Origin of the sequence: Pseudoalteromonas sp. 20-MNA-CIBAN-0454, from assembly GCF_040308685.1 — a bacterium.
GTDB lineage: Bacteria > Pseudomonadota > Gammaproteobacteria > Enterobacterales > Alteromonadaceae > Pseudoalteromonas > Pseudoalteromonas nigrifaciens.
The window spans coordinates 1-57308 of the sequence record NZ_JBEOOB010000025.1; the positions used below are offsets into that span (position 1 = coordinate 1).

Below are 57308 nucleotides of genomic sequence, written 5' to 3' on the forward strand. Positions count from 1 at the left end.
GTGATCAACAGAAGCATATTCCATGTATTAATGAGATAGGTAAATACATTAATTAATGGAACGGAGTAACTATAAGCTATTAAACAAACCCATGAAAAGAATCTTAAACAACTAGAACAAGACTTACGCTACAGAGCAGACAGGAGGCTAAAAATATTTGATCTAAAAGCGTCTGAATACGGTAAGTACGTTACAGACTTGGATGCCTTTGGTAGAAAAAATGAAATTGAGATGCCTGAGCGAATGCAGCCTATTTTTGATGAGTATCTTCAGCACTATCTAGCTGCTGCCGAAGCTGAGGATAAAGAACAGGAGCGAATAGTAATTGGTTGGCTTAGTTCGCAAATATCCGGGTTAATGCAAGAAGGTTTGAAAGATGTTCTAATACTGAAATCTGAATCTAATCGACTCAAACTGATTGCTACTGATGAAATGCTTGAAACATTTGACCGACTTGAGGCATTAACTCAAGAGTCAATGGATTGTACTAATGAATACATGAATACATGAATACATGAATAATTTTACAGAAATTATTTTTAACCAACAAAATGAAAAAACAGAAGCCTTTAAAGTGAAGGCAGCAGAGCTTGGCGCTGAGATTCAGAAGAATTCAAAAGAGCTATTAAATCAAATGAGGCGAGAGCTTAGTGATATTTAGGCATAACAAAGCAAGGCACAACCGCACAGCAAACTGTGCCGGACTCGCTCATTCTTCGCTTGCCTGTGCTTGCAAGCGTTAGCAGGCTTAAATCATTAGAGTTTTATCAGCCTGTATTGATGAATTAAAAAGGATTTGTATGTTTGCTCAAATTTTCTTAGCTTTTGTGGCTGTATTTCTTTTCTATTTAGGTATTGTTGAAAAATCTATTCTCAATATTGGAATAGGTTTTATTTTAATAGTGGTATCAGTTGCTAGATTTTATGCCGCAAAATCGGGTTCATCTAGTCAAGAGGAATTTGATAAATGGCGCGTCAAACGTGAGAATAAAATAAAGGGTGAGTAGCAACAGCGCTGCTAACAACACGCGCTGAGGCTGCTAAATACGTTGATTCATCGTAGGGTGTATTCGTTTTTCAACACTTAAACACGATCCTTATCCATTTAAATGCCTGTGATCTAATAATGCTGTTATGCGGTTTCCTTCGGTCTATTTCTCACTATTTAGCTCTTGCCATTCGCTGGTGGTTATCGTTAAATAACAGTATGTTATTTAAACGGTGATCTTCCTTCAGAGGGCATTCACGTTATAAGTTGATGCCCATGTCGGGCGTACACAAAAAACTCTGCGCCTGTTAGCTAAGCGTTAGTTTTACTTTAAGCTCAGAGTGTTAATGGAATATTTATGCCAATAAAAAAATGGATTGTTCAATACGCTATAGCTCTACCAATTGTTTTTTCTCTGCTGACAAGCGTTCAATACTTAAAAGGCAGAAGTCTAGAATACTCTATTGAATTTGGTATTTTGTGGGCCTGGGTATCGGTAACCATTTTTGCTATTAGGCGTTTCTACAATTATCGCAAAAACATTAATTGTGCTGTTTGCAATGATTTACCTGATAAGAATCAAGATTCTGGTGGTAGTTAAACATAACAAACTGTTAAATAAGGATAAAAAAAGTTAGTTGTTTCGTTTCTCAACATTATAGCCAGCAATTTTTTGCCTCTGAATGAGGCGTTATGTACTCAAAGGAATGTTGAAATGCTCTACAAAATAGAAGAACAAGCTGACGTATTTGAAAAACTAGAACCAGTCGAGTTCAAAGATTTTTCTAGTTTCGGAAAGCTTGAGAAAGATTTGGAAAACTTAATTGCAAATAGCATTTTAGATGTATTGTTTGAGGATGCTAGGTTAATGCCTGTTTTTCAAGAAAGGCAATGGCAAGCAGAAGCTGATATATATGCACTCAATGAAAATGGTGAATTGGTTATATTTGAGTTAAAGCGTGCATCTGCTGGTAAAGATGCTGTTCATCAAGCACTAAGGTACGCACAAGACGCAGGCCAATGGAGCTACCAAAAGTTAGAAAGAAAGTTCAAAGAATATAGCAAAAGCAAAATGTCGCTGGTTGAAGCTCACAGAGAAGCTTTTAACCTAGAGCATGAATTAGAACCAAAAGAAATAAATAATAAGCAACACCTATTGGTTATCGGTAGTGCAGCCGATGAGTCATTAATATCATCCATAGATTACTGGAAGAAAAATGGAATATCTATTGATTTCTTGCCATATCGAGTTTATGAACTTGCTGGAGAAAAGTACTTTGAGTTCTTCGCTCTCCCATACGATAAACATAAAAATCCAAGTGATGTAAAAGGTGTATTATTTGACACAAATCGTAGTTGGGATGAAAACTCTATTTGGTCAATGATGGATAATAGCCGTCTTGAAGCCTATGGTGACGCAAAGAGGTTCGTTCATCATGTTCATGTGGGAGATATTGTTTTCTTTTCGCACAAATGGTGTGGCTTAATAGCTGCTGCAAAAGTTAAAGGTGAAGTCAAAGCTCCAGACAGCGATACTTTGTATCGAGATGTGGATTTTCTAACTCCTATCCCGAGCCGCAAAGATAATATAGTGTCGGCTATGCCTTTTTCTGAGGTTAGCTCAAAAACAGGTAAAAGTTTCTTTTGGGCACGAACGATAAAAGTGCCTTATCTTACAAAAAGTGAAGCGCTTGAATTGGTTGATGAGCTTAACAATTACCTGCGGCGCACATAACAAATCAGAATATAAACACTGGTTAGGTGGTATATTTGTTGAGCCTTCTAAGCGAATTAATAGTGTTTCAAGCTTATTGATTTCCGAAGCTAAAAAAAGAAAAATAAAAGGACAGGCATAAAATATTGCCTGTCCCTTTCTAACACCTAAATACAATCCTTATCCATTTAAATGCCAGTGATCTAATAATGCTGTTATGTGGTTTACTTTTGGCTTTGTTACTTAAAATACACTGTGCTGAATTCAATCAGCTATTTACAACCCCCCAGCCTGCACAGCTGGTTTGTACTAAACATGCGGGTAGGATAACGCGCTTATGAGCCCACACTGTGCATTTAATTTGGTTATGGGTTATGGTTATGTTGTTTTTTTTGCTTGGGCAATAAAGTCATTTAAGTAGTCTATATGCTGCTCGTTGTTACGAATACCGACAAATATTTGTTTGTTAATACCTTGCTCTCCAAACCTTAGGCTTTTGATAGGCATTGTTTTAGAATACTCGTCTACTAGCCAGCCTGGTAAAGCACAAATACCGCGACCCGCAGCGACCATTTGTAGCATGATTTCGGTTGTTTCAATGGTTTTGTGTTTTTTTACTGAGCACTTTGCTGGATTAAGAAACTGGCTAAAAATATCAAGCCTTAGCGGCTCTACAGGGTAACTAAACAATACTTCTTCGCTTAGTTGCTCGGGTAATACAAACTCTTGTGTAGCAAGTTTATGGGATTTAGCAACTACGAGTCTGTGTTCGTAGTTAAACACAGGTATATAGCTTATTTTAGGTTTAAAGAGTGGATCGGGAGTTATTAGTACGTCAATTTCGTAACTTAGTAATGCACCTAAAGCACCAAACTGAAACTCCTGCTTTACGTCAATGTCTATGTCTGGCCAATGCTCTAAATAGGGCTCAATTACTCTAAGTAACCATTGGTAACATGGGTGGCACTCCATGCCAATGCGTAGCGAGCCTAGTTCACCTTTGGCAATTTGATTTAATAATAATTCAGTATGTACAAACTGCGGTAATACTCTGTTTGCCAGTGTTTGAATGTGCTCACCAGCCGCTGTAAGGCGCAAATTTCGACCGTCTTTTTTCCATATTGGCGTACCAACTTGGCCTTCTAGTTTTTTTATACTATGACTTAGTGCCGATTGCGATAAGTACAACGAATTTGCTGCCTTAGTTAGGGTTCCATGTTCTTTTATGGCGGTTAGTATTTCTAAGTGGATCCTTTCCAGCACAAGTTAACTCCTATCTTTAATTTAGCTTTAGATGACTGATATTCATTGGTTGATGAAATTATATCATTTTATCAAGCAAACAAGTTTATTTACTATTAAGGTGGGAATAACTAATTATAACAATACGTTATATTAAACTTAGCGAGAGCTGAGTTTGTAGAGCATGCTAACGTAATTGTTTTATTTAAAAACCTAAAAGCAGGGGCTGTAATTACCTCGTAAATTGACTGAAAGGTCTTTGTTGTGATTAAAAATAGAAGTAATAATTAATGAATATCATTGAATTTATAACAAGTAATATATCTACTTTGTTGGCACTGGTAGCCACAGGCGTATTTGCCGGTATTTTAGCTGGCTTACTCGGTGTTGGCGGTGGAATTGTAATTGTGCCTGTGTTGTTTTTTTTGTTTCAGAGCTTTGGGGTATCGCCCGAGTCTGCAATGTTAATTGCAACTGCAACGTCTTTGGCAACCATAGTGCCTACATCTATTAGTTCAATTAGGTCTCACAATAAAAAAGGCAATGTAGACTTTAACCTTTTAAAACGTTGGGCTGCATTTATTCTTATAGGTGTATTGCTGGGTAGCTGGTTAGTTACTCGGGTTGATGGCAAGTTGCTTACGGTGTTGTTTGGGGCAATAGCGCTGTTATCTGCACTTAATATGCTGTTTAGAACGGGCAAGTCGGCGTTGTATCAAAAACTACCTGGTAAAGTAGGGCAAAGTGTTATGGGCGCATTTATTGGCTTTTTAAGCTCTATGGTGGGAATTGGTGGCGGCACTATTTCGGTGCCATTACTTACTTTATATAACTATCCTGCTCACAAGGCCGTTGGTACAGCTGCAGCAATTGGGTTAATTATTTCATTGCCTGGTGCGCTAACTATGTTGATATTGGGCAGTACGCCAATTGATGCGCCAGCGGGGACCTTTGGTTTGGTTAACTTATTTGGCTTTGCATGTATTGTACCGCTAACCGTACTGTTTGCGCCTGTAGGCGCGTCGTTAGCTGCAAAACTAGATGCAAGTAAACTGAAAAAGATATTTGCTTGTGTACTATTAATTACTGGTTTACGCATGTTAGGGCAAGTGTTTTTATAGGTTTTTAATTTAGTTATTGTTTGTTTAAAAAAGAATGCCCGGCATAGGAGCTCTATGGCGGGCATTCTTTTACATAACTATATTGAAGTGCTTATATTAGTTGGATTATATAGGTTTATTTGTTGGGCTAACTTTTGTTAGCTAGTTCTTTGCGAATTATTTCTGCTCCTGCACTTAAGGCATTTAACTTAGCGTTTGCTACATTACGCGTTAAAGGAGCCATACCACAGTTGGTACAAGGGTAGAGCTTGTCGGCATCAACATATTTAAGCGCTTCGCGCAGGGTATTAGCAACTTTTTCGGGTGTTTCTATGGTGTCGGTTGCTACATCAATAGCGCCTACCATCACTTTTTTGCCGCGAATAAGTTCAAGTAGCTCCATTGGTACATGAGAGTTATGACATTCTAGCGAAATAATATCTATATTCGATTGCTGTAACTTAGGAAACGCTTCTTCGTATTGGCGCCATTCTGAGCCTAATGTTTTTTTCCAATCGGTATTGGCTTTAATGCCGTAGCCGTAGCAAATATGCACCGCGGTTTCGCATTTTAGTCCTTCAATTGCGCGCTCTAAACAGGCAATACCCCAGTCATTAACTTCATCAAAAAATACATTAAATGCTGGTTCATCAAATTGGATAATATTTACCCCTGCAGCTTCTAGCTCTTTGGCCTCTTGATTAAGAATTATGGCAAATTCCCACGCAAGTTTTTCGCGACTTTTATAATGATCGTCATAAAGGGTATCTATCATTGTCATTGGGCCTGGCAAAGCCCATTTTATTGGCTGGTTAGTTTGCTGGCGTAAAAATTTAGCATCTTCAACAAAAACCGGCTTTTGTCGACTAACAGGACCAACAACCGTTGGTACACTTGCATCGTACCTATCGCGAATTTTAACGGTTTTACGCTTTTCAAAATCAACACCGTTGAGGTGCTCAATAAAGGTGGTAACAAAGTGTTGCCTGGTTTGCTCGCCATCACTGACAATATCAATGCCTGCTTGTTGCTGATCGTGTAATGACAAGCGAAGGGCGTCTTGCTTACCTTCAATTAGTTCATCGTCTTGTAATTTCCAAGGCGACCAAAGTGTTTGTGGTTGTGCAAGCCAAACCGGTTTAGGCAAACTGCCCGCAGTTGACGTAGGTAATAGTGTATTGCTAATAAGTGTTTTCATGATAAATAGTGCCGTATATTTAAAGTTATAATTGAACCTAGCTATTGAGCGAAACTGTTAAGCGCCGCTTTTAAACGTAATTGGCAGAGAATTGTTCAAGCACAGTTTGGTATGGCTTAATTAGGTGCTCTTCGGTAAATTTTCCCTGCTGGCTGGCCATTTGGCTACGCTCTTCTCGATCATAAACAATTTGCGTTAATGAATGATCTTGGTTGTTCAAATTTGGTTGATAAGACTTTCCTGCAGGTGCATTTGCATTGTAAATTTCAGGTCGATAGATTTTCTGAAATGTTTCCATGGTACAAATAGTGCTTATAAGTTCAAGGTTAGTGTAATCATTAAGTAAGTCACCAAAAAAGAAAAATGCTAAAGGCGCTACACTGTTTGGTGGCATAAAATAACGTACCTGCAAGCCCATTTTTTTGAAATATTGCTCGGTTAAAGATGACTCATTTGGCAGGTATTCAACGCCTAAAATAGGGTGCTGGTTTTGAGTTTGATGATACGTTTTGTTATCAGAAACACTAATACATATTACAGGTAGTTTATTAAAATTTAGTCTGTAAGTACTTGAGTTAACAAAATGCTGAAACAGCTTGCCGTGCAGCTCACCAAAGTTATCTGGGATACTAAATTTATGTTGATTTTTATTATGATTTTGCAGCAATACGCTAAAGTCATAATCGCGCACATAAGAGGAAAAGTTATTACCTACAATGCCTTCAATGCGTTTATTAGTTTTATGATCAACAATAATTGTTTTTAATATTTCTATTGATGGAAAAGTATTACCACTGCCTTTAATATCTAAATCTACAGAAATAATCTCGAGTTCGACAGAGTAACGATCTCCTTTTGCGTTATCCCAATTCGCTAAAGCATTAAAGCGGTTATCAATCATTTTTAACGCGTTGCGCAAATTAGCTTGGCGGTATTTTCCTCTTGCCAAGTTAGCAAAGTTGGTTGTAAGGCGCGTATCGTTAGATGGCTGATAACTTTCATCAAGAGAAGTGCTCTTAATAGTAAATTTAAAGTCTTTTTTCATGATTTTTGGTATCCATTTATATAATTAAAGCTGAATTTTTTGTTTAACTTCTGAGGTTTTCGGTAATATCTTCAGATTTCCCTGTCAGTAGTCACCACAGTATTTTTTATTTTTACCTAAAGGCTTAATTGCAACCAAGTGCAGTGCGGCTAAAGGTAAAAGCAAGAATGTATTTTATACGTTGTTATTATTATGAATAAAATTGATTTAATTTCATTTATATATGAGGGATTCTCATTAATTGCTTTTCTCGCTAGTTTTGCTGCGTTTATTAGCGTGGCTGTAGGTTTGTGAGGTGTATTTTTGAGGAGGAATAAGTTAAGTGAAAGAATGTTTATTTAATCTAATAAAGCTAAGCAAAAGTATGTAGTAGCTGCTTATAAGTAAATAAACTTCTTTTTGTTTTATGTAAATAATTGAATTGAAATAGGAACTCGGCTATGGTTTATTTAGTAATAACAATAAATTAAAGCGAGTAGGTTTTAACACTCGTTAAGTAAAATCATATCAAGGATTAAATATGAAGATTCAAGCAAATGTAGGAACTATAGATATTTTAGGGCATTTAATACTGTGGTTTATTTTAATACTAATAACGTTTGGTATAGGCGCGTTCTTTTTTCCTTATTCGTTCTCTAAGTTTATTTTGAATCGCTCTGAGTTAATTGACGAACACGGTAATGCAAGAAAAATGGTTTGTAATACAGATATTTTTGGCAGCATTGGCCATGTAATTCTTTGGATTATAATTTCAATACTTACCTTTGGCCTTGGTTATGCCTTTTATTTTTATAAGGTGTGGAACTACTCTTTAAATAATACAACTATTGAGTAATTAACCTTTATACGGCGCATTCGTTTATTAAACAAACTAAATTAAAAAGCATAACTTTAATAGGGTTATGCTTTTTTGTTTTAAGTAAAAAAGTTGAGGGTAAATACCAAAAAACGAATAAAGGAGCTAACCCGATAATAAGTAAGCACCTTATAATGCTTAAAAAGAGAAGTTTTATAAACAAAGTTTAATTTTAAATAATGCTATGTAGATATACAGCACGCTGTATTACAGGCTCAAGCGGAATAAACTCATTAGGTAAGTTACTGTTGATTGTTGCACTCAAACGCAGTGATTTATTATTAACCAAGCGTTATACGCTCAGGAACATATATTTATGCCACACGTAGAAATAAAATATTCAGATAACTTAAAAATAAACACAAAAGAAGTTTTTGATGTTATAGAGCAGATTATAAATAACAAAGACGCCAGTGCTGGGGTATGTAAGTCAAGAGCTTACCCATGCTTAGAATATAAGTACTCGCATATTCTCATTACAATATCGTTATTAACTAAGCCTCACCGAAATAAAGAATTTACATTAGCATTAAGTACTGAGCTAGAGGCATCTATAAAAAAACACCTTAAACAAAGCGTGTATTTTTCGTTAAATATAGAATACAGCCAAGCTTATTACACCACCAATGTTCACCTTGTTGATGGCGATATTTTGGCAGAAACATAAGGCTTATTACTATCTCCTCTTCGAATAAGGGACAGGCATAAAAATCATTTAAACTTTAAATATAATAGTGGACAGGCATAAAAAATGGTAATTCCCTCGCTTTGAACTACTGTTTATATATACATGTAAAACAGAGTGCTAAACATGACCCGTGCCAGAAAATCACTCATAGATTTATCGGCAACACCTTATTACCACCTAATTGCGCGTTGTGTTCGCCGTGCTTTTTTGTGTGGCGATGATAAATACTCAGGCAAAAACTTTGACCACCGTAAGGAGTGGCTTGTTAAGCGGATGAAATTACTGAGCGATGTATTTGCCATTGATATAGCTGCTTACGCTATTATGAGTAATCATTATCATGTTGTGGTTAAAGTAAATAAAAACAAAGCGCTTGATTGGTCTGTTGAAGAGGTTATAAGGCGTTGGTATAAGTTATATAAACAAGGAGACTCTTTGGTTGAACGCTTTTTAAATGGCGAGAAATTAAATGAGGCTAGCTTATATATTTTTAGTGAAATTATAGCAACATGGCGAGCACGACTTTATGATATTAGCTGGTATATGAAAAATCTTAATGAATATATTGCCAGGCAAGCAAATAAAGAAGATAACTGCACAGGAAAATACTGGGAAGGGCGTTATAAATCCCAAGCACTATTAGATGATAAGGCTATTTTAAGTTGTATGGCGTATGTTGATTTGAATCCAATTAGAGCGAAAATAGCTACAGAACTTGAAAACAGTGATTTCACATCAATTCAAGAGCGTATCCATAAATATAAAAACACGCCAAAAAATAGTAAACAACCTGCACAAAAATCAGAGCTTTTTGAGCACAAAAGCCAGCCAATGCAATTACTTAAATTGGGTAGTAATGCAGAACCAGACACGATCCCATTTAGATTAATAGACTATTTAGAGTTAGTAAGTTGGAGTAGTCGTTATTTTACTTGCAATAAACAACGGGAAGTAAGTAAAAATGTACCCAATATATTAGCCAAATTAAATATAGAAGAGGCTGAGTGGCTAAACGCAATTCAGCATTTTCGTAGGCAATATGCAAACTTTGCAGGGAGTAAAGTAAGGTTAATGAATTTAGCTGCGCAGAACCAAGCTAAGTGGTACAAAGGTGTTGGTTAATCTGTAAGTTATTTAATGCAAAATAAATACGAGCATCCGCGAGGTCGTTCATAGATCTGTGTCAGCTTAAGTTAGCAAATATCCATCATATGAAGTGTAAGCCTCTAACTCTCGTTAAAACCTCCCTAAAATCGAATAAACTTTAACTCTGAAAGCCATACACTGGAGTAAATAATAAATAAACTGCGCATTTGCTGTTTAATAAAAATTAAATGCCTGTCCCATATTAAAATTTTTGAAATTAAATAAACACTCTGCTTTGTGCGAGTGTTTATTCATTGTATAGCTTAGTTAAGGGTAGCGTGCTTTAAAAATTTGCGAGCTTTTCAGCGGCTATTGCTGCGTTATTTATTACTCCAAGTTCTTGAAACTTAATACGTCCTTGCTCGTCTAAACCTGTCATTAAGTTGGAGTGATTAACTTCATTGTTGTCTATGTTTTGAAACTTTATATTTAATACCATGGCTAAACTACGAACGTCTTGTGGTGTGCCGGTTAATAAACTCCAGTTTTGTAAATTTAATTTTCGGCTTTGTGCAAATTCTTTTAGTACTGCAGGTGTATCTGTGTCGGGCGTTAACGAGACTAAAATAAAACCTACGTCTTGTTTTTCAGTCTCACTCAGCTTATTTTCAATGGCTTGCATGGTAGAAACAATAGTAGGGCAGGTATGTAAGCAGTGTGTATAAATAAGGCTTATGACTTGTTTTTTACCGCTAAAGCTACTTAAAGTACGTTTATTAGCGTCTTGATCTAACCATGTACTGTTAAGCTGATAAACAGAGTTTTGTGGTATATTTTGCGAGTAAGCGTATGAGCTGGCAAGCATGCATATCAGCCCTAATATTTTGAGTGTTATATTATTAGAAATAATAGCTGGGTTATATTTTATCATTTTTTATTCCTTTGATTTCGCACAGCGAAACCCTAAATTGGGTAAAGTATATTTGGCCTGCAAACTAGATCGAAAGCCAAAGCGCATAAATGCGGCATAATCACTGGGATCAGCAGCACCTTGTGCTCCTGCGGCGCAAAATAATTTTTGATTTATATCACTATCACCACGGGACTCGCCGCTGACCAAAGCGGAGTTAAAATCCTCTGTCCATTCCCAAATTAAGCCGTGTAAGTCTTGTGCTCCCCAATAGTTTGCTGGGTTAGTACCAACCTCGGGGAGCTGTTTGCTACTAGGGCGGCTATACCATTGTAAAATACGTTGGTTATAGCTTTTCTCTAGGCTGCCATTGGGCTGGGTTGCACTGGCACTGGCAACACGTTCCCACTGAGCAACCGTGGGTAAGCTTTTATTAAGTGAATGGCAATAAGCTTGGGCTGCAAACCACGATACGTTAACTACAGGGCTGTTTAATTGTCCTTGTGACGGCTGCTTTGGAGTTAGATTTTGTTGCCAATGTTGTAAATATTGAGCCTCTGCAAATATGCTAGGTATTTGCTGCGACTGCCAACGAGGGTTATTTATTACAAACGTTAAATATTGCGCGTTAGTCACAGGCGTAACATCTATGCTAAAAGCGCCCACAAATGTTTGTGGGCTGTTTTTATTCATATAAAGCGGCCTGTAGTTACCCGCGGGCAGCGCTACCATTTTAGGATGCTCTGCCAGTGTCAGTGTCATCGTTAATAAAGAAAAAATCATGTTACTTGCGCTGCTTAGCAACTTGTTCAGCAGAGACTTTTCCGCCGGCGTTATCCCAGTTATTTAGTACAAAGGTAATAACATTGGCAATATCTTCGTCATTTAGGTTCATTGCTGGCATTACGCCGTTGTAGTTAACGTTATTAACTTTAATCGGACCCGATAAGCCTTTAATAATCGCATTAACACCTAAAAGTGGGTTGTTGTTCAAATAATCAGACTTTGCTAAAGGCGGGAATGCTCCGGGAATACCTTCGCCATTAGCTTGATGGCAAGCCATACAGTTAGCTTCATAAACACGTTGGCCGAATCGTATTTGTTCATCTTTATTGTTGGCTGTTATTTTAGTAAAAGTATTGTCTAACGACTGTATTGCTGAGCCTTCTGGTAAATATACGTTTTCAGCTGTTTTGCCTGTAAAAATAGAATGGTCGTCAGGACCTTCTACTTTTAGCATTGCGAGTGCACCTTTGTTAAATGCTCTAAAAATAGAATGATCAACCAAAATAAAGGTGCCTGGTACTTCTACTTTAAATTCCACAATGGCAGCGCCGCCAGCGGGGATCAATGTGGTTTGTACGTTGTGATTTTTTAAACTGCCGCCTTCTACATAAACGGTATCAAAAATTTCGCCTATTACATGAAAAGAAGAAACCAAGTTAGGGCCACCATTACCAATATATAATCGAACTGTTTCACCTACTTTAGCGGTTAAAGAGTTTTCATCTGTGGTACTGCCTACTGAGCCATTAAATACTACGTAGTCGGCATCTTCATCTATTGCTTTTGCCATATCAAAAGGTTGCAGGCCAGCTTCACCAAATTCACCTTTAGTATAAAAATCCCCTTGTACTAAATAATACTCTCGGTCTACGGGCGCAAGGCCTTCTTTTGGTTCAACTAAAATTAAGCCATACATGCCATTGGCTATGTGCATACCAACAGGAGCCGTGGCGCAATGATAAATATAAAGCCCAGGATTAAGTGCTTTAAAATTAAATGTTGAGGTGTGTCCTGGGGCCGTAAATGACGATTCCGCGCCACCACCTGGGCCTGTTACCGCATGTAAGTCAATATTGTGCGGCATTTTTGAGCTAGGGTGATTTGAGAGGTTAAACTCAATTTCATCACCTTCTCTAACTCGAATAAAACTCCCTGGTACGGTTTCACCAAATGACCAAAATACATATTCAACGCCATCGGCAATTCGCCCTACTTGTTCTCTTGTTTCTAGGTTGATAACTACTTTTGCACTGTGATCTCTATTAATGGCGGGCGGCACCATAGGAGGAGGCGTTAGTATTGCTTGTTCAGTTTTTAAATTACTGGCAGCAAGTAGGTTACCACTAAATAAAATAGCTATTAGAGGGAGCCATAGGGTGTGCTTATTAGGTTGTATTTTCATTTTATATTTTCCATTATAAATGACGATTAACTTAGTATTGCGCTTAAGTGCAAAAATGACTTGATACAGATCAATTAACTGCCGATGAGCAAAAGTTTAGTACTGATCAGCAATGTTAACGAGTTTGATTTTAAATCTATTGTTTGTTTTTATTGAGGTATAGCTTTTTATGAGTGAGTTAACGATTTATTGTTGTAAGCATGCTGTTAACTTTCTTTGGAAACTATATAATTAAATTTATATCAATAAGGATGATGATGATGACAAATAAAGTAGAGGTTTCGGCCAAAAGTGGAATGCATTTTAAGTTTTACAGTGATGACGTAGAAGTTACTTATTACTGCTCGCCCGTATCGGGAAAAGAAGTTGTAAAAGTTAACGGTGAGATAGTTAGCGAAGCACAAAACTTTAAGTTTAGCTCTACTCATCAGTTTGAAATAAATGGCAACCCGGCCAAAATTAGGCTAAAAGCCCACGGTTTAACTAAAAACGTGACACTTTGTGAGTTTTTTGTGGCTGATGAATTAGTTAAAGCTTATAAACTTACTTACGGTACCAAAGGTAAAGTTCCGCTTATGGCTCAGCTTGTTATTAGTGTTATTGCCGCTGCAGTGGGTTGGTTTTTTGCAGCACAGTTTTTATCATCTTGGTTAGCTTTTGCAATAATGATAGCGCTTTTAGGATTAGCAGTGTTTAAATTTGAAAAGCCAAGCAGGGAATGCGAAGAGGTTTAGTAACACCTCTATAAAACTTTAAATTACCTACCTTATATCCCGTATTTTTAACACTGCAGCGAGCCCTAGTTGCAGTAATTTTATTTAACTAATAAAGTTAACAAAATTTATTGCTCATTTACCTATTCGAGTAGTAGTATAGCCGACCTTTTTAGCTCAGTAACTGAGCTAAATACTACTATGAAAATTTAGGTTATTAATGAAGTTATGTATTGTCGGTTTTTTATTTGCGTTTAGTGCCTGTTTTAGTTCCCTTGCTTTAGCGCAAACTACGCAAGAGTATAGTGCTGTGCAAAATGTTTCAGCAGATGCGGCGGGTCATATAAAAGTTGAGACGTTAACTAACATTGAACCTAATAACAGCTACGACTGGCACATTCATTCCTACTGGGAAAACCGCTATGTTACTGAAGGGCGTGATAACTTAGCAAATAAAGGGATTACCTCAGTATCTACAGAGCTAAATTATGAAAATTTCATAATTATTCCTTGGTTTGCTAAAGGCATTAATACCGATTATTCAGAAGTGAATTTAAATATAATATACGCAACGGTATTATCAAAAAACCTTGAGCTATTAAGTGGGTATAGTGCAATTGCCTCGCGCGAAGAAAGCAGTAATGCTTACGATAATGAGGTTAGCCTTGAGCTTATTTACTCTTTTGCACAGCAGGTTCAGCTTATAAGTAGTTTATTATTCTTTTGATGCTCAAGGTGCTTTTTTAGATGTTGCGCTAAATAAACAGTATCAATTAACGCCCGTATTACAGCTTGATTTTAAAACCAGTGTTGGCTTTAATTCAGGGTATGTGGCCGATGGGCATAATGGTGCTAATCATGTGCAATTTAGTGCGAATTTATCTTACTCAGTAATAAAAAACATGCAGTTATACGCATATAGCAACTACAGTTTTGCTATTAATAAAGATTCTAACCGCTATGCCGACGATGAATTATTACAAGATGTATTTTGGGCGGGGCTTGGTTTAAGTTATCAATACAGATAGCGCCTATAAATATAAGTTAAATAGTCATTGTGCTAGATCATTAAAAGCTTACTTTAAACACTGTAAAAGTTTTAAACGCGCTAAACTTCTTAAGTAACCTGAGCTCCGGATAATAAACTTATCTCAAGCAGCTGTTTTCAGCGCTAACTGCGTTGAATTTACTTGCAATAGGCCAGCTATTGACGCGTAAATTCGCCTTGTTTTCACTGAAAACCTCTGGCTAGAGAAAATAAAATTAAATATAACGATGATTCAATATGTTAGTAAATCTCTTAACCAGAGTTCAGGTTAAGTACGGTGTGCTTGAGAAGTAAAGAGCGCATTTATTTCTTAGATTTTTAGAGGTTTTATGGCTATAAAAAACACATCTACCCATTACAATAAACTCTCAATAATCCTGCACTGGCTAATGTTATTAGTATTAATTGCTGTGTATGCCTCTATTGAACTACGGGTTTTATTTGATAAGGGCACAGAAACTCGCGATTTATTTAAAATGTGGCATTTTATGCTGGGGTTATCAGTTTTATTACTTGTTACTATTCGGCTATTTATTCGTTTAAAAAGTGGTTCTAAACCATTAATAACGCCCAGTCCAGCAAAATGGCAAACCATGGCAGCTAGTATTACGCACATTGCACTTTATGCTTTTATGTTTGCAATGCCTTTGGCAGGTTGGTTTATGCTGAGTTTATTTGATGCGCCAATCCCTTTTTATGGTTTTGAATTACCCGCATTAGCGGCAAAAAACACTGATCTGGCAAAACAAATTAAATACCTACACGAAACAACGGGCGTACTTGGTTATTACTTAATTGCATTACATGCCAGCGCAGCACTTCTGCATCATTATATTATTAAAGACAATACACTTAAACGTATACTGTTTAAAAATAACGGTTAGTAAAAGTGCCGACTTATAATTTAAGTCGGTATTTTAATTATAAAAGGTATTATTTAATAACAGCATGTTGCAGCTTATTACCCAGTATTCCACCAAGCAGTAAAAAAATTAGGTAAATCCAACCTGACAATGAAAAGTTAGCGATAGGGGTAAATAATGCACCTACATTGCAGCCATTGGCAAAACGCGTACCAAACCCCATTAGTAGCCCGCCAAGTGCAAATAAAGCAAACTGTTTAGCTGAGTGGTTTATTTTAAATGAAAACGAAAATTTCCCCATAAGCAGCACGGCTATTAATGTGCCTAACATTATTGCAAAGTTTTGTACCGAAATAGCATGATCAAAAAAGCCTGTAGTAAACATTACTTCGGGTCTTAGAGTAAAGTTTGCAATATCGTTTGCGCTTATGCCAAGTAGCATTACAAGCTTACCAAAGCATATGCCAAAAGGGGTAGAAGCACCCCAGCCCGAACAAGTTGACGCCATCATTACACCAAATATAATTGCAATTACTAAAGCAGAAGTGCGCATTTCCCACATGTTTCCTATCCAGCGTTTATATGTGTGGGTGCTAAAAAATGTAAATTGTTGTGTACTAACTGGTTTTGTCGGGCTATTTCACCGTCAACCCCTAAATAAGATCCACTTTTTTGTCGGTAGTTCTCATATTTTTTAGCCAGCACTACAACAATTAAAGCAAAAGCAATCGTAACTAAAATAGCAATAAAGTAGCCATTTAATGGCCCCCAACTAAACAAATCGGGCAGGTAAACACCTTGTTCAGCATAACTACTTGTAGAGATTACACTTTGCGTTATCCAGCTTTGCGTTGCTTGTAGCGGAAAGCCAAAAAACACACCTGCTCCAAAAAATACCAATGTTGTTAGTGCGCGTGCTACATCGCTTACCATTTCTACCATCATGCTGGTAGCACAGCAGCTCGACAAGCTCATACCGGCACCAAACATTACGCCACCAATAATCAGGCCCAAATTAATAGGGTTAACCCATAAGTTATAACTTGTTGAATCTGTATTTACTAATAAGCCAGCATTTATAATGGCAGTAATAACAAACATAAACATAAGAGTTTGCAATAGCTGTGTTGAGCCACGTCGGTATGCGCGATTAATGCTGCCAGCAAAACCAATTGAACCTTTCGCTAAGGCAAAACCCAAAGCTAAGCCTAACAGTAGACGTAAAAACAGTGATGATGTTTCGAGAAATAGTGCCCCTAACAAAATAGATAAAATAGCAATAGCGCTACCTAGTATGGCTTGTTTTTTATTCACGTAAGTACCCAATAATTAATAATACAAAGCTGAAGTGTAAGTGAAGTGCGGATTATTCTATTGTGCTGCAAATAAGCCCAACGCTACTATATATACGTCATTAATGCTCTATGTTGTAAGCGAATGATGTAATTGATTAAAAAATATATGAGAGATTTGAAGTGGACTTATTTGCTAATAAAGTGTTTTATATTTGTGTTTTTAGTAATAGTGAGTAGCTTAAAAGTTGGCAAGCTCCTTAGCAGTGAAAGTTGCATTACTAATTACACCCGTTTTTTGAAACTTGATTCTGCCTTGCTGATCAAGCACCGTCATTATATTAGAGTGCTCTACCTCGCTATTCCCTATATTTTGATACTTAATGTTTAATGCTGCAGCTAAGCTGCGCACATCATCGGCTGAGCCTGTTAATAAGCTCCAATTATGTGCACTTAGTTTTCTGCTTTGGGCAAAGCTTTGTAATACCGTCGGGGTGTCTGTATCAGGGGTAAGCGAGACTAATATAAATCCAACATTGTTTTTTTCTTCATCACTAAGCTTATTTTCAATAGCTTGCATGGTCGACACAATAGTAGGGCAGGTATGCGCACAATGTGTGTAAATAAGGCTCACTATTTGCTTTTTACCACTAAAGCTACTTAATAAACGCTCGTGGCCATCTTGATCTAACCACGTATTATTTAATTGGTATATCGAGTTTTGAGGAATGTTTTGAGCTGGAGCCTGTTTGCTATCTTTAGATGAAGCTTGAGCATAGGCTTGTAAGTAAGCCTGTGTGTAGGTTTGTGAGAAGCCTAGTGAGTAAGCGGCTGAGCTGGTTAATAATGCCGTAACAGTACACATTTTAACAAATAGTGTTATCGATTTAAATTTTATCATTTTGATACTCCATTAAAAAACCACAATTAACTTAGTGCTGCGCTATTAAGCAAAAAGGGTTTATGCAGAACAACTAACTAAATGTAAATTTTGTTAACATTATTTATGTGTTGATTATTGATACTATCGAGTTTTACTAGCTGCACATCGTTTATTTGCACTATATAAATCATGTATAAGCACCCAAATGTAAAATAGTTGTTTTATTTTTGTTGGGTGTGGTTTGCCTATTGTGCTAAGTTTTTAGCTGTTAAATATTTTCAAGTATCTAAAAATCAAACTAATAATTTATATACTGACATTTACTTAACTACGCTATGAAGCATATTTATAAACAATGGAGAGTTATTAATGAGTGATGCAGCAACATTAAAAAGTGCAGACGAAAAGTTTTGTTCGGACTGTTGAGGCGTAATTAGTTTAAAAGCAGAAATTTGTCCTAAATGTGGGGTAAGACAAACAGCGCCACCTAATTCATTAGGTGGTACTGCGCCCAATGGTAAGAGTAAAATAGCTGCAGCATTGCTTGCGGTATTTTTGGGTGGCTTTGGTGTTCATAAGTTTTACTTAGGGCAAATTGGCTTAGGTTTTATTTATCTGTTGTTCTTTTGGACAGCTATTCCGGCGATCATTGCATTTGTAGAGTTTATTATTTTATTAACCATGAGCGATGAAGCGTTTAATAATAAATATGGTTACGACTAAAACGTGTTTGACCTTCTAGGTTAAAGGTTATATTGCTTTAACTAACAATAAAAAACGCCAAAAGCATATATGTGCTTTTGGCGTTTTGTGTTTTAGCTAGTAAAGCTAACTAATGTATATTTAATTACTTAGTAGCCATTCACTCAATAAACGCACGCCAAATCCGGTACCGCCAGCAGATACTTCGTCTTTGCCTTTTTTAGCTAATGCATTGCCGGCTATGTCAATGTGTACCCAGCGAGTGTCACCGGCAAAATGCTCTAAAAAGCTTGCTGCAGTAGTTGCACCAGGGCCGCTGGAGCCAACATTGGTTAAATCAGCAATATCCGACTTTAAAGCATCTTTATACCCTAAAGGTAGGCGCCATAAGTTTTCGTTAACCTGTTTACCGGCTAAGGTTAATTGCGTTACTAATTTATCATCTTGTGAAAATACTGCAGCGTATTCATTGCCAACAGCACCTACTTTAGAGCCAGTTAATGTGGCTACATCAATCATTATTTCAGGATTAAAGTGCTTACGCGCATACCACATTGAATCGCTAAGTACCAAGCGGCCCTCTGCGTCGGTATTAAGTATTTCTACACTTAAACCTTCAGCGGTACGTACTACGTCGCCCGGTGCTACAGCAAATTGCGACACCATGTTAGCGGCCATACCCATCACTGCAACTACGTTTTTATCTGCTTTAGCAAGTGCCATTGCTTTTACAGTACCCAGTACCGCTGCTGCACCTGCCATGTCTGATTTCATTCGTGCAATAGATGCACCTGTTTTAATGCTGTAGCCGCCAGAGTCAAATGTAATACCTTTACCTATTAGGGCAATAGGTACGTCGTTAGACCCTTTATAATGAGCAACTACAAGGCGAGCGCCTTGTTCGCTACCACGGCCAACAGCTTCAAGCGCTCCCATACCTAGCTCTTTTAATTGTGCAGGCTCAAGTACGCTAATAGTAACGCCAAGAGACTCTAACTCTTTAGCTGCATTGGCAAAGTCGACCGGGGTCATGTGGGTAGCAACTTCAGAAGTTAAGTCGCGGGCCAAAAACACCCCAGCTTGAATGCTTTGTAGCAACTTATATGTTTTTTGTGTTTGCTTAGTGTTAGCAACATCAAATGTGTAACTAATAGTTTCTGTGCTGGCTTTTTGCTTATATTTTTCAAAGCGGTGGTCGCGTAAATTAGCACCGTGAGCAAAGTTAGCTGCTAACTCGGCATTATTATTTAAGCCGGTTACGTCATCAAATATTACACTTGCGGTTGTTACTTTATTACCGAGTAAGCGAGCATGTATATTGCCACCTAATTTTGTAATACGGGCTTTATCTAGTTCTTTTTGTTTACCCGTACCTACCACTAATATACGATCATATTTACTGTTTTGTGGTGCTATAAGTTCGGCAACACTGGCGTAATCGCCTTTAAAGTTTTCAATGTCTATTACGCGCTCTAAATGCTGTTTAAACTCTTTATTAAGTGCTTTAAATTGTTTGTTTTTTCCATCTTGGCTATAAAATACGACTAATGTTTGTGCATCTTTGTTTATGTTTGATGAGAAAGTAAACTCAGCTGCGTGCGTACTCATACCAGCACAAAGCGCTATAGCTAAAGAAGAGGCTTTAATTATGTTTGTCATTGTTTGACCCAAAAGAATATAAAGCCCTGTTTTACCTTATTTTAGCCCAATAGGTTAAGCCCTATACGTTGAATGAGCATATTAGCGCGATGTATAGCGATGAGCTGTTATATTAAAGTGTGTGCAATCCTTTGCTATTGAATATGTATAGTAGTGCAGCTTAAGGCAACGTTAAAAAAGTAAGCTAAAACTAAGTCTAGCTGTTCTGGGTTCTATTGGATGAAAGTGATTGTCGGCTATGCCTTCGCTGTTCTCGCCAGGTAGGCGCGAGGTATAATAATAATCTATGTCGTGATCGTTACTGTTAAATAAATTTAATAGTTCAAAGTCTACTTTCCAATGCGCTTGGCTATAGCTAACTAATGAATTTATAACCGTAAGGGGATTTGAGCGTTTACTACCGTCGTCAGTAAGTGTTCTTTTGCCAATATGGCGTACTCTTAATGATGACTGCCATTGTTTATTAATATGCCAATTAATCCCACTGCTTGCTACTACCGCGACTGCACCTTCTATGTAATCATTTTTATCGTTTATATCTAAGCGGGAATGAGTAAATGAGGTTTCTGCATCAATGCTAAAGCTGTTATTTAGCCAGTAATAGGCACTTATTTCTAGTCCGTAACGCTGGGATGCGTCGCTGGCTTCGGTATTTCCGGCATCGCCTATAAACAACAGTTCTGAGTCGAGTGTTAGCCACCATAAAGCGGTTGATATATTAAACTTTTGCTCGTCAAAGTAACGTAGACCTATTTCAGCGCCTTCGCTTTTTACCAGTAAGTCTACTTTTTGTGCTTTGTTAAGCGTGACCGGATCAACGCTAATGGTTGCCCCTCGTGCATCGTTAGAGTGAAATGATTGTCCCCAGTTCGCATAAGCCGCAAGAGAGTCACTAATTAAATAGTTTAAGCTGCCATTAAAACTAACTAGATCATCATTTGCGGTCCCCGAATTTAGGGCGTTATTACTATTTACTGTGGTATCAAAGTAATCGTAGCGAACACCAATAGTCGCTTCTAACTGCGGAGTGAGCAATAATCGTGATTGCCAGTAGCTTGAGTAGCTGGTTTCTTTTACTGAGTCTTGCCTTACGGTGCTTAGAATTTTTTTAGCTTGAGAATTATATAAACCTACATTGTCTATATTATCGTGACGTAGCTCAATACCTACGGTGTGCTGCATATTTATGGCAAAGTTATTGCTGTCAAACTGATAACTTAATTCACCCCCAGAAACGGTGCGGTTATCTTGTTGATTAAATTGATCACCATTAATAGGATCGTTTAAAAAATACGAAAAATTTGAGTACAGATTTAAATCATAGTTAATGATATAGGCGCTAGCTTTAACGTTTTCACTTTGCCAATTACCCGATAAGCTATACCTGCTTGAGTTTCCGCCTAGAGTATTATCGAGCGAACCAAACTCAGACACTAAGTCTTGCTTAACGGCGCGCAGTGGAATTTGATCTGCTGAGTTCCAGGTATTGTCATACGCCATTGCAGTAACTGATAAATCGCCTGAAAAAGCTTTTGTTACATAACGAAGTAGGCCATTTTTTTATTTACATTTTCGTCAATATCGTCCCATGGGCCAGAGTAACCTTGCCACTCAGCAGCAGCAATTAGCTTGCCTGTTGCAAGCTGTGTTGAGCCCAGCATCACAGCTCGTTTATAGTTATCTTCACCTATACTTAATTCTAGTTGTTGATGTTTTAGGTTATCTGCAAGAAAGAATTTGGCACTGCCAGCACTCGAAAAATCGCCTTGGCGTGCATCATATGCGCCTTTTTGGTAACTAATAGTAGATATACTTTCGGTAATAATAAAGTTTAAGTCGGTGTAGCCTTGCCCATGACCATGGCTACGCATATTAATGGGCATACCGTCTATGCTTGTGGCAAAGTCAGTGCCATGATCTAAATTAAAGCCACGAATAAAATACTGATTCGCTTTACCCGATCCACTGTGTTGCGTTACAGCCATTCCAGGGATCAGCTCTAGCATTTCTGCGCTTCTTAGCATGGGCCGTTGCTCAATTTCACCTTGACCTATTATTCCACTAGATGCACTGATTGAATCACCAATTAAACCCGCTCTGTGTCCATATACTGTTATTTTTTCTATATTTGCTTGACCATACCCGCTGTATAAAACGCCAGCTGCAACTATTATTATTGTTCTCATCTTAAATTCCCTTATTTATTATCCTCACTATAAGTACGCAGTACTAAACAAATTAGATGCACTATTTGTTACTTATTTGTAAAATTAATTTTTAGAGTATAGTTTAGTTGCGTTGGTCGTTTAAAATAATAGCTGTAGCCGGTAAAATGTAACTTAACCACTATGATAGTAGTTAGTAGCTATTGGTGAGTTAATATACCCAAGCAAGCTATTGTAATCTTATTACATAAAACTAATAATCATGTGGCTTTAGTCTTTTTTAAATTTGAGTAGCTGTATTGAAAGCCAAAGAGATTCAGAATTTTTATATTAACGAAGAGCAATCTGTTTATTTGCTCTCACACCACGATGCTAAAAAGCATAGACAGTGGCTTAATATATGTATTAAAAAACTTACCTTACTTGGTTACGAAAATGTAGAAATGATTGGCTCAGGCGCTTTTGGTTTTGTATTTGCGGGACACGACGATACCGGCTTACCTTGGGTATTTAAGTTTTCGCGTATTACGCTAGCGCAAAGTATACGCGACCGCCTAGAAGACGAAGCTTACATGCTATCGCAAATTAACAATCCACTTGTACCTGAATTTTATGCATTTGAACGAATTAAAAAACAAGGCATTTTAATGATGGCTCGCGCCATGGGCGAAGACCTTGAAAAAGTATCGTTGAAAAAAGGCCGAATTGGCGCTGCAAAAATTATGACGCTGGCAGTGCGACTCAGAAACGTGCTGCTCGATCTGCGCAATCATAATACGGGTATAACGGCGCAGCCTATTGTGCATGGCGACATTAAACCTTCAAACTTAGTATGGGACGAAGCCAGTGATGCACTATCGTTAGTGGATTGGGGAAGCTCGGTATACGCGCAAATAGATAGTGACGGTAACCCCATTGCCAGTAATTTTATGGATTTAATGTCGGCAGACCTAAGCACTACTAACGCACGTATGGGCGATGTTTACTTTATTGGTGAAGCACAAATGTCGGGAGAGCAATCATCTCCACGCTTTGATGAGCAAGGCGTAGCGGCAACCTTGTACGCACTTGCTTCTGCACAGTCTTGTCGGTTTGGAGTAGACGTTATTCCTGCCAGCAGTTTAGGGCTACCAATAGAGCTGGCTAAAGTAATTGACGGTATGCTCTCTAAAAACAAACAAGTGAGAGATAGCGCAGGTGATTACTTTATGCGTAACATTACTAGTATGGCGAAAGCGTACCTACCTGAGTTACCTAAAAAAGTAGTTAAAGCCGCGATTCCGTTTTGGTTTAGTTATGACGAAGAGCCCGAAACCGTTGTATACAGTTCACGAAAGCAGTTTTTACGCCAAGCCGATCATAAACAGCAATTGCTTGATGTAAACGATGCCCAATTAGATCGTTACTACAAAGAGTTTTTGTTTGATACCGGAGATACCGAAAAAGCATTTTTAGCCTCTATTAGTCGTTTAGCAAAGTATCCTGCCGTAGGCGGATTAAGCTTTCATTGGAAAGACGAGTCACTGTTTGTTGAATCATCGCTAATTTTGTATAACGAAACGTTAGCCGCTGCATTTACCGATGCGGTAAATAATACCGTAATGCTGGCACAAGCAATTAGCCAAAAAGGGCTGTTTAAATGTTGTTTGTTTGACGCACGTAAAACCATTCAGCTAGAGCGCGATAGAACCGGCGCCTTTAAGTTTGAAAGTTTACCAGAACTTGATTTTGAAACGGTGAATGTAAATGCCAGTGATGTTACCCGGCCACATTCTTACTTTGAAGATGGTAAAGATCCCGACGAGCAACTACAACTGCCAAAAAAAGTAATTAAATGTGTGTTTGAGCTAAATCAAATACACCACACTGGCTGCATTATTTTTGAAGCGCTGCCCGATAGGCTCAAAATACATCATTACTACCGGTTGCTCGATGCCAGTAAAGAGGATGAGTTTAGGCGGCTGCTTAATAAGTTGATGCAATACGCAGTTAATATTACCGACGTAGGGGTAGCCGGTTTTATGAAGTTACCTTACAAAAATACTCGTGAGTTTAGTTTGTGCGAGCAGCAGAGCAATCATTACTATCCTAAAAACCCAAAAATGACACTTTAAATATGGCAAATTTACACACTCTGCTGGCATACAATAAACGTTAAATATAAAGTTAGGTGATATGGCTAAATTAAAACCGATAATTACGCTGCAAAGCTACGGTATTTACTCAACATGGGATAACGAGAGTAAAGCATTGCCGCAAATAGAGCAATTTACTACCGAGGTCATCGCTACTCTTGATGTTGAATTTGGTTTGATCATAAATATTAAAAAAGCCAAAGGCGAAAAATTACATTACAGCATTTATCATCCTAATATACCCGATGATGAAGGCGACATAATGCCTCCTTTTTCCGGAGTGGTGTATGTTAAAGACAGCGACTGGCATTTTTATTTAGGTGATACTTTATGGCCACCAATTAATAATAAACTTGGTAATTGGCGCATGACCATAGAGTACAATGGCAAACTTATAGCGGATAAAACATTTAATGTAGCACTGGCTACAGAGCGCTCGGCTGTAGAGTTTTGGCAAGATAGGGGATACAAGCCACTAAAGTAAAGTTTATATCTTTGTTGCTGTTAACTTATAGGGTATGAGTAAAAAGGGCGTAATAAAAAAGCCGGCAATGCCAGCTTTAATAAAGTGTGGTTTAACCTTGTGCTTTAGTTGCCCCAAGGATTAGTAGAGCTAACACGCTGTTTACGGGTACGCGCACGTTGCTTAGTCTCTTTTTTCTCCATAATACGCTTTGCATCAGTAAAGCTTAACTCACACGGCTCACCAGGTTTATGATCAGCAGGGATCACGCGATCACGCGGTGGCAGTTCGTATTGTACATCATCAGGACGTGGTAAGTTTTTAAGGCGATACAAATAAAAGTTATCTACTTTTTCTTGTGCCCACTGTGTTTTACGTAAAAATTTAACCGCCGATTTAATATCAGGATTATTTTTAAAGCAATTTAGCTGTAAATAAGCGTATAGGAGTTCCCACCCATATTGTTCAACCAGCTCTTCAACCACTTGTTCTAATTTTACGCCTTGCAGTGGGTTATTACTGAAAAGTTCTTGGTTGCTCATAGGTGTTGCCTCGTTATTAAAATACAAATTGTATTATAAATTTAATAACGAGGCTTTAACAGTGTAAAAAGCTTAACTTTGGCAATTAACTACAACACGGCCGCGAATTTTACCTTTCATAAGCTGCTCGGCGTTATCAATTACTTGTTCAAGCGTTATTTCGGTCGATATTTTATCAAGGTAATCAGCTGCTACTAAAGATGCTAAACGATCCCATGCTTCAATTCGGTCGGCTTTTGGGCGCATTACGCTATCAATGCCTATTAATCGAATGCCACGTAATATAAATGGTGCTACAGAGCCAGGTAAATCCATACCTTGTGCAAGCCCACATGCGGTTACAACACCTCCATATTTTAATGAGGCGCAAATATTAGCTAAAGTATGGCTACCTACTGAGTCTATAGCTGCGGCAAAACGCTCTTTTTGTAGCGGCTTACCTGGGTTTGAAAGCTCATCACGATTAATTACATTTGCTGCTCCTAGCTCTTTTAAATAATCACTTTGCTCCATTCGTCCAGTAGCTGCGGTTACATTGTAGCCAAGCTTGTTTAGTAAATATATTGCAAAACTACCTACGCCACCATTAGCACCGGTTACCAGCACTTCGCCTGAATCGGGTGTTATGCCTTGTTTTTCGAGTGCAATTACACTGAGCATAGCGGTGTAACCCGCAGTGCCAACTTGCATAGCTTGTTTAGGTGAAATGCCAGCAGGCAAGGGGATTAACCAATCGCTATTAAGTGCTGCTTTTTGAGCCAGCCCACCCCAGTGTTTTTCGCCTACACCAAACCCATTTAAAATTACCTTATCGCCACTTTTAAATTCATCGCTGGTGGAGTGGCTCACAGTGCCTACTAAATCTATACCCGGCACCATAGGAAAACTGCGTACCACAGGCCCTTTTCCGGTTATTGCTAAGCCATCTTTATAATTTAAAGTGCTGTATAGCACATCAATAGTGACATTTTCATTCGGCAGGTCACTATTCTTAATGCTGCTTAAAGAGGCGCTGTAGTTATTATCATCTTTATTAATAACAATGGCTTTAATTGGGTTACTCATGGGATATCCTTTTAGACCGATCGTCTTTTAATTGGTAAAAAAACGCATTAGGTTAGTAATGCGCGTAAAAACATTTCTGTATACAAAGTAAGTGGAGTATTAGACTTAGTGAGCTTGGCACGCATAACCGCACCCTCCCAACCAATCCAAAAGTACTCACTCATTAATGGGGTGTTTACACTGTTGGCAATTGTACCTTGCTGCTTTGCTTGGTTTAAACACACCTCTACCAAGTTTTGCCAGCTAGTATAACTTTGCAATAAGCGGGTTTTAAATTCGTCACTTAAGTGATTCAGTTCTTGATTTAAATTGCCTACTAAACAGCCACGCTTATAATCGTACTTCTTCATCCCTTTAATGGCACTTTGGGTAAAGTTGACTATTCGCTCCAGCGGGGGCACGTCACTTTGTTGTAAATAATGATTAAGTTTGGCAATAAAATAACTGTCGTAAGCATCAACAAGGGCAATACCGTACGCTTCTTTACTTTTAAAGTAATGATAAAAAGAGCCTTTAGGTACGGCTGCTTTTTTTAATATGGTATCGAGGCCAGTTGCGCTAAAACCAAACTCGGTTAGTGTTTCTAGGCCTGTGCGAATAAGTAACGCTTTGGTATCGGCGTTTTCTCTGGCTACTTTGGGTGGGCGGCCACGCCTCACTGGAGTTGGTGTGTTTTTGTTCATACAACATATTAGACCGATCGACTTTAAATAATCAAGCATTAATTGTGTTGTTTATTAAATAAGCTAAAGGAAATTTAAAATAATTAAAAAACAGACTAAATTAATTTGGAACTAAGGCTAAATTAGCCGGTCACAATATATACACAACAGTGTAATAAAACGATTTTTTAATCGTGTTTTTAAGTTAGATTAAACCGGTCAATACAGTGCAAGTACGACCACTTACTTTTTAAAAAGCTAATTCATCATTGCATCAGCAGCTTAGTTAAAGTCAAACTAATTAATTGCTTTTATAATTTGAATTAACCTTTTTTATTAGCTATTCATTACATGTAGATTTCACTAATGCTACAAAATATATAAATACAAAGGTGAGGATATTACCGATGAAGAGACAAAAAAGAGATCGTTTAGAGAGAGCACATTCTCAAGGATTTAAAGCAGGTTTAGCAGGTCGCTCTAAAGAGCATTGTCCCTATCAACAAGTTGATCCAAAATCAGAATGGTTAGGTGGTTGGCGCGAAGCAATAGACAATCGTAATATTTATAAAACATAGTATATAACTGAATTTAAGCAAAAATGCCTCCAAGTGGAGGCATTTTTGTATGTGTATTTTAATTATTAACAGTTAATTAAAATGCACTGGTATCTTGAAATAGACCTACTTTTAAATCTTTCGCTTCGTAGATTACACGGCCATCTACTTCTACCGTGCCATCGGCAACACCCATAAATAATTTGCGTTTAATTACGCGTTTCATTACTAGGCGGTAGGTTACTTTTTTAGCGGTTGGTAAAATTTGGCCGGTAAATTTAACTTCACCCACACCTAGCGCACGGCCAAGACCTGGACCGCCAGACCAACCTAAGTAAAATCCAACTAACTGCCACATAGCGTCTAAACCTAAGCAACCTGGCATTACAGGGTCACCTTTAAAATGGCAGTCGAAAAACCATAAGCTAGGGTCAATATCTAGCTCAGCAACAATTTCGCCTTTACCGTGTATTCCGCCATCGGCAGTAATAGAGGTAATGCGGTCCATCATTAACATATTGTCGCTTGGTAAACGGCAGTTACCTTCACCAAACATTTTACCTTCACCACATAGGATCAAGTCTTCTTTTGTATAGCTATTTTTAGGTTCCATAACACTTATCTTCGCTTATAAATTGCCAACTACTTTAGCGTACACTTGTACGCTGAACAACTCGGATCAGTTAAAAAAGCTAAATTTAGTAGGTTTTTTAATCAATCGATTGGTGTAATTGATTTTAGCCTGATTAAACCGCGCAATTACAATCATAAATCATTATAATTACAGCTGACTTTTAACCTGTTTAAAGGAAATTTATGATCCTTTTTGTTAACTCACTAACAGTGATAGATTTTTCTTACTTGTGTAATAAACGCGGCGCAGTTGGCGAGAGCTGGATTGTTGATTTAACTTTGCATGGCAAACTAAACGATGAGTCTATGGTATTAGACTTTGGCTTAGTTAAAAAGCAAATTAAAGGCATTATAGATGAGTGTATTGATCATCGTTTAGCTGTACCTAATAATCTAAATGGCGTGGTTAGCGAATTTAGCGACCATAAAACATTAGATTGTACATTTGGTGATAACCACCATTTGGCGATGAGTGCTCCACATCAAGCTTATTGTATGATTAACGCAGATGAAGTAACTATTGCATCGGTTACAGATTTTTTAATAGCGACTATTTTGCCACAACTGCCAGATAATATAGAAAAAATTGAGCTGTCATTGAAGCCAGAGCATAATCAAAGCTATTATTACCATTACAGCCATGGCCTTAAAAAGCACGATGGTAATTGCCAACGTATTATTCATGGGCATCGTTCTCAAATTGGTATTAGTTTAGATGGTATTTCTATGCCTCGCCTGCAAAAAGAATGGTCACAAAAGTGGCAAGACATTTATTTAGCCACCGCTGAGGATCAAATTAAGGCAGACGAGTTACAGCACGTTAGCGCAAAAGCTGGCGATGTATGTTTTGCATATACTTCAGCGCAAGGCTATTTTGAAATGGCTATTAGCGAATCGCGTTGCGATATTTTACCTAGCGATACCACGGTTGAATGCATTGCAGAATACTTAGCGGGTCAGGTAAAAGCACAATATCCTGAAAAAGCGGTAAAAATAACGGCCTACGAAGGAGTAGGCAAAGGGTCTATTAGCCATGCTTAAAACATTATTAGCAGCCGTGTTAATTTCCTCTACTAGCTTAAGTGCAATGGCACTTGAGCTAAAAGGGCAATTAACTCAAGGCGGTTTAGTAACCGGTAATATTAGCAACGCGCAGTCGGTTAGCTTTAACGACAAAACACTTAAGCTTTCGAGTAAGGGTGATTTTGTATTTGGCTTTGGCCGCGATGCACCAACAAATCACACACTTAAATGGGTTGATAAAGCTGGTGTTGAGCACAGTGAAAGCCTAGTAATTACTAAGCGCGACTATCAAATTGATAAAATTACCGGCGTTGCTAAAAAATATGTATCGCCGGCTAAAGAACTCAGCGCACGTATAAGTAAAGAGGCTGCTGCGATTAGAGCTGCGCGCCAGGTTAATTCTGACCTATTGTACTTTTTAGATCCTGTGCTAAAACCTGCACAAGGGCGTATATCTGGGGTGTATGGTAGCCAACGTTATTTTAATGGCGAGCCACGCAGACCACATTTTGGCTTAGATATAGCCAATAAAACGGGGACACCTGTGTATGCACCTATAAGTGGTACAGTGGTGTTTTCGCAGCCGGATATTTATTATTCAGGTGGCACACTTATTTTAGACCATGGCCACGGCGTTACCTCTACTTATATTCATTTAAGTAAGCTTGATGTAAAGCTGGGCGATAAAATTGAGCAAGGTAGTAAAATAGCTGAGATAGGTGCAACAGGGCGGGTAACAGGCCCACATTTAGATTGGCGTTTTAACTGGCAAGGTGAACGCCTTGATCCGGCCTTATTAATGCAAAACAAATTAGCTAATAAAAAGTAGATACTATGACACAAGTAGAGCGCGATGCTATTATCGCGCAACGTATTAAAGATTCCACCACATCGGTAACTAAAACAGTGTTTCCGGGGCGAACTAATCACCACAACACTTTATTTGGTGGCGACGCTTTAGCTTGGATGGACGAGGTTGCTTTTATAGCGGCAACGCGTTTTTGCCGTAAGCCTTTAGTTACCATTTCATCAGATCGAGTAGACTTTAAAGAAGCTATTCCTGCAGGTACTTTTGCTGAACTTATAGCAAAGGTGGTGCATGTAGGTAATACCAGTTTAAAAGTTGATGTCGATATACTTCTAGAAACTATGCATAATGACAACAAGCATTCTGCTATTAGTGGCAGCTTTACCTTTGTTGCAGTAAATGATGATCACCGACCAACGCCTGTGGTTTGCGATAAAATGATTTATGGTTTTGACAAGTAAACATTAGAATAAAGTATTTTAATGTTATTAAAAATAAGCACTCGTAGTAGTGCTTATTTAAATACCTAAAAAGAACACATCATACTAATTAATTACAAAAGATATAGCTAGACAGCAGAGTCAATTTTAATAAAAATTATCAAGGTGGGAGGTCGATAACCTAATCTATTATTAGGTTATCGTTTTACATTACTTAGGTTAAAGCACCATGGCGGCTATCCAACCAAATATTAATAACGGTATATTAAAGTGAATAAAGGTAGGCACTACTGAATCCCAAATGTGGTCGTGCTGGCCATCAGCATTTAGCCCAGAAGTTGGCCCAAGTGTAGAGTCAGAAGCCGGGGAGCCTGCATCACCTAACGCACCGGCCGTACCCACTAAAGCAGCAGTGGCCATAACCGAAAAGCCCAGCTCTAAACATAAAGGAACAAATAAAGTAGCTATAATTGGTACGGTTGAAAATGAGCTACCTATACCCATGGTAATAAACAATCCAACTAATAAAATAACCGCTGCCGCAATGGGTTTATTCCCAGCAAATAACTCTGCTCCACTGTGTACTAAACTAGCCACATGACCTGTTGCTTGCATAACAGCTGCAAACCCTTGAGCAGAAATCATTATAAAACCAATCATTGCCATCATAGCGACGCCTTTACTAAATACGTCGCCATTATCTTCCCATTTAACGATGCCGAAAACGCTAAAAATCATTACACCCACTAAGCCGCCTAAAATCATTGAACCGCTAGCGTTTTGCGCAATAAGTGAAGCAAGTACAGCAAACAGGCCAACTAACATTACCTTTTTTGGGTTTTCTACCGTGGTTTCTTTACTTTCTATGGTAAGCGGTAGCGCTGCGTAGTCGCGACGTTTTCTGTAACTAAAAAATATTGCAATTAATAAACCTGCAAACATGCCCAAAGCCGGAATTATCATTGCCATAGGAACTTGGGTATTTATTATTTCTAAACCGTTATCCACTAAATTTTTATGGAGTATTGAATATAAGTAAATACCACCAAAGCCATACGGTAGTACCATATAAGAAGTAGCTAAACCAAAAGTTAATATACAAGCTATTGCACGTCTATCCAGCCTAAGTTTATTAAAAATTACCAGCAGCGGTGGAATAAGAATAGGAATAAAGGCGATATGAACCGGCACTAAGTTTTGCGATGAAATGGCGCAGATCATTATTATAAATAAAATAAAATAACTGAGCAGGGTTTCACTGCCACTTTTTTGTGCATTAACTTTAGCTAATAATTTTGCGGCTAAAATACGTGTTAAACCTGACTTAGAAATAGCCACTGCAAAAGCACCTAACATGGCATAACTTAGTGCTATTTCAGCACCTGCCGACAATCCCGAATTAAAGGCGTCTATACTTTCTTTTAAGCCCAAACCAGCGGTTAAACCAGCAACTAGGGCACTTATTATCATTGCAACAATAACATTTACGCGGACCAAGGTAAGCCCAAGCATTAATAAAACGCCTATAACAACCGCATTCATAGATTTCTCTGTTTCGTAGATTTAATTAATTTTATCAGATATTTTGCCTGAGTTTTACGTTCTTTATTAAATGGTTTTTTAGCATAACGTACTTGGTTAAATAACTGACTAAACTCGAGTAATTGTTGCTCAACATGCGGCGCTTGCGATGCTAAGTGTTGTAATTGTTGAGTAGGCGTTAAATGATCGGCTATCTTAAGTTTACGTTTTTTAGCCCAATTTATAAGTTGTTCAAACTCTTTAACCATAGGAGCTAATTTAGTAGCGGGCTTAGGCCAATTTAAATAAACAAAATAACTAACAAAAGTTAGCCCTAAAATAACAATTACAGCCAGCGGTACCAGCCAAATATTTTTGCTGCCAAAAATAGACTTTAAAAAGTCGTTTTGTTTTTCATCATCAAAACCAAGTACCCAGCTAGACCACCTATAATCTAAGTTTTCTAGCTCTAGCCTTAGCCAATTAATAGCTGCAAAGTTACTTAAACTAACTAAACCAAAGTCGAGATTGCTTTTAAACTCATTATTTAACTCAGTATTTTGTGAAAGCGATCCTGTAAGCCTATCGGGAGCAACCACCGCTGTGGCATCAAATATTTGCCAGCCTTCATTATCTAAATACACTTCTACCCATGCATGTGCATCATATTGGCGAACAGATAAAGTATTATTATCTGTATTAAGCTCACCACCTAAATAGCCACTGACAACTCTTGCCGGTATACCCGCACTTCTAAAAATATAAGCTGCGGCACTGGCATAGTGGCCACAAAACCCACGTTGTTGCTCAAACATAAACTGATCAATAGTATTGTTGCCGCTCATTGGCGTCGGGTTAAGCGTATAACTAAATTTTTCGTCTATAAAGTACTGTAGTAATGCATTGTAAAAATCACGGTCGCTGGTTAAGTTTTGTTTTAAATTATAGGCAAGGGCACTTGCTTTGTTATTGTCGTTATTTACTAAGTGTTTGTAGTGTTTAGTTTGCCACTGTAATAAAGGAGCATTTGTTAGTGCAGAGCTACTTGCTGTGTATTGCACACTTTTAGCTTGGTAATTTTTTTTACGCAGTAAGCCCAGTGAGTCACTCTCTACGTTATCGTTATTACTGGTTGCAAAGTTGAGCCCATATAACCACTTTTGACTCGAGGGCTCGGCAATAATCGAATAGTCGTATTTTGTTAAACTACTAACTTGTTGCGTTTTAGTTTGAGTTACGCTGTTATGCTTTAATAAATTGGAAGTGAGCCACGCATTTCCGTTAAACTCGTCGTGTACTAAGGCTCGCCAATACAGGGGAGCTTTAGGTGCTAGATCATTAAATTTAGCTCTAAACACCAGTTCATCTGAATTAGATAACTTGGCAATATCAAACGGATCTATTTGCTCAGACAAACCTGTTTTAGCTAACTTTGGCCCAGGTAGTTGCCAAAATGCCGGCATTTTTGGTAAAAATATTAATAAAAATACCGCCAGCGGTAATGCCAATAATAGTAATTTACCGCTTTGTTTAGATGCGACTTTTAAATTATGTTTTGATTCTAACAAGCCTAGTACGGCAAAATTTAAAATGTACAAACTACTCACTACTAAAGTAGTTAAAATACTTTGGTTAAATAAATAAACCGCCGAAAGCGAAAAAAATGTCAGCGTAGTTATTACATGATAATGCTTTTTAGTTTTCGCCTGTAACAACTTAAATAAGCTTGAAAGCAACAACATAGCCACAAATAAAATAACCGTGTCGCTAAATCCCACACTAAAAAGCATTAACCCTAAAGCAAGTGCTGCTAAAGCGTTAGCCAACCAGGCATTAGGTTTAGTTTTATTACTTATGGTTACATAAAAGTTCCACGCACAAAGTAGCGCTAGTACACTAATAAATACAATTGGTAAGTGAGCAATAAAAAACACGACTAAGCAGCTGTATATAAAACACAGTGAATAATTTATTACTTTTATGTTTTTTATTGCCGTCACTTTGTATAACCATTAAATGTACTAAGTGATTCTAAACAAAGTGTTTTATGTTGCACACCTAGGTTGGTAGCTATTATTTTACTTGGTAGTTTTAGCATAAAGGGGGTGTTATTCTCTGTTGCTTCACATACTAAAAAGCACAGCTGGTTTAAGCGTTGCTCGGTATCGCCATGCATTAAATCAAAATCAAATAATGCATCAGCAGCTTTAAAATCAACAAACTCTTTAACTAATAACTGCTGTGTTTTAGCAAAATGTTTCCAAGAAATTCTTTGCAATCCCATTTCAGGCAAGTGCGGTATTAATGTTTCAAACTCTTCACTACCCAGTTGTTTGGCAATACCGTTTTCGGCTTGCTCGGCTAGACTACTTATCTGAGCGTCACTAAACACCTTTTCAAGTGAAGGGTAAATATAAACACTTGATTGTAGTTGAATGTAGCTCCAAACAGTGATCAAGCCAAAGGGATAATTACTGGCAATTTTTATTCGCTGTAGTGAGTAACATCCGCGTTTGTTATAGGGTAGTGGCAAGCTTAGCGTTTGGGCTGTATTGGTTATTTCATCATGATTAATTTGCGTTTGTTGATCGCCTTGATAAATTAGCATCACAGATTGGCAAATCGAGGGGCTTTGTACAGCAAACTGAACTTGTGGATTTTGTGGTGCAAAGCTCGAAAGTGAATTTTTAAAAGTAACAGTTAGGCCTTTTGCATTGCTGTAACCCAGTAGTACAGCAATAATCATTACCACAAACATTAAATAAGCCATGATCAAAATTAAGTTGTTTTGATAGTTAATCCCCATCACAAAATTTAAAATAGCTACACTAATAAAGTAGCAGCCAAGGGCTGATGGAAAAACATAAATAGTTTTGTGTTCAAGTGTAATTGACTGTTTTAAATGTTTATTTTTTAATAATTTATTAAATATGGCACGTTTAAATGACTTAAATAAAGCAGGGCGCTTAGCTTTTTTATTTGGCATAAATGCTATACCGGAACCATAACAGCTTTTAATATTTGCATAACTTGCGCTTCGCCCGACTCATTGTGTAACCCTAAACGGTGCTGACAAACACTGGCAAAAACTGCTTGCACATCTTCAGGCATAACAAAGTCACGACCGTCAATATAAGCCCATGATTTAGCAGCTTTTGCTAATGCCATGCTAGCGCGTGGCGATAACGATGCAGCAAAATTATTACTTTCGCGTGTATAATTTACCAATTCAATAATATAATCAATTACAGGATTACTTAGTATAATATTGCTAATTTCAGTTTGAATTTGAGCTAATTGTTGCTCAGTAATACGTTGTGGTAGCTGGGTGTAGTCACGCTTTTGCATATTTAGTAACAGCCTTTTTTCGGCTTCTTTTGGCGGAAAACCAAGGCTAATACGCATTAAAAAACGATCCAGCTGCGACTCAGGTAAAGGGTAAGTACCTGATTGATGTAATGGATTTTGTGTAGCAATAACAAAAAATGGGGTAGGAAGAGAATACTTTTTACCATCAACAGTAACTTGTTGTTCTTCCATTGCCTCAAGTAAGGCGCTTTGTGTTTTAGGTCCCGTTCTGTTTATTTCGTCTGCTAAAACAACTTGGCTAAAAATAGGCCCTTTATGAAAGCTAAAACTGTGTTCATTACTATTAAATACATTAGTACCTAATATGTCGGCTGGGAGTAAGTCGCTGGTAAATTGTATCCGTTGATACGACAAGCCTAAAACGGCTGCTAAGGCATGCGATAACGTTGTTTTACCCATGCCAGGTAAATCTTCAATTAGTAAATGGCCTTCACTAAATAAGCAGGTGAGCGCGAGCTTTATTTGTTGTTTTTTACCAAAAATAACATTAGATAAATCATCGATAATTGCACTAACAGAACTTTGCATACTAACCTTATTATTATTCAATGAGCTCTAAACGCTTCATTACTGTATCTACTTTTTGTACATTAAACGGTTTTGCTATAACCCCTTTAGCACCAAGTTCCCACGTATTTTCTACATTTTCGAAACTGTTATGGCCAAAGCAAATAACAACATGAATATGCGGATAGCAATTATTTATATAAGTTAAAATATCACTACCTTCAGAGTCAGGTATTTCGACATCTAAAAATATAACCTTTGGGGACTTTTCGCTAAGCAGCGGTTTTGCACAATCAAAATCTTCACACTCAAGAATATCTTCATAACCAAGATCCGTTAAAATTTGGTTTAGATAGTCGCGACTGTTTTTTGTATCATCAATGATTAAAATAGGTTCTAGTGGGTGCACAAATTCCATATGTTGTTACTTCTATTGTTAATACCATTTGAGTACTTTCAATACTAAGCTAACCACCTCATAAGCTCAAGATAGTAACTAAAAAACAGTCATTAATAACTGATTTAAATAATTTTTAGCTACTTTGTCGTTTTATTAAATAACCTCCGCGCATTACTTATCCTTTAATATTGTAAAAATTTACGTTGCAAGTGATTTACGTTTAATTAATAAAAAACAAATTAACAATCATGGTGTTTTAACCTACTGATATAATTGACTTATTATTGAAAGGTAACGCATTGTGAATTTTTTGTTATTTAAATAGTTGACGTACGAACTTCTTGTTGGGATTATGACCACAAGAAGGGCTTATGCCCATACTGTAATTTAGCACTATATAACTCAAGCCAAACGCAGAGCTTATACAACCAAAGAAGCATATTTATGAAAGCTAAACATGTATTAACACTAACGGCAGCAATAGCGACTTATAGTAGCCAGGTACACAGCAACGATTTTAATTTAGGGTTAGAATTTAAAACAAATCACTTATGGCATGGCTCAATTGTAACGCCAGGCCCAATGGTTGCTGGTGAATTAACTTATAAAACGGCGGATAATAAAATCACCTTAGGTTTATGGGGTGGGACCTCTTTTGATGGTGAGTATCAGGAGTTTACTTATTTTGCTTCTTATAAGTTTTCAGAGCAGCTGTTCATTGAAATTGTTAATCATGGTAACCACTCGTCGATTAATGATGTAGATATTTTTGACTATTCAAGCGATCCGGATAAAACCGGAAACTTTATTGATGTCGGCCTTGGTTACACCTTTGCGGGCGAAATGCCATTATCACTTTACTACTCAGTAATAGTTCAAGGGATAGATACCTATTTAGATGAAAGTTCAGGAAAAAACAAACAAGCTTACACTAACTATCTCGAAGCTAGCATGCCCGTGTGGAAGGGTAATGAATTAGATGAGCAAGTCTCTGTATTTATTGGTGGTGCTTTTTCTTTTTTAGATCAGCAAAACTTTTATGATGATAACGCTAATATAGTTAACTTAGGTTTTACTTACTCCAAGAGCTTACAAATACTAGAGTATAATTTTCCTATATCGGCAACAGCTATGTGGAACCCCGGGCAAAATAAAGGTGCATTACAGGTCGCATTTACGTTTTTATAATTTTTATAGCTGTGGCCATAACTTGCACTTAGCTGTAATAGAAAAAATATGTTGTGAGCAATTAGAAAGCGTTAACTTGATTTCTATTAGTGCAATAACATGAAAATTCGACACTTTTATTAAATGAATGGTATATTTAGAGGGCTAATAACAATTAAATAATTCGTTCAATTAACAAAAATATTTTGCTGTTAATCAATTTTAATAGTCTATTTATTTTGATTTTAAGAGGTTTCAGTGGCCAAGCTATCTAATACAGAAATTAGAAAACTCGATGACGCAGCAAGAGCAGGGTGGTTGTATTATGTTGCAGGTAAAACACAAGACGAAATAGCTAAAAAGCTTAATACCTCACGCCAATCGGCACAAAGAATGGTAGCGCTATCTGTTAGCCAAGGATTAATAAAAGTAAGACTCGATCATCCTATTGCTAAATGTATGGATTTGGCTGAACAAATTAAAACACGTTTTGGTTTGCTCTCTTGTGATGTAGTCCCTAGTGATCCGTCAGAACCTTCATCTACATTAGGTTTGGCACAAGCTGGTGCGGCTGAAATAGAACGCCATTTAAAATCACCACAACCAAAAGTTATTGCAATGGGAACTGGGCGAGTTTTACGCGCATGCGTAGATGAGCTGCGAACACAAGATTGCCAACAACATAAAATAGTTGCCATGTTAGGCAATATGGCATTAGACGGATCAGCATCGCCATACGATGTAGTAGTAAGAATGGCGGAACATATAAATGCCAAACATTACCCTATGCCATTACCAGTTTTGCCACGCACCATTGAGGAAAAGCAGCAACTGCATTCACAGCAGAATGTTGCTAGTAATTTAAAATTAGCCACGAATGCAGATGTTACATTTGTAGGCGTTGGTAATTTAGGATTAAATTCGCCACTTCATAAAGACGGTTTTGTAAGCCTTGACGAACTCCAAGAGTTACAACAGCAAGGTGCTGTAGGAGAAATGATAAGCTGGGTGTTTGATAAAAATGGTAAGTTATTAGATTGTAATGTTAATCAACGAGTAGCAAGTACGCCATTAAAAGTTAATTCAGATAAACAAATTTTTGCCATAGCTGCCGGAGAAGAAAAAGTATTAGCCATTTTAGGTGCGCTAAGATCTAAAATGATTAGTGGGCTAATTACTAACGAATACACGGCCGAGCGTTTACTAAGTATTGAGTAACTTATATTTTAAATGAAAACCTGAAATATAATATTCCATGCATTAGATTACATACATTAGAAAATATTAATTAAATTTAAATGTACCAAACTGAGAATAACTAACTTAGATAAAAACCTCTTTAATGTCCGATACCGTCTAGTATTGGACATTACAGAACTAATAAAGAGAGTATATGGCACTCCTTATTAATACACATATGACTACCTATAATTTATATTATGTTAAATAGGGTTTAAAATAAGCTATTCAGTATAACTATGTGTGTTGTAAGCCTTCTCGTTACGAGATTATTAAGTGTATTTTACATTTTTAAGCAAATTCAATACAGCTGCTTTCCTACTACTACGAATACATAACTTTAAATATGGATGCTTTACTTACATGAGCCCTATAAAGCAAGTTTGTTATTTAAACATGTATTTGTATAAAACAAGCCCGCTGATAATTTAGCGGTTAAAGTTCTCCTTGTTTATAAAGCGCACCTATCTATAACTAACCAGTCTGCAAGTATATTGTTATGCCTTTGCTATATTTTCAATTCAAATAACGGAATTTTGCTGCTTACTATTTATGTGGCTTCTTATACTCTTTGTATATAAACACTTATGTTGCAATTATTATCTTATCTAGCTTAATGAATCAGGCCCCTTAAAGCATTACTTTTTTTGGCTATGCATAAATCACGAATTTAACTTAGGTAATATTCAGCTACTATTTCATACCTACACGTTACTTATAAATCTCTATATGCACATCTTTACTCTCTTTATTATTTAACTTATATCTATAAATTTACTAGCAGCCTTACTGTGATTTTAACTAAGTGATAATTCAATTAAATTTGCGCCATAACTTACTACATAATTAACGCCTATAAATAAGCTTAAGTCTTTAACCTAGTTAATCGCTTTATTTTATCTTCTATTCCAATAGCTAACTAACATTTCTATTTCAATCCCATGCTGTTTTATTACTCTTTATGAGTAACAATCCGGCCATAATATTTGAATTGATATACCATATGCTTATACTTTGGCTATCAGTTGTAATAGTTTTTTATAAATAAACCTCAAAAAGATCTGGTTTATCACTGTTACACACATGGGTTTTACCTGTATTTACATAGCTAGTTTTACAAAATCACGCTATTAACAGTAATAAATCAGCTGGTTTAGTTCGTTTTATAAGCAGGTGCTTTAAATAGCCTATTATGTAGGGTTTTAATTTTCAGTTTTAGTTATATTTGGTTTAATTATTAGTCATTTAAATTATGTTAAATTGTGGTGTGATTATGTTTATCACAGTAATGCGCTTGGTTATTTAACTAAAACTCCCTGCTGATAGTGGTTTTAACTATGAACTTCTAAGTTTTTGAAAGACAGCTGGTATAAAACAGAGTAATGGAAGCGCGCTTCCCCATAATGTTTGATTGCTATTTGTAGTATGACTTTTTAAGTATAATTTTTAAGTGTATTTTAATTAGGCTAGTTTTAAAGATTGAAGTGCCCTGCACTGTATATAGTTATTGTTGCGTCATAATGTAATTAAATATGATGGTTAATCCGATAATATTCGCAGTACACTTGCTGTTAACGATAACCTAAAGCGTTAACAACAAGTAGCCACTGGTGATTTAATTAATTTTGCCAAGCTCATCTTTCAGATGTTTTAGTTTAAGCTTTCTGCTGTAATCTTTTTTTGATACTTACTAACTTTATCACTTTTACCTGCTTGTTTAGCATCTAGCAGATCTTCTTCATATTCAGCAATATCATTGTTAGCATCGTTTATTTTTTCTATTAAATCTTCTTTCAATATTTTTTCGCTGCAATTAGCTTTTGCTGCATGTAATGCCTTTTTTAACCCTTCAATCTTGTATTTATTGCCATGTTCCTTAGTTATGCCAAGCTGGCTTTCTATCTCGCAAAATTTTTTTCACAGCCAGTTAAATCACTACACGCTAATGATGCAGCAACCGAAATTGTTACAAACAAAAAAGCGCCAAATATAAATTTAGCGCTTTTAGAGTATTGCATTAACAGCTTAAATTAATGCAGTGCCGCAGTAAACGGAATGCTTTCACAAATTTTAGCTTCCGCTATTAGTAGCTCTTCTAGGCGTATGTCTACTTCTTCTTTATCAAAATACTCATACGCTAATTCTACAAATAAGTTTTTATGTTTTTCTTCTGATTCGGCAATCGCAATGTAAAACTCTTTTTCTTTGCCCTCTGGTAACGCTTGCGCCACTAGTGAAAAACGTTCGTGCCCTCTTGCCTCAATAACCCCACCGACTAATAATCGATCCATTAAAAAACCGTCGCGGCCGTGTCTAAATAAAGCACGTATTTGTTTTATATAAGGGTCTTTTTTGTCATCACCTAAATTTACATCACGTGAAATTAAAATTTTCAGCACTTCTTTAAAATGAATCATTTCTTCAAGTGCTAAGTCTGCCATAGCTGTAACCAGTTTACGTTTATCGGGGTAATGCGACAGCATAGACATGGCCATACCCGATGCTTTTTTTTCGGCTGCGGCGTGGTCTTGTAAAAAAGTATCGAAGTCATCAAGTACAACTTCGGTCCATTCAAATGGAGTGTGGTATTTTAATTCAAACATGCTCTGTACTACTTATAACAAGGTGTAAAATAATGCGCAGATTTTAGCGTATATTAGGTAAAAAATCATGCTCCTAAGCCTGTAAAGTTAAACCTTGTAGCGTAACAGTTTATCTATGCGCCCTTTTGCTGTTGATTCAACTTTTAGCGGATGTTTTATATCGTTCCAGGCAGTAACTTTGCCGCCCATATTCATTTTTTCAAAATCTGTTTTATTACTTTTAATCGCTAAAAAATCACAGAGCATTTTGTAGCTTTGCGGTTTTGCTATATTTATTGATAAAAAGCGTTGCTCTTGGTGTTTAAAATAATTTTTAGCGTCATTGATATGCGTGTTATAACAATGCGTTAAGTAACTATCATCGTTTATATTATCAATTGTTAAATTACTAAATGTATTTAAATAACAATGCTTTATATGAATATTAAAGCCACCATCAGTGCGTGTTAAATTAGTATGCATACGTAATAATAATTGCTTTATTGATGGTAGCCATACGTTAAGCTCACGCTCTAAATAAATAAATTTTGCATCCGGATAATACTTATCGAGAGCTTTATAATCATTAAAAATTGGCGTATCGGCAATTGCATGGGCGTTATCAAAACAATTGTTTGTGTAAGCAGTATGCGCTGTTGGTATACCAAACTCTAAAAAAGCATGGCAAACACTTGTAGTGCCTGTACGCGGTAAACCAATAATAAATATTTTGTTATTCATAATTAAATTTAACTAAAGCGGGTTAATAAAATAACTAAAGCACTTATAAGCATAGTTAAAAATGTAGCTATAACACCAATTTGGCGGTACTTTAGGTTTTTTTCTACTATGCCAAAATTATGAAAAACGCGGCCTATAAGTAGCATTGCACCAAGTGCATAGCAATAATGACTCGCTAACCCCTGATATTCTGCTAAAAAAAGCAAAATAATAGCAAACGGTACATATTCCATAAAATTACCATGGGCACGAATTGCCCGTTGCAACTGTGGATTTTCGCCTTCACCAAGTGATATTTGCGCTGCCCTGCGCACGTTTATTACGTTAAAGCTTAAGTAAATATAGTAAAATGCAAGTAATGCAGCGTATGTTGAAATTATCACAGTATTATCCTAATATTTTTGGCAATAATAACACACAAGTTAACCTTCATTATCAGAAGTTTAGTTCACAACTATGCTAAAGTATTAATAATACTCTTATACAATAAAGCATAAGGATTTTATGTTTGTACCTCGCAAAGTAGCCGACAGTTATCGAGAAATGATAAATAGTATTGGCTTTTACCCTTCTTTACTTTCAATTGCATTTTTAACCTTTGCGGTTATTACGATGTCGGTTGAATATATGCCCATTATTGAAAAGCTAAAGTCGTTTATATCTGTAGTATTAGTAGATAGCGCCGAAAATGCGCGAACTGTTTTAAGTACCTTAGCCGGCAGTATTATTTCGTTAACTGTGTTTAGTTTTTCAATGGTAATGGTGGTATTAAACTCAGCCAGTGCCAGTTTATCGCCGCGTGTAGTACCTGGATTAATAACCCGGAAATCTCACCAACTGGTATTAGGTTTTTATTTAGGCAGTATTATTTACTCAGTAATTATGCTCATAAATATTAATAAACTCGAGAATGGCGCCATGGCTATACCGGCACTTGGGGTATTATTTGCGCTTATTTTTGGTTTGATTTCGTTAGGGTTATTCGTATTTTTTATTCACTCTATATCTCGCGCTATTCAAGTAGATAATGTTTTAAATGGTTTATTTAGCCAAACAAAAAGTGAAATTAAAACCATTATTAAAAGTCAGCAAGAAGCGCCGCTTAAAAATCTTCCCGACTTTACTGATTGGCATTCTATAAATAGTCAAACTGAAGGCTACTACAAAGGAGTGCACACCGATAAGCTTTGCGCCTTATTATCTGCAGAAGAAATTGAGCTTTATATCACTGTTAAACAAGGTTATTTTACAGTTAAAGGTTATCCATTTTTAAAGTGTAATAAAGATATTTCAAGTAATGATGAGTTAATTACTAAAATTTTAAGCTGTTTTATTTTTTATATAGAAGAGTATATTAGCGACCATTATCGTTATGGTTTAACGCAAATATCAGAAATAGCCGTTAAAGCGATGAGCCCAGGCATAAACGATCCGGGTACAGCAGTTAAAGCCATTGATATGTTGAGTATTTTATTAATTAAACGACTTTCAATAAGTGATATTAATTACAGCTTTAAACACAGCAAAGATACGCCATTATTATATATACACGAAACCCGCTTTGATGAATTACTGCATGATAATTTTACACCGCTACGTAATTACGCTAAAGGCGATGCGTACGTAATGACCAATGTGTTAGAAGCATTTAAAAATATTTTATTTGTTGCTCACGAAAATTCAGCGGCGAGGGAAAGTTTATTTAATTATTTAAATGCTATTGTTGATGACATTAACGAGCACGTAACGAATGAGTACGACAGGCAGGAAATTAATAATATGCTTAAATCAATTGCCCGTATTAGTAAGCAACAAGGTGATACATTACTGGCACGTTTTAAGCGCCAGTAATGTATAAACTTAATCTATATAATAAACTGCATAACTAGATGCAGTTATAATGATTTCACCTGCATGATAGGCATCGGGTACATAATTACTCGGTGTACTATCTGAGAGCATCACTTTTTCGGCGCGCATATAAGGGGCTGATTGCACATTTAATGGCTGCATAGATGCGCTATATAAGCCTTTTAACTCTACGCCAAACTCACTGCTAAACTCTTTAGCTGCATCGCGAGTATCTTTTATAGCCAGTTTTTGCGCTTTTTTGTAGAGTTCATCGTAATTGCTTGCTAAAAAACGCGTATGGTTAATTTCGTTAATACCATTGTTTACTAAGTTTTGTAGTAACTCGGGATATTTATTAATGGCATTAAGCTTAACCGTTAAAGATCTGCTAACCCTAAAACCTTTAAATTGCTGCTCACCGCTTTCACGATTATATTGGCTTTCTCGGTTTATTGATATTTGCCCGGCATTAATATCTGCATCACTTACACCTAATGCTGTTACTAATTTTATTGCCTTAGCCATGGTTATATCGGTTTTATTTTTTGCAGCAATTAAATCTTTATCTATTTCGGTAATGCCAACATTTAATAATACATGATCTGGCATGGTGGTAATTGTTGCTTCACCTTTAACATAAATATGCGGTGTATCGGGTGTGGCCGCAGCAAATGCATTAAAGCTCAGTGCTGCACCTAAAAATAAAGTAAACGTTTTCATAAGTGAATCCTTTTATATTAACCGTAACAACTGGTTATATTACTAACTTTATTAAATTCGCAATCCTTTATTGGTCACTAATTTAATACAAAAAGTATTTACAGCCTGCTATATATTAAGCTTATTAAACACTTTAAGTGGTTAATTACAGATGAACAAGTACAAAAAACAGGCCGTAGCCTGTTTTTTAATTATTACTAAATACTAAGTTGCAGCTTTAAATGCTACTGCGCTTATAGTTACGGTACTTAGGTAACCAGTAGTTTTTATCGATAGCAGCCCATAGTGCGTCGTCAGAAATATCAAGAGCAACGCCCTCTTCAATCGCTTTTTTGCCTACAGCAAATGCAATACGTTTACTTAGGGTTTCAATTTCTGTAAGTGCCGGCAATAAACTTCCTTTACCTGTGTTTGCACGCGGCGATGATTCAGCCAGCATTTCGCTAGAAACACTTAACATAGCATCTGTAATACGCGTTGCTTTTGCAGCTATAACCCCTAAACCAATTCCCGGGAAAATATAACTGTTGTTACACTGCGGAATTGGGAAAAGCTCACCATTATATTCAACTGGGGCAAATGGGCTACCTGTAGCAACAAGTGCTTTACCTTCGGTCCAGTTAATAATATCTATTGGGTGTGCTTCTACCTGTTTTGACGGGTTACTTAATGGGAAAATAATAGGTTGTGCACAACCTGAATACATAGCGCGTATTACTTGTTCGGTAAATAAACCAGGTTGGCCCGAAACACCAATTAAAATATCGGGTTTAGAGCAATGCATTACATCAAGTAATGACGCAAATTCGCCGCTGTACGTCCATTCACTCAAACGAGCTTGTGGTTGCGCTAAAACTTGCTGAAAGTCGCGTAGACCTTCCATACCTTCCGATAACAAACCAAAGCGGTCAACCATAAATACCTGGCTGCGTGCTTGCGCTTCGCTAATACCTTCAAAAACCATTTGGCTTACAATTTGCTCAGCAATACCACAACCCGCAGAGCCAGCACCAACAAATACTACTTTTTGATCTGCTAGGCGTTCGTTTTTAACTCTACACGCAGCAAGCAATGAGCCAACAGTTACTGCAGCTGTGCCTTGAATGTCGTCATTAAAACTACAAATTTCATTGCGGTAACGTTTCAGCAGTGGCATCGCATTTGGCTGAGCAAAGTCTTCAAACTGTAGTAATACATTTGGCCAGCGACGCTTGATTGCTTTAATAAATAAGTCTAAAAACTCATCGTACTCATCTTGAGTAATACGCTTATGACGCGCACCCATATACATAGGATCGTTTAATAGCTTCTCGTTATTTGTACCCACATCTAGCATTACCGGTAATGTATACGCAGGGCTAATGCCACCACATGCGGTATACAAAGATAGCTTACCAATAGGAATACCCATGCCACCAATACCTTGGTCACCTAAGCCTAAAATGCGTTCACCATCGGTTACCACAATTACTTTTACTTTACCTTTGGTGGCATTGCGTAAAATGTCGTCTATTTGAAAACGATTTTCATATGAAATAAATAATCCACGTGCGCTGCGATATATATCTGAGAATTTTTCACAGGCATCACCCACTGTTGGGGTGTAAATTATTGGCATCATTTCTTCAATATGATCACGCACTAAACGATAATAAAGTGTTTCGTTATTATCTTGAATTGCACGTAAATAAATATGCTTATTAAGATTGTCGGTAAAACTAGAATACTGCTGGTAACAACGCTCTACCTGCTCTTCGATTGTTTCATAACGAGGAGGCAGTAAACCCGCAATATTAAAGTTTTCGCGTTCTTTTTGGCTAAATGCACTGCCTTTATTGAGTAATGGCGTTTCAAGAAGGCCGGGGCCAGAATGATGAATATAAAGATAATTTGGATCGGTATTTGTAGTCATATTTCCAAGCTTTACTTAGTCTTAAGTTATGATCTGCCATTATCGGTGTTAAAGGCTAAATTGCAATGCTATTTAACCTTGTCAGACCATTGAGAATATATAAATGCGCTAATTTTAAACACTAGCTTAGCGCATTTGTATTATACATAATTTAGAATTTTAAAGTGGCGCTTTTATCAGTTAAATCAGACAAAGCCACCCCTTCACGGCGAGGATCGGCGCCGCCTATTAATGTGTTGTTTTTTACTTCAACTGCATGTAAACCAGAATTTAAATCTAAAATTCTAACATTATGACCACGCTTGCTAAGTGCTGGCGCTAATGCTTCAAGCGCAGTGCCTTTTTCAAGGCTAGTGTAGTCGTTACGATTAGTAGTACGTGGTAGATTAATTGCTTCTTGAACAGATAAATCCCAATCAAGCACGCCAATTACCACTTGCGCAACGTAACTAATAATACGGCTTCCGCCAGGAGATCCGACAACCAAACGTAAACTTCCATCTTTATTAAATACCATTACTGGCGACATAGAGCTGCGCGGGCGCTTGCCAGCTTCAACTCGGTTTGCTACAAGCTGGCCGTTTTTACGCGGCGATAATGAAAAGTCAGTCAGCTGATTATTTAAAATAAAACCATTTACCATTACCGTTGAGCCAAAAGCCATTTCTATTGAACTGGTCATAGACACTGCATTACCTTGGCTATCTACAATCGACACATGGCTGGTTGATGGCAATTCGAACGAGTCATCTTTGGCATAACTTAAGTAATCAACTGGGTTACCAGCAACGGCTGTTATATCTTGCTCGGTAATTAGTTTTGCACGTGTGGCTATATAGTCTTTATTTAATAATTCCTTGGTAGGTACTTGGGTAAAATCGGGATCGCCCATGTAAACATCCCTATCGGCAAACGCAATTCTTGATGCTTGGCTAAAGTAATGCAGTGCTTGCTCACCATTTACTGGCAGTGCGCCCATGTTTTTATGCTCTAATAAGCCAAGCATTTGCAGCACAGCTACCCCGCCGCTACTGGGTGGTGCCATAGAACATACATTATAAACACGATACTCAATACATACCGCCTCGCGCTCTTTGCTAGTGTAATTAGCCAGATCTTGCTCATTTAATTTGCCAGGCGCTATTTTAGAGTGCTGTACCGCATTAACCATTTGTTTGGCATTAGCGCCCTTATAAAATGCATCAATACCATTACTAGCAATCTCTTTGTATAAATTAGCTAATGGCTGGTTTTTTTTGATGCTACCTATCGCAATTAATTTACCGTTTGGGAAAAAGTAGTCGTTAATTACTGGCATGCTCATTACGCCAGGGTTTAATTGGCGCTGCAGTAAACCGTGTAATCGCGGCGAAACCTCAAAGCCTTGCTCTGCAAGCTCAATGGCTGGTTTAAATAAATCAGCCCAAGGTAGTTTACCGTATTGTTTATGTGCGTTAGCAAAGGCATGTAAAACCCCTGGCACACCTACTGAGCGTCCACCTACTATGGCTTCAATCCACTTCACGGCTTTGCCATGCTTATCTAAAAACAATGTTTCGTCGGCGTTTTCTGGTGCAGTTTCACGGCCATCAAAACTGGTTAATTTGTTGTTTACTTTGTTGTAGTACAGCATAAAGGTGCCGCCACCAATACCTGACGATTGTGGTTCTACTAAAGTCAGTACCAGTTGCGTTGCTATTGCAGCATCAACAGCGCTGCCGCCTTGCGCTAATATTTGCTGCCCAGCACGAGATGCATACGGGTTAGCTGCAACCACCATATATTTATTGCCGCTCACGGCTTGTTTATGTACTAGGCCGGTTGCGGCTTCTGGCTCGCGCGTTTCAATTTGAGTAAGCGGTTGTGCAAATAAAGGAAAAGACGTTGCACATAATGTAATAGCAAGTAATGCGTGATGTTTAAAGTTCATAAAGAGTAAATAACCTAAATTATCAGGAGTTAATTGGCATCTTAAAGTTAAACAGGCACAATATGCAAAAATTAATACTAAAAATTACAATTAAATGCTTAATTTACCAGTGCAACCTCGTTATTTACTCCCCCCTTTATTTTTAATGCTGCTAAGCGTTACTTTTGCTACTTTTGATTTAAATGACTTACTCGAATTTAATCGCGATTTAGTTACTCAGGGCGAATTGTGGCGAGTTTTTAGCAGCCAATTTGTTCATGCTAACTGGGCACATTTGGCGCTAAACTGCGGCGGTATTATTTTAATTTGGTTACTACATGGCGAATATACGTCGCCTAAACGCTACGCTATTAATATTAGCTTATTGGCTCTGTGGTGCGGCTTAGGTGTTTACTGGTTTTGCCCCAGTATTTATATTTACACTGGGCTAAGCGCACTGTTACATGGCGTTATTATTTGGGGCGCAGTTAAAGATACAACACTTGAGCTTAAGTCGGGCTATTTATTGTTTATTGGGGTGTGGCTTAAAATAATATTTGAGCAGCTAAATGGCCCTAATGCTGATATTGGTAAGCTTATAAACTCAACCGTTGCAATTGACGCGCACTTAATTGGTGCTATTGGTGGTACTTTATTAGCTGCACCTTTATTAGTTAACTACATTAAAAACAAAAACTAAATATAAAAAACGCCACTTAAAAGTGGCGTTTTAGGTGTAACTTGTTATTAATCGTTACAGGGTTTCTTTAAACAGTTTATAAATACGGCGATATTCATCTAACCAGCTCGATGGCTGCACAAAACCGTGCGGCTCTACCGGAAAAATAGCCGTTTCAAAGTTTTCTTTTTCAAGCTCAATTAAACGCTGTACTAATCTAACCGTATCTTGAAAAAACACGTTGTCGTCAACCATAGGCGCATTAATTAATAAGCGTTTGTTTAAACCCTCAGCATAGTAAATAGGCGAACTGCGCTCATATGCAATTGGATCAACATCCGGATGGTTTAATATATTTGCCGTGTACGGCGCATTATAATGAGCCCAATCGGTAACGGGGCGAAGTGCAGCACCCGCTTGAAACAATTCTGGCGCGGTAAATAACGCCATAAAGGTCATAAAGCCGCCATAAGAGCCGCCATACGTGCCTACAGCTTGCGTATTTACGTTGGCATTTTCTGCCATCCATTTAACCCCATCAGCTAAATCTTGGGTTTCGGGTGTACCCATTTGACGATAAATTGCCGTACGCCAATCACGTCCATAGCCTTTAGATGCGCGGTAATCCATATCCATTACTACATAACCTTCGTCAGCTAATAACGAATGAAACATAAACTCACGAAAATACCCAGACCAGCCCAAGTGCGAGTTTTGTAAGTAACCTGCACCGTGGTTAAAAATAACCGCTTTACGCTTTTTACCCACTTCGCCCTCTACATAATCAGCCGGATAGTACACTTTTGCGTAAATAGGTTGATCAGTATGGCTAGATGGCACTGCAATTATTTTAGGGGTTGTTAGCTTTTTAGCTAAAAACTCATCCGAAACCGTATGTGTTAACCGGGTAACCTGTGTGTTTGCTTTTGCATCAGCCACATACAACTCAGTTGGTAACATAATTGTTGAGTGCTTTAACAACAGCTTGGTTTGATCAGGGCTAAGTGTATAGTCGGTCATGCCATTAAGGTCGGTTACTTGCTCGTTTTTACCGGTTAGTGGATTTACACGGTAAATTTCGTATAGGCCTGGGTGTTCAACGTTAGCCTTATAATAAATAGCACTGTTATCGTCGGTAAGCGTAAGGTTAGATACTTCAAACTTACCTGTTGTTAGCGCTGTTGCTTTACCATTTAACGGCTTTTTATAAAGCTGACTGTAACCCGACTGCTCTGATAAATAATATAAGGTGTTAGAGTTGTGTAGCCAGCCAAAATCGTTAAAAGCATAGGCTATCCAAGCGTCGTCATGTAAACGATGTTGCGACACTAACTTATTATTTTTAAAATCGACGGTTGCTAACCAGCGATCTTTGTTATCCCACGCTTCTAGCATTATTGCTACGTTTGAGCCGTCGTCGTTCCAAATTATAGGGCTTTGATCCCAGCCCCAATCGCTAATTAAATTTATACCACGCGGCGATTTTTTAGACTTATACGTTTTACCATCACGGGCATAGTTTTCTTTTTTAACCGCTGCTAATACGTCTTCATCAAAGCCCGGTAGGGTATCAAAGCTTAAGGTATTTTGACTTTTATCGTTTAAATTAATGTATACCAGCTCTGAGGTTTGCGACTTTTCGTCAGCTACTCGGCGGCGCGCTTTTTTAGGTTCAATGCGGGCATCATCGGTAATATAATTTGGCATTATATCGCTATCATCGCGCCAATCTCTTTGCTCTTGCACTACCACTAATAAAGCATCACCATTTGGCGATAACTGCACGTCTTTTACACTATTACCTTTGCCTAAATAAAACTCAGTATTAGCAATTGAGCTATTTTGCTGCTTAAGCTGTGCTTTGCGTGCTTGTTTATCTTTATTGTTTTTATGCGTTAGCGCTATGTAATCAATAAGTTTGTGCTGCTCTTTAGCAATATAACTGCTTGGTTCTGTAATGCCCTGGGGCTTATCTGCCAGTTTTAAATTAGCAATTTCAGTGGTTAAGCCTGAGCTTAAGTCAACTTTAAAAAATGTATTACCTTGACGATAAGCTAAGCTGCCATCATTTAAAAATTGTGGCTTAGATTCAGTGCTAGAGGTATGCGTTACTTGTTGAATTGCACCTGTTGTAACGCTTTTTACAAATATATTACCCTCAAATACATAGGCTTGCAGGGCTTTATTTTTTGAATAAACAGCTTTATTTGCACCTACAGTGTGCAGTTTATTAAGTGCTATTTGCTCTGCGCTTTGGCTTGTAATTGATTGGCTAAATAAGTTACGTAACTCATTACCTTGCTCTTTACGTGCATAAATAATGGTAGCAGAATCACTGCCCCAAAATGCGCGCTCTGGTTGACGTCCAAGCCAATCGGGATGGGCCATAGCTTGCTCTAACGTTATTTTAGTAGAGCCCATATCGGCGGGGGTATTAACAACGGCAGCAACAGGAGACGTTGTTACATTATTTTGCGTAGCTGTTGAAGATGATGCAGTTGCTTGACACCCTGCTAAAAAAACACTTGAGGCAACAGCCAGTGCTATTAATGTTTTGGACGATGAGATATTAAAAATCATAGTGCTTCTTAACGGTAATTATAATTAAGCCGTATTTAAGCAGAAGCACTTTGGTGATTGCAATTTTTTAAGACAAACGCCGGTGTAACTGAGTTAGGTTGCTTATTCTAAGCGTAAATCTAGCCAAACTAGTCGATGATCACTCGACGCATTTCTGTCTTTAATTAAGCGGTATAGCTGGCTATTTTTAGTTGGCCAAAATACCCCACCATCAATAATTTTTAACCCATAATGCGATGGCAAAACATAGTCAACCCGTGCTTGCCAACTTGCACTGTAATTTTTAGCATGGCTGTGCTGTGGATATTGCTCTTTTGCGCCAGCACTTTGCGGTATAAAACTGGCGTTTACAAGCGGATGCTTAAGTAGCTGATCTGTAGTTATAGTTCGCTGTTTATCACCCTCAGGGGCGGCATTTAAGTCACCTAAAATAACAAACCGAGACTGAGCATTTAAACCGCCTTTTTTACCTTTATCGTCATAAATATAATCGGCATTATTAATGTAGTCTGCAACTAACCTTACTTCATCATGGTTACGCTTACCATTTCTGTCCTCTAAGCCATCAAAAACCGGCGGGGTTGGGTGCGATGCAAGTATGTGTACCGTTTTATTATTAACTGATATGGGTAAATCCCAAAAAGATTTTGAGCTCAAACGAATGTTTTGCCATTCTTGCTCGTTATACCAGTTTTTGCCTGTGGTTGGATCGATAGGCATTTGCGCATTAGGCATATCTTTATATTTAAAAGTTGGCAGCGTTCGTACTTTATCTAAATCGATTGGATAACGAGATAAAACAGCCATACCGTAATGGCCTTCAAAAAAACCAAAACCGTGAGCGTCACCCATTATTCCTGTTTTTTTACCATCGTTATCTAAATCAAACTCAGTGGCTAAACCGGTATTAACTGGCGCAATATAAAAATAAGGATAGTCTATTGCCGCTTGATTATTTTGACTCACGTTTAAATAATGGCTTTTAAAGTACGTTATACCCTGCTCTTTTGGCACATAGTCAAACTCGTTTAATAGTATTATATCGGGGCGAACACGTTGAATTATTTCGGCAATATTTTTAATTTGTGAATGCTCTGCTTTAAGCGCGCTAACCAAAGAATCGCTTTTTACAGGGGTTTTTCTTGGTGTATAGTTAGTTGCATCCATACTTACATTAAAGGTGGCAACACGCAGTTGCGCCGCTGCAACGTAGTTGCTTAGCAGTAAACAAAACAACGTACTACCCAAAGTAATACTACTTAAATTACCTTTCATTATATCAACCCATCTAAAATTAATAATAAAATAACACTACTTACCACTATCCATAATAAAATTGCCATTATAAAGGGCTTAAGTCCGGCTTGTTTTAGTACTGCTAATGATAGGCCACTACCAATTAAAAATAATGTAACTATAAGCAATTGTTTAGCAACTATATTAATAACGCTCCATACAGGTGAAAACTGTGGCAAATAAGTATTAATAAGTGCGGCGAGTACAAAGCCAACAATAAATAGTGGAATACTGGCTTTTTCATCTGAGCGTAAAAACACCCCAGCAAGCGCAGTATAAGGAATGATCCACATAGCGCGGGTTAATTTTACTGTGGTGGCAATGCTTAGTGCCACAGCGCCATAAGTAGCGGATGCACCTACAACACTGCTGGTATCGTGAATAGCTAAAGCAGCCCACATGCCAAATTGCTGCTCGGTTAAATTAAAATAATGGCCAATGGCCGGAAACAACAGTAAGCCCACGCCATTGAGCATAAATACTACGCCAAGTGCCACAGCCACTTCATGATCTTTTGCTTTAATTACCGGTGCCATAGCTGCAATAGCACTGCCACCACAAATAGCAGTGCCAAATGAAATTAATACGCCGGTATTGCGGTTAAGTTTAAATACTTGGGTAAGTATTTCACCTAAGCCAATTATTGCGGTAATACTCACAATAGTGAGCACTAAAGAGCTGCTACCCACTTCAATTACCTGATTAAAGTCAACGGCAAAACCAAGCCCGACCACCGCTGCTTTTAACATCCACTTACTGGCTTTTTGCGAAAGCTCGGCAAACGGATTACCTAATGTCATAGCAAAAGCAGCGCCTATTACCAGTGCACTACCAGCGCCAATAAAAGGAGTGATACATAATGCTAAAAGAATTAAAAACAATGGCTTTTTGAGTGTTAATGGCATGCTGTATTACGCTCGAATTATTTTATCAGTTAACTTGTGTACTAAAGGTGCAACTAGAATAACTGTAGGAAATGCGATAGAAAATGCAAATACCCATGCTTTGAGCCATATAGTTATAATATTATCGACCATTCCCACGTTAAATAATGAGATCACAAAAGACATAAAGCCCGACATTAATAGTGCCATTAAAAATGCAAACACAACATTGCGGTATTTAGGGTTAAACATAGGTGTAGCCTTTGGCGTTAAGCAATAAATTGAGATGTCCCAATTTATTGCTTATTTTTAGTTGAGTATCAAAGATGTACTCGTGGCTAAAATACCTGGGTAGGCTTGTTCTGGTAAACACTCGCTAAGTTCAGCTAAGCGTTCACCTAGTTGATGTAGACTTTGAGCTGAGACATTAATATGACCCATTTTACGCCCTGGTTTTACTGTTTTACCGTACCAATGACTAGTTACATCAGTCACTTCTAAAACTGCAGTAGGAATACTGGCTTGGCCAAGCACATTTATCATCGCAGTGGCGTGTTTAAGCTCAGTATTACCCAGAGGCAGCCCTGCAACCGCACGCATATGGTTTTCAAACTGCGAGCAATGGCAACCTTGCTGTGTCCAGTGGCCTGAGTTGTGTACACGCGGGGCAATTTCGTTTACCAGTAAAGTGCCTTTAACGTCAAAAAACTCAATTGCCAATACACCCACATAATTAAGCTCATTCGCTAATTTAGTAAAGGCATCAATAGCTTGCTGCTCTACATGGCTATTATTTAAACCTGCTACCGATAAGGTTAATACACCATTGGTGTGCTGGTTTTCGGTTAACGGATAAATTGCAACATTACCGTGTTTATCGCGTGCACCAATAATAGATACTTCACGATCGAACGGAATCATTTTTTCAGCAATAATAGTATGAGGTGCATGTGCTGTGCCTGAGGCAATAAAATCAGACATTTGAGCCCAAATTTCATCAATTTGATCGTCAGACTTTAATCGCCATTGGCCTTTACCATCGTAGCCTGCTTGACAGGTTTTAATAACTAAAGGTTTACCTAGGTTTTTAACCGCAAGCTCAAGGTGCGCTTTTTCAGTAATAAGTTGATACGGTGCGCACGCTACAGCTGTTTTATCTAGTAGTGCTTTTTCGATTTGGCGATCGCCACCGGTTTTAATGGCCGCTTTACCCGGATAAAACTTATTGCTATTACAACAAAGTGTTAATACATCGTCAGGTATATGCTCAAACTCAGCAGTAATTGCATCTGCGTTTGCTATGGCTTGCTCTAATGTGGTTGAGTAAACTTCGCCTGTGAGTGGGTGCACAATTTTTTGGCTGCCTACATCGTACGCAACCACATTTAAATTAAGTGGCGCGCCAGCAAGGCTCATCATGCGTGCTAATTGCCCTGCACCTAAAATTAAAATAGTCATTATTACTCTGCAGGATTAGGGTTAGCTAAAATAGTGTCGGTTTGTTCTTTACGAAACGCTTCAATTTTTGCGAATATTTCAGGATTTTGACACCCTAAAATTTGCGCTGCAAGTAAACCTGCATTAGCAGCGCCAGGCTCACCAATAGCTAATGTCCCTACCGCAACACCTTTAGGCATTTGGCAAATAGAAAGTAGCGAATCAATACCATTAAGCGCTTTTGATTTAACTGGCACACCAAGTACTGGTAATGAGGTAAATGCAGCTGCCATACCCGGCAAATGGGCCGCGCCGCCTGCGCCTGCAATTATAACTTTAATACCACGGTCGCTTGCTGAGCTTGCGTAATCAGCAAGGAGTTGAGGAGTTCGGTGGGCAGAAACTACTTTTGTTTCGTACTCAATGCCAAATTTTTCTAGCATGAGCGCCGCATGTTCCATGGTTGGCCAATCTGATTTAGAACCCATAATAATGCCAACTTTCATAAATACTCCTCAGTAATATACTATTTTAACTAGCGGACTTATGTCCGCTTTTATGGCGGGTATTATACCCAAAAGTCATTAAATTGCGACTAACAAAAACAAAAAAAGCCATGTTAAACATGGCTTTTAAAAGTTAGCAGTAAAGCGCTATTTACGCCTCTTTACTTGCTAGGTACTCAGCGTAGGTACCTCTAAAGTCAATAACCTTACCGTCTTTAACTTCCCAGATACGCGTAGCAACCGATGATACAAATTGGCGATCGTGAGACACAAACAATAAAGTACCTTCGTAGGCTTCAAGTGCTAAGTTAAGTGCTTCAATAGATTCCATATCCATGTGGTTGGTTGGCTCATCCATTAGTAATATATTTGGTTTATGCATCATAATTTTACCAAATAACATACGGCCTTGCTCACCACCCGATATTACTTTAACCGACTTTTTAATATCGTTTTGAGAGAACAACATACGGCCTAAAAAGCTGCGCACCACTTGCTCGTCGTCGCCTTCTTGCTGCCATTGCTCCATCCACTCAAATAAGTTCATATCGGTGGCAAATTCATCTGCATGATCTTGCGCGTAATAACCAATATTGGCATTTTCAGACCACTTAAACTCACCCGACTTAGGCGCTAAACGCCCAGCAAAGGTATTTAACAGTGTTGTTTTACCTACACCGTTTTCGCCAATAATAGCAATGCGTTCACCTACTTCTACTAAACCTTCAAGGCCAGAGAACAAAGTGTTGTCGCCAAAACCTTGGCTAAGGTTAGTCATTTCTAGCGCATTACGGAATAATTGTTTTTCTTGATCGAAACGAATAAATGGCGTTTGACGTGATGACGCTTTAACTTCATCTAACTGAATTTTGTCGATACGTTTAGCACGCGACGTTGCTTGCTTAGCTTTTGACGCATTAGCAGAAAAACGCGATACAAATTGTTGAAGTTCAGCAATTTGGTTTTTCTTTTTGGCGTTTTCGCTTAACAGACGCTCACGTGCTTGCGTTGCAGCAAACATGTATTCGTCGTAGTTACCTGAATAAATACGCAGCTCACCGTAATCAATATCGGCCATGTGGGTACAAACCGAGTTTAAAAAGTGGCGGTCATGCGATATTATTATCATGGTGCAATCGCGTTGGTTCAATACATCTTCTAACCACTTGATTGTATAAATATCCAAGTTATTAGTAGGTTCATCGAGTAGCATTATTTCAGGATCTGAAAACAGTACCTGTGCTAAAAGTACACGCAATTTAAAACCTGGCGCAATTTCTGACATAGGGCCATAGTGTTGCTCAGTAGCAATACCTACACCTAATAACAACTCACCCGCT

The 57308-nt window shown here is 37.7% G+C and carries 59 protein-coding genes and 2 pseudogenes (1 of these 61 running past the window's edge); 24 read left to right on the plus strand and 37 right to left on the minus strand.

Annotation, left to right across the window (positions count from 1 at the left end; genetic code table 11):
- Nucleotides 1–198: 198 nt before the first annotated feature.
- The 3 genes from AAEZ22_RS12585 to AAEZ22_RS12595 all read left to right on the plus strand — a co-directional run bounded on the left by AAEZ22_RS12585 (nt 199) and on the right by AAEZ22_RS12595 (nt 1007).
- On the plus strand, nt 199–510 hold the full coding sequence (locus AAEZ22_RS12585) for a hypothetical protein (RefSeq protein ID WP_352297460.1): 312 nt from the start codon (nt 199–201) through the stop codon (nt 508–510).
- Nucleotides 511–514: 4 nt separating this feature from the next.
- The gene (locus AAEZ22_RS12590; protein WP_352297463.1) at nt 515–661 is read left to right on the plus strand and encodes a hypothetical protein; all 147 of its coding nucleotides are present in this window, start codon (nt 515–517) and stop codon (nt 659–661) included.
- 139 nt (nt 662–800) lie between these two features.
- Nucleotides 801–1007: a hypothetical protein gene (locus AAEZ22_RS12595; RefSeq protein WP_352297466.1), complete on the plus strand. Its 207-nt coding sequence runs from the start codon at nt 801–803 to the stop codon at nt 1005–1007.
- A 73-nt stretch (nt 1008–1080) separates the two neighbouring features.
- Here AAEZ22_RS12595 and AAEZ22_RS18775 read toward each other — a convergent pair.
- A pseudogene (locus AAEZ22_RS18775) lies at nt 1081–1143 on the minus strand (Mobile element protein); the annotation flags it as partial.
- A 203-nt stretch (nt 1144–1346) separates the two neighbouring features.
- On the opposite strand from AAEZ22_RS18775, the gene AAEZ22_RS12600 reads away from it, so the two are divergent.
- Together AAEZ22_RS12600 and AAEZ22_RS12605 are read left to right on the plus strand one after the other, a co-directional pair.
- The gene (locus AAEZ22_RS12600; RefSeq protein ID WP_089368251.1) at nt 1347–1589 is read left to right on the plus strand and encodes a hypothetical protein; all 243 of its coding nucleotides are present in this window, start codon (nt 1347–1349) and stop codon (nt 1587–1589) included.
- 114 nt (nt 1590–1703) lie between these two features.
- Complete coding sequence (locus tag AAEZ22_RS12605; RefSeq protein WP_192532755.1) at nt 1704–2723, plus strand: PDDEXK family nuclease; 1020 nt, start codon at nt 1704–1706, stop codon at nt 2721–2723.
- A 142-nt stretch (nt 2724–2865) separates the two neighbouring features.
- On the opposite strand, the pseudogene AAEZ22_RS18780 reads toward AAEZ22_RS12605, so the two are convergent.
- Together AAEZ22_RS18780 and AAEZ22_RS12610 are read right to left on the minus strand one after the other, a co-directional pair.
- Nucleotides 2866–2940, minus strand: a pseudogene (locus tag AAEZ22_RS18780) (Mobile element protein); the annotation flags it as partial.
- Between the two features lie 140 nt (nt 2941–3080).
- Complete coding sequence (locus tag AAEZ22_RS12610) at nt 3081–3965, minus strand: LysR family transcriptional regulator (RefSeq protein ID WP_011328148.1); 885 nt, start codon at nt 3963–3965, stop codon at nt 3081–3083.
- A 269-nt stretch (nt 3966–4234) separates the two neighbouring features.
- Here AAEZ22_RS12610 and AAEZ22_RS12615 point away from each other — a divergent pair, with 269 nt between their 5' ends.
- Nucleotides 4235–5065, plus strand: a complete 831-nt coding sequence (locus tag AAEZ22_RS12615; protein WP_352297471.1) for a sulfite exporter TauE/SafE family protein — start codon at nt 4235–4237, stop codon at nt 5063–5065.
- Nucleotides 5066–5192: 127 nt separating this feature from the next.
- On the opposite strand, the gene AAEZ22_RS12620 is transcribed toward AAEZ22_RS12615, so the two are convergent.
- Nucleotides 5193–6242, minus strand: coding sequence for a methionine synthase (locus AAEZ22_RS12620; protein WP_193038583.1), 1050 nt, complete (start codon nt 6240–6242; stop codon nt 5193–5195).
- A 70-nt stretch (nt 6243–6312) separates the two neighbouring features.
- On the minus strand, nt 6313–7287 hold the full coding sequence (locus AAEZ22_RS12625; RefSeq protein WP_193038582.1) for a DUF1852 domain-containing protein: 975 nt from the start codon (nt 7285–7287) through the stop codon (nt 6313–6315).
- A 520-nt stretch (nt 7288–7807) separates the two neighbouring features.
- Here AAEZ22_RS12625 and AAEZ22_RS12630 point away from each other — a divergent pair.
- The 3 genes from AAEZ22_RS12630 (at nt 7808) to AAEZ22_RS12640 (ending at nt 9953) form a co-directional block, all read left to right on the plus strand.
- On the plus strand, nt 7808–8122 hold the full coding sequence (locus tag AAEZ22_RS12630; protein ID WP_011328152.1) for a DUF6693 family protein: 315 nt from the start codon (nt 7808–7810) through the stop codon (nt 8120–8122).
- A gap of 337 nt (nt 8123–8459) precedes the next feature.
- A complete protein-coding gene (locus AAEZ22_RS12635) occupies nt 8460–8810 on the plus strand; it encodes a tautomerase family protein (RefSeq protein WP_011328153.1) in 351 nt (116 codons plus the stop codon).
- 144 nt (nt 8811–8954) lie between these two features.
- Nucleotides 8955–9953, plus strand: a complete 999-nt coding sequence (locus tag AAEZ22_RS12640; protein ID WP_352297476.1) for an alpha-amylase family glycosyl hydrolase — start codon at nt 8955–8957, stop codon at nt 9951–9953.
- A gap of 307 nt (nt 9954–10260) precedes the next feature.
- On the opposite strand, the gene AAEZ22_RS12645 is transcribed toward AAEZ22_RS12640, so the two are convergent.
- The 3 genes from AAEZ22_RS12645 to nirK are packed head-to-tail and all read right to left on the minus strand — an operon-like array spanning nt 10261 to nt 13015.
- Nucleotides 10261–10848 (minus strand): SCO family protein, encoded by a 588-nt coding sequence (locus AAEZ22_RS12645; RefSeq protein ID WP_011328155.1) that lies wholly within the window; start codon nt 10846–10848, stop codon nt 10261–10263.
- A 3-nt stretch (nt 10849–10851) separates the two neighbouring features.
- The gene (locus AAEZ22_RS12650; RefSeq protein ID WP_197182068.1) at nt 10852–11610 is read right to left on the minus strand and encodes a formylglycine-generating enzyme family protein; all 759 of its coding nucleotides are present in this window, start codon (nt 11608–11610) and stop codon (nt 10852–10854) included.
- A 1-nt stretch (nt 11611) separates the two neighbouring features.
- The gene (gene nirK / locus AAEZ22_RS12655; RefSeq protein ID WP_011328157.1) at nt 11612–13015 is read right to left on the minus strand and encodes a copper-containing nitrite reductase; all 1404 of its coding nucleotides are present in this window, start codon (nt 13013–13015) and stop codon (nt 11612–11614) included.
- 260 nt (nt 13016–13275) lie between these two features.
- Between nirK and AAEZ22_RS12660 the strand changes: the two genes are divergently transcribed.
- From AAEZ22_RS12660 to AAEZ22_RS12675, 4 genes are all read left to right on the plus strand, one after another.
- Nucleotides 13276–13749, plus strand: coding sequence for a hypothetical protein (locus AAEZ22_RS12660; protein ID WP_197182067.1), 474 nt, complete (start codon nt 13276–13278; stop codon nt 13747–13749).
- Between the two features lie 199 nt (nt 13750–13948).
- Nucleotides 13949–14455 (plus strand): hypothetical protein, encoded by a 507-nt coding sequence (locus tag AAEZ22_RS12665; RefSeq protein WP_197182066.1) that lies wholly within the window; start codon nt 13949–13951, stop codon nt 14453–14455.
- 175 nt (nt 14456–14630) lie between these two features.
- Nucleotides 14631–14756: a hypothetical protein gene (locus tag AAEZ22_RS12670; protein WP_255319073.1), complete on the plus strand. Its 126-nt coding sequence runs from the start codon at nt 14631–14633 to the stop codon at nt 14754–14756.
- A 349-nt stretch (nt 14757–15105) separates the two neighbouring features.
- A complete protein-coding gene (locus AAEZ22_RS12675) occupies nt 15106–15660 on the plus strand; it encodes a cytochrome b (RefSeq protein WP_179807063.1) in 555 nt (184 codons plus the stop codon).
- 49 nt (nt 15661–15709) lie between these two features.
- On the opposite strand, the gene AAEZ22_RS12680 is transcribed toward AAEZ22_RS12675, so the two are convergent.
- The 3 genes from AAEZ22_RS12680 to AAEZ22_RS12690 all read right to left on the minus strand — a co-directional run bounded on the left by AAEZ22_RS12680 (nt 15710) and on the right by AAEZ22_RS12690 (nt 17832).
- Nucleotides 15710–16192 (minus strand): YeeE/YedE thiosulfate transporter family protein, encoded by a 483-nt coding sequence (locus AAEZ22_RS12680; RefSeq protein ID WP_350545214.1) that lies wholly within the window; start codon nt 16190–16192, stop codon nt 15710–15712.
- Nucleotides 16193–16206: 14 nt separating this feature from the next.
- On the minus strand, nt 16207–16953 hold the full coding sequence (locus AAEZ22_RS12685; RefSeq protein ID WP_331459138.1) for a YeeE/YedE thiosulfate transporter family protein: 747 nt from the start codon (nt 16951–16953) through the stop codon (nt 16207–16209).
- Nucleotides 16954–17172: 219 nt separating this feature from the next.
- Nucleotides 17173–17832 carry an SCO family protein gene (locus AAEZ22_RS12690; protein WP_197182065.1) on the minus strand — a complete coding sequence of 220 codons (660 nt, stop codon included), beginning with the start codon at nt 17830–17832 and terminating at the stop codon, nt 17173–17175.
- A 432-nt stretch (nt 17833–18264) separates the two neighbouring features.
- Between AAEZ22_RS12690 and AAEZ22_RS12695 the strand changes: the two genes are divergently transcribed.
- Entirely contained in the window at nt 18265–18537 is a 273-nt protein-coding gene (locus tag AAEZ22_RS12695; protein ID WP_350668661.1) for a TM2 domain-containing protein, read from the plus strand.
- 120 nt (nt 18538–18657) lie between these two features.
- Here the strand turns inward: AAEZ22_RS12695 and AAEZ22_RS12700 are convergent, their stop codons facing one another.
- From AAEZ22_RS12700 to AAEZ22_RS12710, 3 genes are all read right to left on the minus strand, one after another.
- The gene (locus AAEZ22_RS12700; protein WP_197182064.1) at nt 18658–20175 is read right to left on the minus strand and encodes a leucyl aminopeptidase; all 1518 of its coding nucleotides are present in this window, start codon (nt 20173–20175) and stop codon (nt 18658–18660) included.
- 171 nt (nt 20176–20346) lie between these two features.
- Nucleotides 20347–21675, minus strand: a complete 1329-nt coding sequence (locus AAEZ22_RS12705; protein ID WP_350545210.1) for a TonB-dependent receptor — start codon at nt 21673–21675, stop codon at nt 20347–20349.
- A gap of 35 nt (nt 21676–21710) precedes the next feature.
- On the minus strand, nt 21711–22361 hold the full coding sequence (locus AAEZ22_RS12710; RefSeq protein ID WP_350545208.1) for a TonB-dependent receptor plug domain-containing protein: 651 nt from the start codon (nt 22359–22361) through the stop codon (nt 21711–21713).
- Between the two features lie 278 nt (nt 22362–22639).
- Between AAEZ22_RS12710 and AAEZ22_RS12715 the strand changes: the two genes are divergently transcribed.
- Together AAEZ22_RS12715 and AAEZ22_RS12720 are read left to right on the plus strand one after the other, a co-directional pair.
- Nucleotides 22640–24454 carry a protein kinase domain-containing protein gene (locus AAEZ22_RS12715; RefSeq protein ID WP_350545205.1) on the plus strand — a complete coding sequence of 605 codons (1815 nt, stop codon included), beginning with the start codon at nt 22640–22642 and terminating at the stop codon, nt 24452–24454.
- Between the two features lie 61 nt (nt 24455–24515).
- Nucleotides 24516–24959: a DUF3859 domain-containing protein gene (locus AAEZ22_RS12720; protein ID WP_179807058.1), complete on the plus strand. Its 444-nt coding sequence runs from the start codon at nt 24516–24518 to the stop codon at nt 24957–24959.
- 104 nt (nt 24960–25063) lie between these two features.
- Here AAEZ22_RS12720 and AAEZ22_RS12725 read toward each other — a convergent pair whose 3' ends face one another.
- The 3 genes from AAEZ22_RS12725 to acuR all read right to left on the minus strand — a co-directional run bounded on the left by AAEZ22_RS12725 (nt 25064) and on the right by acuR (nt 27228).
- Complete coding sequence (locus AAEZ22_RS12725) at nt 25064–25480, minus strand: VF530 family protein (protein ID WP_011328167.1); 417 nt, start codon at nt 25478–25480, stop codon at nt 25064–25066.
- Between the two features lie 72 nt (nt 25481–25552).
- Nucleotides 25553–26545, minus strand: a complete 993-nt coding sequence (gene acuI, locus AAEZ22_RS12730) for an acrylyl-CoA reductase (NADPH) (RefSeq protein ID WP_306288027.1) — start codon at nt 26543–26545, stop codon at nt 25553–25555.
- 47 nt (nt 26546–26592) lie between these two features.
- Nucleotides 26593–27228: an acrylate utilization transcriptional regulator AcuR gene (acuR, locus tag AAEZ22_RS12735; protein WP_041454420.1), complete on the minus strand. Its 636-nt coding sequence runs from the start codon at nt 27226–27228 to the stop codon at nt 26593–26595.
- A gap of 386 nt (nt 27229–27614) precedes the next feature.
- On the opposite strand from acuR, the gene rmf reads away from it, so the two are divergent.
- Entirely contained in the window at nt 27615–27785 is a 171-nt protein-coding gene (rmf, locus tag AAEZ22_RS12740) for a ribosome modulation factor (RefSeq protein ID WP_011328170.1), read from the plus strand.
- Between the two features lie 76 nt (nt 27786–27861).
- On the opposite strand, the gene fabA is transcribed toward rmf, so the two are convergent.
- Complete coding sequence (gene fabA / locus AAEZ22_RS12745; RefSeq protein WP_011328171.1) at nt 27862–28377, minus strand: bifunctional 3-hydroxydecanoyl-ACP dehydratase/trans-2-decenoyl-ACP isomerase; 516 nt, start codon at nt 28375–28377, stop codon at nt 27862–27864.
- Nucleotides 28378–28580: 203 nt separating this feature from the next.
- On the opposite strand from fabA, the gene AAEZ22_RS12750 reads away from it, so the two are divergent.
- From AAEZ22_RS12750 to AAEZ22_RS12760, 3 genes are read left to right on the plus strand one after another with little or no spacing between them, the layout of a single operon-like run.
- Entirely contained in the window at nt 28581–29438 is an 858-nt protein-coding gene (locus tag AAEZ22_RS12750; protein ID WP_179807056.1) for a 6-carboxytetrahydropterin synthase, read from the plus strand.
- Nucleotides 29431–30249: a M23 family metallopeptidase gene (locus AAEZ22_RS12755; protein ID WP_182676700.1), complete on the plus strand. Its 819-nt coding sequence runs from the start codon at nt 29431–29433 to the stop codon at nt 30247–30249. The genes AAEZ22_RS12750 and AAEZ22_RS12755 overlap by 8 nt, the downstream gene beginning before the upstream one ends.
- Nucleotides 30250–30254: 5 nt before the next feature.
- Complete coding sequence (locus AAEZ22_RS12760) at nt 30255–30689, plus strand: acyl-CoA thioesterase (RefSeq protein ID WP_011328175.1); 435 nt, start codon at nt 30255–30257, stop codon at nt 30687–30689.
- Between the two features lie 198 nt (nt 30690–30887).
- On the opposite strand, the gene AAEZ22_RS12765 is transcribed toward AAEZ22_RS12760, so the two are convergent.
- The 5 genes from AAEZ22_RS12765 to AAEZ22_RS12785 are packed head-to-tail and all read right to left on the minus strand — an operon-like array spanning nt 30888 to nt 36483.
- On the minus strand, nt 30888–32210 hold the full coding sequence (locus AAEZ22_RS12765; RefSeq protein WP_041454421.1) for a Na+/H+ antiporter family protein: 1323 nt from the start codon (nt 32208–32210) through the stop codon (nt 30888–30890).
- Nucleotides 32207–34189 (minus strand): transglutaminase TgpA family protein, encoded by a 1983-nt coding sequence (locus AAEZ22_RS12770; RefSeq protein WP_182676698.1) that lies wholly within the window; start codon nt 34187–34189, stop codon nt 32207–32209. The genes AAEZ22_RS12765 and AAEZ22_RS12770 overlap by 4 nt, the downstream gene beginning before the upstream one ends.
- Nucleotides 34186–35175, minus strand: a complete 990-nt coding sequence (locus AAEZ22_RS12775) for a DUF58 domain-containing protein (RefSeq protein ID WP_350545199.1) — start codon at nt 35173–35175, stop codon at nt 34186–34188. Before AAEZ22_RS12775 ends, AAEZ22_RS12770 begins: the two co-directional genes overlap by 4 nt.
- A 5-nt stretch (nt 35176–35180) precedes the next feature.
- Entirely contained in the window at nt 35181–36086 is a 906-nt protein-coding gene (locus tag AAEZ22_RS12780) for an AAA family ATPase (RefSeq protein WP_350545196.1), read from the minus strand.
- A 13-nt stretch (nt 36087–36099) separates the two neighbouring features.
- Complete coding sequence (locus tag AAEZ22_RS12785) at nt 36100–36483, minus strand: response regulator (RefSeq protein ID WP_086994129.1); 384 nt, start codon at nt 36481–36483, stop codon at nt 36100–36102.
- A 426-nt stretch (nt 36484–36909) separates the two neighbouring features.
- Here AAEZ22_RS12785 and AAEZ22_RS12790 point away from each other — a divergent pair, with 426 nt between their 5' ends.
- The gene (locus AAEZ22_RS12790) at nt 36910–37653 is read left to right on the plus strand and encodes a hypothetical protein (RefSeq protein WP_350545194.1); all 744 of its coding nucleotides are present in this window, start codon (nt 36910–36912) and stop codon (nt 37651–37653) included.
- A 237-nt stretch (nt 37654–37890) separates the two neighbouring features.
- Nucleotides 37891–38850: a sugar-binding transcriptional regulator gene (locus AAEZ22_RS12795; RefSeq protein WP_086994123.1), complete on the plus strand. Its 960-nt coding sequence runs from the start codon at nt 37891–37893 to the stop codon at nt 38848–38850.
- A gap of 1671 nt (nt 38851–40521) precedes the next feature.
- On the opposite strand, the gene AAEZ22_RS12800 is transcribed toward AAEZ22_RS12795, so the two are convergent.
- From AAEZ22_RS12800 to AAEZ22_RS12815, 4 genes are all read right to left on the minus strand, one after another.
- Complete coding sequence (locus tag AAEZ22_RS12800) at nt 40522–40773, minus strand: DUF1090 domain-containing protein (protein ID WP_352297494.1); 252 nt, start codon at nt 40771–40773, stop codon at nt 40522–40524.
- A 128-nt stretch (nt 40774–40901) separates the two neighbouring features.
- Nucleotides 40902–41474, minus strand: coding sequence for a MiaE family protein (locus tag AAEZ22_RS12805; protein WP_011328238.1), 573 nt, complete (start codon nt 41472–41474; stop codon nt 40902–40904).
- Nucleotides 41475–41561: 87 nt separating this feature from the next.
- Nucleotides 41562–42194, minus strand: a complete 633-nt coding sequence (locus AAEZ22_RS12810) for a sulfotransferase (protein WP_086996941.1) — start codon at nt 42192–42194, stop codon at nt 41562–41564.
- 8 nt (nt 42195–42202) lie between these two features.
- Entirely contained in the window at nt 42203–42577 is a 375-nt protein-coding gene (locus AAEZ22_RS12815; RefSeq protein ID WP_350545160.1) for an MAPEG family protein, read from the minus strand.
- A 121-nt stretch (nt 42578–42698) separates the two neighbouring features.
- On the opposite strand from AAEZ22_RS12815, the gene AAEZ22_RS12820 reads away from it, so the two are divergent.
- Entirely contained in the window at nt 42699–44045 is a 1347-nt protein-coding gene (locus tag AAEZ22_RS12820) for a DUF2254 domain-containing protein (RefSeq protein WP_011328241.1), read from the plus strand.
- 9 nt (nt 44046–44054) lie between these two features.
- Here the strand turns inward: AAEZ22_RS12820 and AAEZ22_RS12825 are convergent, their stop codons facing one another.
- The 3 genes from AAEZ22_RS12825 to ggt form a co-directional block, all read right to left on the minus strand.
- Nucleotides 44055–44765: an SIMPL domain-containing protein gene (locus AAEZ22_RS12825; RefSeq protein ID WP_011328242.1), complete on the minus strand. Its 711-nt coding sequence runs from the start codon at nt 44763–44765 to the stop codon at nt 44055–44057.
- A 217-nt stretch (nt 44766–44982) separates the two neighbouring features.
- Nucleotides 44983–46677 (minus strand): NAD-dependent malic enzyme, encoded by a 1695-nt coding sequence (locus tag AAEZ22_RS12830; protein ID WP_011328243.1) that lies wholly within the window; start codon nt 46675–46677, stop codon nt 44983–44985.
- Nucleotides 46678–46828: 151 nt separating this feature from the next.
- The gene (gene ggt, locus AAEZ22_RS12835; protein WP_197107944.1) at nt 46829–48607 is read right to left on the minus strand and encodes a gamma-glutamyltransferase; all 1779 of its coding nucleotides are present in this window, start codon (nt 48605–48607) and stop codon (nt 46829–46831) included.
- A 94-nt stretch (nt 48608–48701) separates the two neighbouring features.
- On the opposite strand from ggt, the gene rrtA reads away from it, so the two are divergent.
- Nucleotides 48702–49286 carry a rhombosortase gene (gene rrtA / locus AAEZ22_RS12840; RefSeq protein WP_179807047.1) on the plus strand — a complete coding sequence of 195 codons (585 nt, stop codon included), beginning with the start codon at nt 48702–48704 and terminating at the stop codon, nt 49284–49286.
- Nucleotides 49287–49340: 54 nt separating this feature from the next.
- Here the strand turns inward: rrtA and AAEZ22_RS12845 are convergent, their stop codons facing one another.
- From AAEZ22_RS12845 to AAEZ22_RS12875, 7 genes are all read right to left on the minus strand, one after another.
- Nucleotides 49341–51845, minus strand: a complete 2505-nt coding sequence (locus AAEZ22_RS12845) for a S9 family peptidase (protein WP_352297487.1) — start codon at nt 51843–51845, stop codon at nt 49341–49343.
- Nucleotides 51846–51947: 102 nt separating this feature from the next.
- Nucleotides 51948–53120: an endonuclease/exonuclease/phosphatase family protein gene (locus AAEZ22_RS12850; RefSeq protein WP_352297490.1), complete on the minus strand. Its 1173-nt coding sequence runs from the start codon at nt 53118–53120 to the stop codon at nt 51948–51950.
- Nucleotides 53120–54046 carry a YeiH family protein gene (locus AAEZ22_RS12855; protein ID WP_011328248.1) on the minus strand — a complete coding sequence of 309 codons (927 nt, stop codon included), beginning with the start codon at nt 54044–54046 and terminating at the stop codon, nt 53120–53122. The genes AAEZ22_RS12850 and AAEZ22_RS12855 overlap by 1 nt, the downstream gene beginning before the upstream one ends.
- Before the next feature lie 6 nt (nt 54047–54052).
- Nucleotides 54053–54277: a DUF2798 domain-containing protein gene (locus AAEZ22_RS12860; RefSeq protein ID WP_011328249.1), complete on the minus strand. Its 225-nt coding sequence runs from the start codon at nt 54275–54277 to the stop codon at nt 54053–54055.
- Nucleotides 54278–54334: 57 nt separating this feature from the next.
- On the minus strand, nt 54335–55483 hold the full coding sequence (locus AAEZ22_RS12865; protein WP_197182058.1) for a 5-(carboxyamino)imidazole ribonucleotide synthase: 1149 nt from the start codon (nt 55481–55483) through the stop codon (nt 54335–54337).
- Nucleotides 55484–55485: 2 nt separating this feature from the next.
- Entirely contained in the window at nt 55486–55968 is a 483-nt protein-coding gene (purE, locus tag AAEZ22_RS12870; protein WP_011328251.1) for a 5-(carboxyamino)imidazole ribonucleotide mutase, read from the minus strand.
- Nucleotides 55969–56119: 151 nt separating this feature from the next.
- Nucleotides 56120–57308, minus strand: the 3' portion of a protein-coding gene (locus AAEZ22_RS12875) for an ABC-F family ATPase (protein ID WP_080516828.1). It continues 401 nt past the right edge of the window; the window shows 1189 of its 1590 coding nt (coding positions 402–1590); the start codon falls outside the window, past its right edge — the gene reads right to left on this strand; the stop codon is at nt 56120–56122.

What these genes read in the sequence shown, in the direction of transcription:
- AAEZ22_RS12830 (WP_011328243.1), bottom strand. Translation starts at nt 46,677, where the DNA reads ATGACTACAAATACCGATCCAAATTATCTTTATATTCATCATTCTGGC.
- AAEZ22_RS12845 (WP_352297487.1), bottom strand. Translation starts at nt 51,845, where the DNA reads ATGATTTTTAATATCTCATCGTCCAAAACATTAATAGCACTGGCTGTT.
- AAEZ22_RS12805 (WP_011328238.1), bottom strand. Translation starts at nt 41,474, where the DNA reads ATGTTTGAATTAAAATACCACACTCCATTTGAATGGACCGAAGTTGTA.
- purE (WP_011328251.1), bottom strand. Translation starts at nt 55,968, where the DNA reads ATGAAAGTTGGCATTATTATGGGTTCTAAATCAGATTGGCCAACCATG.
- AAEZ22_RS12865 (WP_197182058.1), bottom strand. Translation starts at nt 55,483, where the DNA reads ATGACTATTTTAATTTTAGGTGCAGGGCAATTAGCACGCATGATGAGC.
- AAEZ22_RS12725 (WP_011328167.1), bottom strand. Translation starts at nt 25,480, where the DNA reads ATGAGCAACCAAGAACTTTTCAGTAATAACCCACTGCAAGGCGTAAAA.
- AAEZ22_RS12625 (WP_193038582.1), bottom strand. Translation starts at nt 7,287, where the DNA reads ATGAAAAAAGACTTTAAATTTACTATTAAGAGCACTTCTCTTGATGAA.
- AAEZ22_RS12810 (WP_086996941.1), bottom strand. Translation starts at nt 42,194, where the DNA reads ATGAATAACAAAATATTTATTATTGGTTTACCGCGTACAGGCACTACA.
- AAEZ22_RS12660 (WP_197182067.1), top strand. Translation starts at nt 13,276, where the DNA reads ATGACAAATAAAGTAGAGGTTTCGGCCAAAAGTGGAATGCATTTTAAG.
- AAEZ22_RS12700 (WP_197182064.1), bottom strand. Translation starts at nt 20,175, where the DNA reads ATGACAAACATAATTAAAGCCTCTTCTTTAGCTATAGCGCTTTGTGCT.
- AAEZ22_RS12755 (WP_182676700.1), top strand. Translation starts at nt 29,431, where the DNA reads ATGCTTAAAACATTATTAGCAGCCGTGTTAATTTCCTCTACTAGCTTA.
- AAEZ22_RS12675 (WP_179807063.1), top strand. Translation starts at nt 15,106, where the DNA reads ATGGCTATAAAAAACACATCTACCCATTACAATAAACTCTCAATAATC.
- AAEZ22_RS12720 (WP_179807058.1), top strand. Translation starts at nt 24,516, where the DNA reads ATGGCTAAATTAAAACCGATAATTACGCTGCAAAGCTACGGTATTTAC.
- AAEZ22_RS12820 (WP_011328241.1), top strand. Translation starts at nt 42,699, where the DNA reads ATGTTTGTACCTCGCAAAGTAGCCGACAGTTATCGAGAAATGATAAAT.
- AAEZ22_RS12825 (WP_011328242.1), bottom strand. Translation starts at nt 44,765, where the DNA reads ATGAAAACGTTTACTTTATTTTTAGGTGCAGCACTGAGCTTTAATGCA.
- AAEZ22_RS12645 (WP_011328155.1), bottom strand. Translation starts at nt 10,848, where the DNA reads ATGATAAAATATAACCCAGCTATTATTTCTAATAATATAACACTCAAA.
- fabA (WP_011328171.1), bottom strand. Translation starts at nt 28,377, where the DNA reads ATGGAACCTAAAAATAGCTATACAAAAGAAGACTTGATCCTATGTGGT.
- AAEZ22_RS12775 (WP_350545199.1), bottom strand. Translation starts at nt 35,175, where the DNA reads ATGCCAAATAAAAAAGCTAAGCGCCCTGCTTTATTTAAGTCATTTAAA.
- AAEZ22_RS12670 (WP_255319073.1), top strand. Translation starts at nt 14,631, where the DNA reads ATGCAGTTATACGCATATAGCAACTACAGTTTTGCTATTAATAAAGAT.
- AAEZ22_RS12785 (WP_086994129.1), bottom strand. Translation starts at nt 36,483, where the DNA reads ATGGAATTTGTGCACCCACTAGAACCTATTTTAATCATTGATGATACA.
- rmf (WP_011328170.1), top strand. Translation starts at nt 27,615, where the DNA reads ATGAAGAGACAAAAAAGAGATCGTTTAGAGAGAGCACATTCTCAAGGA.
- AAEZ22_RS12790 (WP_350545194.1), top strand. Translation starts at nt 36,910, where the DNA reads ATGAAAGCTAAACATGTATTAACACTAACGGCAGCAATAGCGACTTAT.
- AAEZ22_RS12680 (WP_350545214.1), bottom strand. Translation starts at nt 16,192, where the DNA reads ATGCGCACTTCTGCTTTAGTAATTGCAATTATATTTGGTGTAATGATG.
- AAEZ22_RS12710 (WP_350545208.1), bottom strand. Translation starts at nt 22,361, where the DNA reads ATGAGAACAATAATAATAGTTGCAGCTGGCGTTTTATACAGCGGGTAT.
- AAEZ22_RS12635 (WP_011328153.1), top strand. Translation starts at nt 8,460, where the DNA reads ATGCCACACGTAGAAATAAAATATTCAGATAACTTAAAAATAAACACA.
- nirK (WP_011328157.1), bottom strand. Translation starts at nt 13,015, where the DNA reads ATGAAAATACAACCTAATAAGCACACCCTATGGCTCCCTCTAATAGCT.
- AAEZ22_RS12630 (WP_011328152.1), top strand. Translation starts at nt 7,808, where the DNA reads ATGAAGATTCAAGCAAATGTAGGAACTATAGATATTTTAGGGCATTTA.
- rrtA (WP_179807047.1), top strand. Translation starts at nt 48,702, where the DNA reads ATGCTTAATTTACCAGTGCAACCTCGTTATTTACTCCCCCCTTTATTT.
- AAEZ22_RS12760 (WP_011328175.1), top strand. Translation starts at nt 30,255, where the DNA reads ATGACACAAGTAGAGCGCGATGCTATTATCGCGCAACGTATTAAAGAT.
- acuR (WP_041454420.1), bottom strand. Translation starts at nt 27,228, where the DNA reads ATGAACAAAAACACACCAACTCCAGTGAGGCGTGGCCGCCCACCCAAA.
- AAEZ22_RS12855 (WP_011328248.1), bottom strand. Translation starts at nt 54,046, where the DNA reads ATGCCATTAACACTCAAAAAGCCATTGTTTTTAATTCTTTTAGCATTA.
- AAEZ22_RS12690 (WP_197182065.1), bottom strand. Translation starts at nt 17,832, where the DNA reads ATGATAAAATTTAAATCGATAACACTATTTGTTAAAATGTGTACTGTT.
- AAEZ22_RS12765 (WP_041454421.1), bottom strand. Translation starts at nt 32,210, where the DNA reads ATGAATGCGGTTGTTATAGGCGTTTTATTAATGCTTGGGCTTACCTTG.
- AAEZ22_RS12620 (WP_193038583.1), bottom strand. Translation starts at nt 6,242, where the DNA reads ATGAAAACACTTATTAGCAATACACTATTACCTACGTCAACTGCGGGC.
- AAEZ22_RS12650 (WP_197182068.1), bottom strand. Translation starts at nt 11,610, where the DNA reads ATGATTTTTTCTTTATTAACGATGACACTGACACTGGCAGAGCATCCT.
- AAEZ22_RS12750 (WP_179807056.1), top strand. Translation starts at nt 28,581, where the DNA reads ATGATCCTTTTTGTTAACTCACTAACAGTGATAGATTTTTCTTACTTG.
- AAEZ22_RS12780 (WP_350545196.1), bottom strand. Translation starts at nt 36,086, where the DNA reads ATGCAAAGTTCTGTTAGTGCAATTATCGATGATTTATCTAATGTTATT.
- AAEZ22_RS12640 (WP_352297476.1), top strand. Translation starts at nt 8,955, where the DNA reads ATGACCCGTGCCAGAAAATCACTCATAGATTTATCGGCAACACCTTAT.
- AAEZ22_RS12850 (WP_352297490.1), bottom strand. Translation starts at nt 53,120, where the DNA reads ATGAAAGGTAATTTAAGTAGTATTACTTTGGGTAGTACGTTGTTTTGT.
- acuI (WP_306288027.1), bottom strand. Translation starts at nt 26,545, where the DNA reads ATGAGTAACCCAATTAAAGCCATTGTTATTAATAAAGATGATAATAAC.
- AAEZ22_RS12590 (WP_352297463.1), top strand. Translation starts at nt 515, where the DNA reads ATGAATAATTTTACAGAAATTATTTTTAACCAACAAAATGAAAAAACA.
- AAEZ22_RS12600 (WP_089368251.1), top strand. Translation starts at nt 1,347, where the DNA reads ATGCCAATAAAAAAATGGATTGTTCAATACGCTATAGCTCTACCAATT.
- AAEZ22_RS12705 (WP_350545210.1), bottom strand. Translation starts at nt 21,675, where the DNA reads ATGGCGTATGACAATACCTGGAACTCAGCAGATCAAATTCCACTGCGC.
- AAEZ22_RS12595 (WP_352297466.1), top strand. Translation starts at nt 801, where the DNA reads ATGTTTGCTCAAATTTTCTTAGCTTTTGTGGCTGTATTTCTTTTCTAT.
- AAEZ22_RS12615 (WP_352297471.1), top strand. Translation starts at nt 4,235, where the DNA reads ATGAATATCATTGAATTTATAACAAGTAATATATCTACTTTGTTGGCA.
- ggt (WP_197107944.1), bottom strand. Translation starts at nt 48,607, where the DNA reads ATGAACTTTAAACATCACGCATTACTTGCTATTACATTATGTGCAACG.
- AAEZ22_RS12860 (WP_011328249.1), bottom strand. Translation starts at nt 54,277, where the DNA reads ATGTTTAACCCTAAATACCGCAATGTTGTGTTTGCATTTTTAATGGCA.
- AAEZ22_RS12605 (WP_192532755.1), top strand. Translation starts at nt 1,704, where the DNA reads ATGCTCTACAAAATAGAAGAACAAGCTGACGTATTTGAAAAACTAGAA.
- AAEZ22_RS12665 (WP_197182066.1), top strand. Translation starts at nt 13,949, where the DNA reads ATGAAGTTATGTATTGTCGGTTTTTTATTTGCGTTTAGTGCCTGTTTT.